Annotated in this window: 57 protein-coding genes (2 of these 57 cut by a window edge); 28 read left to right on the top strand and 29 right to left on the bottom strand. The window is 60.8% G+C overall.

The genetic code is table 11. The features are described from left to right. The 3 genes from ABID12_RS06790 to proX (ABID12_RS06780) form a co-directional block, all read left to right on the top strand. Positions 1-902 carry the 3' portion of an ABC transporter permease gene (locus ABID12_RS06790; protein ID WP_354433589.1) on the top strand. Its footprint begins 10 nt before the window's first position, so only the last 902 of its 912 coding nucleotides appear in the window; its start codon lies beyond the left edge, outside the window; it ends in the stop codon at positions 900-902. 113 nt (positions 903-1,015) lie between these two features. Continuing rightward, a complete protein-coding gene (gene proX / locus ABID12_RS06785; RefSeq protein WP_354433588.1) occupies positions 1,016-2,023 on the top strand; it encodes a glycine betaine/L-proline ABC transporter substrate-binding protein ProX in 1,008 nt (335 codons plus the stop codon). 138 nt (positions 2,024-2,161) lie between these two features. Beyond that, on the top strand, positions 2,162-3,166 hold the full coding sequence (gene proX, locus ABID12_RS06780; protein ID WP_354433587.1) for a glycine betaine/L-proline ABC transporter substrate-binding protein ProX: 1,005 nt from the start codon (positions 2,162-2,164) through the stop codon (positions 3,164-3,166). Between the two features lie 89 nt (positions 3,167-3,255). Here the strand turns inward: proX (ABID12_RS06780) and ABID12_RS06775 are convergent, their stop codons facing one another. Beyond that, positions 3,256-4,725 carry an MFS transporter gene (locus ABID12_RS06775; protein WP_354433586.1) on the bottom strand — a complete coding sequence of 490 codons (1,470 nt, stop codon included), beginning with the start codon at positions 4,723-4,725 and terminating at the stop codon, positions 3,256-3,258. Positions 4,726-4,944: 219 nt separating this feature from the next. On the opposite strand from ABID12_RS06775, the gene ABID12_RS06770 reads away from it, so the two are divergent. Then, positions 4,945-5,436, top strand: coding sequence for a hemerythrin domain-containing protein (locus tag ABID12_RS06770; protein WP_354433585.1), 492 nt, complete (start codon positions 4,945-4,947; stop codon positions 5,434-5,436). 26 nt (positions 5,437-5,462) lie between these two features. Here ABID12_RS06770 and ABID12_RS06765 read toward each other — a convergent pair whose 3' ends face one another. From ABID12_RS06765 to hemN, 7 genes are all read right to left on the bottom strand, one after another. Continuing rightward, the gene (locus ABID12_RS06765) at positions 5,463-6,389 is read right to left on the bottom strand and encodes a lipid A biosynthesis lauroyl acyltransferase (protein ID WP_354433584.1); all 927 of its coding nucleotides are present in this window, start codon (positions 6,387-6,389) and stop codon (positions 5,463-5,465) included. Positions 6,390-6,490: 101 nt separating this feature from the next. Further along, positions 6,491-7,522 carry a zinc-binding dehydrogenase gene (locus ABID12_RS06760; RefSeq protein WP_354433583.1) on the bottom strand — a complete coding sequence of 344 codons (1,032 nt, stop codon included), beginning with the start codon at positions 7,520-7,522 and terminating at the stop codon, positions 6,491-6,493. A gap of 66 nt (positions 7,523-7,588) precedes the next feature. Then, entirely contained in the window at positions 7,589-8,872 is a 1,284-nt protein-coding gene (locus ABID12_RS06755; protein WP_106304566.1) for a beta-ketoacyl-ACP synthase, read from the bottom strand. Positions 8,873-8,886: 14 nt separating this feature from the next. Further along, positions 8,887-10,089 carry a beta-ketoacyl-ACP synthase gene (locus ABID12_RS06750; RefSeq protein WP_354433582.1) on the bottom strand — a complete coding sequence of 401 codons (1,203 nt, stop codon included), beginning with the start codon at positions 10,087-10,089 and terminating at the stop codon, positions 8,887-8,889. A gap of 1 nt (position 10,090) precedes the next feature. Continuing rightward, the gene (locus ABID12_RS06745) at positions 10,091-10,579 is read right to left on the bottom strand and encodes a 3-hydroxyacyl-ACP dehydratase FabZ family protein (protein WP_106304572.1); all 489 of its coding nucleotides are present in this window, start codon (positions 10,577-10,579) and stop codon (positions 10,091-10,093) included. Between the two features lie 98 nt (positions 10,580-10,677). Continuing rightward, positions 10,678-10,959, bottom strand: a complete 282-nt coding sequence (locus ABID12_RS06740; RefSeq protein ID WP_106304575.1) for an acyl carrier protein — start codon at positions 10,957-10,959, stop codon at positions 10,678-10,680. 103 nt (positions 10,960-11,062) lie between these two features. Continuing rightward, a complete protein-coding gene (hemN, locus tag ABID12_RS06735) occupies positions 11,063-12,415 on the bottom strand; it encodes an oxygen-independent coproporphyrinogen III oxidase (RefSeq protein WP_354433581.1) in 1,353 nt (450 codons plus the stop codon). A gap of 197 nt (positions 12,416-12,612) precedes the next feature. Here hemN and ABID12_RS06730 point away from each other — a divergent pair, with 197 nt between their 5' ends. Beyond that, positions 12,613-13,341, top strand: a complete 729-nt coding sequence (locus tag ABID12_RS06730) for a Crp/Fnr family transcriptional regulator (RefSeq protein WP_106305188.1) — start codon at positions 12,613-12,615, stop codon at positions 13,339-13,341. A 44-nt stretch (positions 13,342-13,385) separates the two neighbouring features. Here ABID12_RS06730 and ABID12_RS06725 read toward each other — a convergent pair whose 3' ends face one another. After that, the gene (locus ABID12_RS06725) at positions 13,386-14,009 is read right to left on the bottom strand and encodes an LOG family protein (RefSeq protein WP_354433580.1); all 624 of its coding nucleotides are present in this window, start codon (positions 14,007-14,009) and stop codon (positions 13,386-13,388) included. A 182-nt stretch (positions 14,010-14,191) separates the two neighbouring features. On the opposite strand from ABID12_RS06725, the gene ABID12_RS06720 reads away from it, so the two are divergent. The 4 genes from ABID12_RS06720 to pssA all read left to right on the top strand — a co-directional run bounded on the left by ABID12_RS06720 (position 14,192) and on the right by pssA (position 19,343). Further along, positions 14,192-15,598, top strand: a complete 1,407-nt coding sequence (locus ABID12_RS06720; protein WP_354433579.1) for a LysM peptidoglycan-binding domain-containing protein — start codon at positions 14,192-14,194, stop codon at positions 15,596-15,598. 152 nt (positions 15,599-15,750) lie between these two features. Then, positions 15,751-17,637 carry an ABCB family ABC transporter ATP-binding protein/permease gene (locus ABID12_RS06715; RefSeq protein WP_319520342.1) on the top strand — a complete coding sequence of 629 codons (1,887 nt, stop codon included), beginning with the start codon at positions 15,751-15,753 and terminating at the stop codon, positions 17,635-17,637. 75 nt (positions 17,638-17,712) lie between these two features. Then, the gene (locus ABID12_RS06710) at positions 17,713-18,453 is read left to right on the top strand and encodes a phosphatidylserine decarboxylase (protein ID WP_319520343.1); all 741 of its coding nucleotides are present in this window, start codon (positions 17,713-17,715) and stop codon (positions 18,451-18,453) included. Further along, on the top strand, positions 18,453-19,343 hold the full coding sequence (gene pssA, locus ABID12_RS06705; RefSeq protein ID WP_106304590.1) for a CDP-diacylglycerol--serine O-phosphatidyltransferase: 891 nt from the start codon (positions 18,453-18,455) through the stop codon (positions 19,341-19,343). Before ABID12_RS06710 ends, pssA begins: the two co-directional genes overlap by 1 nt. An 11-nt stretch (positions 19,344-19,354) precedes the next feature. Here the strand turns inward: pssA and ABID12_RS06700 are convergent, their stop codons facing one another. Beyond that, positions 19,355-20,101, bottom strand: a complete 747-nt coding sequence (locus ABID12_RS06700) for an SOS response-associated peptidase (protein ID WP_354433578.1) — start codon at positions 20,099-20,101, stop codon at positions 19,355-19,357. Between the two features lie 82 nt (positions 20,102-20,183). Between ABID12_RS06700 and ABID12_RS06695 the strand changes: the two genes are divergently transcribed. The 7 genes from ABID12_RS06695 to ABID12_RS06665 all read left to right on the top strand — a co-directional run bounded on the left by ABID12_RS06695 (position 20,184) and on the right by ABID12_RS06665 (position 25,076). Continuing rightward, the gene (locus ABID12_RS06695; RefSeq protein ID WP_354433577.1) at positions 20,184-20,600 is read left to right on the top strand and encodes an NUDIX hydrolase; all 417 of its coding nucleotides are present in this window, start codon (positions 20,184-20,186) and stop codon (positions 20,598-20,600) included. A gap of 162 nt (positions 20,601-20,762) precedes the next feature. Continuing rightward, positions 20,763-21,020, top strand: a complete 258-nt coding sequence (locus tag ABID12_RS06690) for a hypothetical protein (RefSeq protein WP_024707077.1) — start codon at positions 20,763-20,765, stop codon at positions 21,018-21,020. A gap of 129 nt (positions 21,021-21,149) precedes the next feature. Next, on the top strand, positions 21,150-21,989 hold the full coding sequence (gene ygfZ, locus ABID12_RS06685; RefSeq protein ID WP_354433576.1) for a CAF17-like 4Fe-4S cluster assembly/insertion protein YgfZ: 840 nt from the start codon (positions 21,150-21,152) through the stop codon (positions 21,987-21,989). Further along, on the top strand, positions 21,986-22,621 hold the full coding sequence (locus ABID12_RS06680; protein ID WP_354433610.1) for a YfbR-like 5'-deoxynucleotidase: 636 nt from the start codon (positions 21,986-21,988) through the stop codon (positions 22,619-22,621). The genes ygfZ and ABID12_RS06680 overlap by 4 nt, the downstream gene beginning before the upstream one ends. Beyond that, positions 22,618-23,178, top strand: coding sequence for a tyrosine phosphatase family protein (locus ABID12_RS06675; RefSeq protein ID WP_354433575.1), 561 nt, complete (start codon positions 22,618-22,620; stop codon positions 23,176-23,178). Before ABID12_RS06680 ends, ABID12_RS06675 begins: the two co-directional genes overlap by 4 nt. 82 nt (positions 23,179-23,260) lie before the next feature. Beyond that, on the top strand, positions 23,261-24,160 hold the full coding sequence (locus ABID12_RS06670) for a mechanosensitive ion channel family protein (protein ID WP_435528185.1): 900 nt from the start codon (positions 23,261-23,263) through the stop codon (positions 24,158-24,160). A gap of 64 nt (positions 24,161-24,224) precedes the next feature. Further along, complete coding sequence (locus ABID12_RS06665; protein ID WP_354433574.1) at positions 24,225-25,076, top strand: MOSC domain-containing protein; 852 nt, start codon at positions 24,225-24,227, stop codon at positions 25,074-25,076. A 4-nt stretch (positions 25,077-25,080) separates the two neighbouring features. Here the strand turns inward: ABID12_RS06665 and recO are convergent, their stop codons facing one another. From recO to rpoZ, 9 genes are all read right to left on the bottom strand, one after another. Next, positions 25,081-25,824, bottom strand: a complete 744-nt coding sequence (gene recO / locus ABID12_RS06660; protein WP_354433573.1) for a DNA repair protein RecO — start codon at positions 25,822-25,824, stop codon at positions 25,081-25,083. 18 nt (positions 25,825-25,842) lie between these two features. Then, complete coding sequence (era, locus tag ABID12_RS06655) at positions 25,843-26,772, bottom strand: GTPase Era (RefSeq protein ID WP_354433572.1); 930 nt, start codon at positions 26,770-26,772, stop codon at positions 25,843-25,845. Positions 26,773-26,871: 99 nt separating this feature from the next. Continuing rightward, positions 26,872-27,579: a ribonuclease III gene (rnc, locus tag ABID12_RS06650; RefSeq protein ID WP_354433571.1), complete on the bottom strand. Its 708-nt coding sequence runs from the start codon at positions 27,577-27,579 to the stop codon at positions 26,872-26,874. Further along, on the bottom strand, positions 27,580-28,326 hold the full coding sequence (gene lepB / locus ABID12_RS06645) for a signal peptidase I (protein ID WP_106304613.1): 747 nt from the start codon (positions 28,324-28,326) through the stop codon (positions 27,580-27,582). A 91-nt stretch (positions 28,327-28,417) separates the two neighbouring features. After that, on the bottom strand, positions 28,418-28,813 hold the full coding sequence (acpS, locus tag ABID12_RS06640) for a holo-ACP synthase (RefSeq protein WP_354433570.1): 396 nt from the start codon (positions 28,811-28,813) through the stop codon (positions 28,418-28,420). Positions 28,814-28,841: 28 nt separating this feature from the next. Further along, positions 28,842-29,432 (bottom strand): DUF2062 domain-containing protein, encoded by a 591-nt coding sequence (locus ABID12_RS06635; RefSeq protein ID WP_106304619.1) that lies wholly within the window; start codon positions 29,430-29,432, stop codon positions 28,842-28,844. Between the two features lie 142 nt (positions 29,433-29,574). Further along, positions 29,575-29,736: a hypothetical protein gene (locus ABID12_RS06630; RefSeq protein WP_181190706.1), complete on the bottom strand. Its 162-nt coding sequence runs from the start codon at positions 29,734-29,736 to the stop codon at positions 29,575-29,577. A gap of 104 nt (positions 29,737-29,840) precedes the next feature. Continuing rightward, a complete protein-coding gene (locus tag ABID12_RS06625; protein WP_354433569.1) occupies positions 29,841-32,045 on the bottom strand; it encodes a RelA/SpoT family protein in 2,205 nt (734 codons plus the stop codon). Positions 32,046-32,154: 109 nt separating this feature from the next. Next, complete coding sequence (rpoZ, locus tag ABID12_RS06620; RefSeq protein ID WP_354433568.1) at positions 32,155-32,559, bottom strand: DNA-directed RNA polymerase subunit omega; 405 nt, start codon at positions 32,557-32,559, stop codon at positions 32,155-32,157. Between the two features lie 284 nt (positions 32,560-32,843). Here rpoZ and ABID12_RS06615 point away from each other — a divergent pair, with 284 nt between their 5' ends. Next, complete coding sequence (locus tag ABID12_RS06615) at positions 32,844-33,428, top strand: LabA-like NYN domain-containing protein (protein ID WP_106304628.1); 585 nt, start codon at positions 32,844-32,846, stop codon at positions 33,426-33,428. 93 nt (positions 33,429-33,521) lie between these two features. Here ABID12_RS06615 and smpB read toward each other — a convergent pair whose 3' ends face one another. Further along, positions 33,522-34,001, bottom strand: coding sequence for an SsrA-binding protein SmpB (gene smpB / locus ABID12_RS06610; protein ID WP_354433567.1), 480 nt, complete (start codon positions 33,999-34,001; stop codon positions 33,522-33,524). Between the two features lie 36 nt (positions 34,002-34,037). Next, a complete protein-coding gene (dapA, locus tag ABID12_RS06605; protein WP_106304634.1) occupies positions 34,038-34,919 on the bottom strand; it encodes a 4-hydroxy-tetrahydrodipicolinate synthase in 882 nt (293 codons plus the stop codon). A 210-nt stretch (positions 34,920-35,129) separates the two neighbouring features. On the opposite strand from dapA, the gene ABID12_RS06600 reads away from it, so the two are divergent. Beyond that, the gene (locus tag ABID12_RS06600; RefSeq protein ID WP_354433566.1) at positions 35,130-37,205 is read left to right on the top strand and encodes a lytic transglycosylase domain-containing protein; all 2,076 of its coding nucleotides are present in this window, start codon (positions 35,130-35,132) and stop codon (positions 37,203-37,205) included. Between the two features lie 376 nt (positions 37,206-37,581). Here ABID12_RS06600 and ettA read toward each other — a convergent pair whose 3' ends face one another. Next, positions 37,582-39,231 carry an energy-dependent translational throttle protein EttA gene (gene ettA, locus ABID12_RS06595; RefSeq protein ID WP_319520354.1) on the bottom strand — a complete coding sequence of 550 codons (1,650 nt, stop codon included), beginning with the start codon at positions 39,229-39,231 and terminating at the stop codon, positions 37,582-37,584. Between the two features lie 209 nt (positions 39,232-39,440). On the opposite strand from ettA, the gene ABID12_RS06590 reads away from it, so the two are divergent. Next, positions 39,441-39,779: a BON domain-containing protein gene (locus ABID12_RS06590; RefSeq protein ID WP_106304647.1), complete on the top strand. Its 339-nt coding sequence runs from the start codon at positions 39,441-39,443 to the stop codon at positions 39,777-39,779. A 6-nt stretch (positions 39,780-39,785) separates the two neighbouring features. On the opposite strand, the gene ABID12_RS06585 is transcribed toward ABID12_RS06590, so the two are convergent. The 4 genes from ABID12_RS06585 to ABID12_RS06570 all read right to left on the bottom strand — a co-directional run bounded on the left by ABID12_RS06585 (position 39,786) and on the right by ABID12_RS06570 (position 42,233). Beyond that, positions 39,786-40,514, bottom strand: a complete 729-nt coding sequence (locus ABID12_RS06585) for a ribonuclease T2 family protein (protein ID WP_354433608.1) — start codon at positions 40,512-40,514, stop codon at positions 39,786-39,788. A gap of 95 nt (positions 40,515-40,609) precedes the next feature. Beyond that, positions 40,610-40,954, bottom strand: a complete 345-nt coding sequence (locus ABID12_RS06580; RefSeq protein ID WP_106304653.1) for a RidA family protein — start codon at positions 40,952-40,954, stop codon at positions 40,610-40,612. Positions 40,955-40,990: 36 nt separating this feature from the next. Beyond that, complete coding sequence (locus ABID12_RS06575; protein ID WP_354433565.1) at positions 40,991-41,329, bottom strand: protein tyrosine phosphatase family protein; 339 nt, start codon at positions 41,327-41,329, stop codon at positions 40,991-40,993. 67 nt (positions 41,330-41,396) lie between these two features. Beyond that, positions 41,397-42,233 (bottom strand): DUF4432 family protein, encoded by an 837-nt coding sequence (locus ABID12_RS06570; protein WP_354433564.1) that lies wholly within the window; start codon positions 42,231-42,233, stop codon positions 41,397-41,399. 130 nt (positions 42,234-42,363) lie between these two features. Between ABID12_RS06570 and ABID12_RS06565 the strand changes: the two genes are divergently transcribed. The 7 genes from ABID12_RS06565 (at position 42,364) to ABID12_RS06535 (ending at position 49,367) form a co-directional block, all read left to right on the top strand. After that, positions 42,364-43,704 (top strand): L,D-transpeptidase, encoded by a 1,341-nt coding sequence (locus ABID12_RS06565; RefSeq protein WP_354433563.1) that lies wholly within the window; start codon positions 42,364-42,366, stop codon positions 43,702-43,704. A gap of 205 nt (positions 43,705-43,909) precedes the next feature. Beyond that, positions 43,910-44,530, top strand: a complete 621-nt coding sequence (locus ABID12_RS06560; protein WP_106304665.1) for a DAK2 domain-containing protein — start codon at positions 43,910-43,912, stop codon at positions 44,528-44,530. 89 nt (positions 44,531-44,619) lie between these two features. Continuing rightward, complete coding sequence (locus ABID12_RS06555; RefSeq protein ID WP_354433562.1) at positions 44,620-46,050, top strand: cryptochrome/photolyase family protein; 1,431 nt, start codon at positions 44,620-44,622, stop codon at positions 46,048-46,050. Between the two features lie 99 nt (positions 46,051-46,149). Then, positions 46,150-47,181, top strand: coding sequence for a cysteine synthase A (locus tag ABID12_RS06550; RefSeq protein ID WP_354433561.1), 1,032 nt, complete (start codon positions 46,150-46,152; stop codon positions 47,179-47,181). A 10-nt stretch (positions 47,182-47,191) separates the two neighbouring features. Continuing rightward, a complete protein-coding gene (locus ABID12_RS06545; protein WP_354433560.1) occupies positions 47,192-47,914 on the top strand; it encodes an alanyl-tRNA editing protein in 723 nt (240 codons plus the stop codon). 32 nt (positions 47,915-47,946) lie between these two features. Continuing rightward, positions 47,947-48,798: a 3-mercaptopyruvate sulfurtransferase gene (sseA, locus tag ABID12_RS06540; RefSeq protein ID WP_354433559.1), complete on the top strand. Its 852-nt coding sequence runs from the start codon at positions 47,947-47,949 to the stop codon at positions 48,796-48,798. A 5-nt stretch (positions 48,799-48,803) separates the two neighbouring features. Further along, entirely contained in the window at positions 48,804-49,367 is a 564-nt protein-coding gene (locus tag ABID12_RS06535) for a GNAT family N-acetyltransferase (RefSeq protein ID WP_354433607.1), read from the top strand. A gap of 68 nt (positions 49,368-49,435) precedes the next feature. On the opposite strand, the gene ABID12_RS06530 is transcribed toward ABID12_RS06535, so the two are convergent. Then, positions 49,436-50,107, bottom strand: coding sequence for a PadR family transcriptional regulator (locus ABID12_RS06530; protein ID WP_354433558.1), 672 nt, complete (start codon positions 50,105-50,107; stop codon positions 49,436-49,438). A gap of 244 nt (positions 50,108-50,351) precedes the next feature. On the opposite strand from ABID12_RS06530, the gene ABID12_RS06525 reads away from it, so the two are divergent. Further along, on the top strand, positions 50,352-50,837 hold the full coding sequence (locus tag ABID12_RS06525; protein ID WP_106304687.1) for an Lrp/AsnC family transcriptional regulator: 486 nt from the start codon (positions 50,352-50,354) through the stop codon (positions 50,835-50,837). Here the strand turns inward: ABID12_RS06525 and ABID12_RS06520 are convergent. Next, positions 50,821-51,405, bottom strand: coding sequence for a GNAT family N-acetyltransferase (locus ABID12_RS06520; protein ID WP_354433557.1), 585 nt, complete (start codon positions 51,403-51,405; stop codon positions 50,821-50,823). The two genes, ABID12_RS06525 and ABID12_RS06520, sit on opposite strands and share 17 nt — an antisense overlap. Positions 51,406-51,580: 175 nt before the next feature. Between ABID12_RS06520 and ABID12_RS06515 the strand changes: the two genes are divergently transcribed. Next, complete coding sequence (locus tag ABID12_RS06515) at positions 51,581-53,569, top strand: bifunctional 2',3'-cyclic-nucleotide 2'-phosphodiesterase/3'-nucleotidase (protein WP_354433556.1); 1,989 nt, start codon at positions 51,581-51,583, stop codon at positions 53,567-53,569. A gap of 465 nt (positions 53,570-54,034) precedes the next feature. Here the strand turns inward: ABID12_RS06515 and cckA are convergent, their stop codons facing one another. Further along, a protein-coding gene (gene cckA, locus ABID12_RS06510; protein ID WP_435528184.1) for a cell cycle histidine kinase CckA crosses the window boundary here: on the bottom strand, positions 54,035-56,217 show its 3' portion. 427 nt of this gene lie beyond the right edge of the window; only the last 2,183 of its 2,610 coding nucleotides appear in the window; the start codon falls outside the window, past its right edge; the stop codon is at positions 54,035-54,037.

The raw sequence follows: 56,217 nt of genomic DNA, 5'->3' as shown, positions 1-56,217 counted from the left end.
CATCGCAGTATTTCACGATCCCGTTCGACACGTGGGTCAACGACTTCGTCCGCGGCTTCCTCGTTCCCAATTTCCGGCCGTTCTTCCGCGCGCTTCAGGTGCCGGTCAATCAGGTGCTGATGGCACTCGACACCTTCCTGGCATGGATACCGATGCTGGCAATGGCCGTCATTTTCGCGCTTCTTGCATGGCGTATCGTCGGAAAGACCATGGCGATCGTTACCATTCTGGGTTTTCTTTTCGTTGATCTGATCGGGCTTTGGCCGGAGACGATGACAACGCTGGCCATGATCCTGACATCGGTGTTCTTCTGCACCATCATCGGCGTGCCCGTGGGCATTCTGGTGGCCCGCAGCGATACGCTCTGGCGCCTCGTCCGCCCGATCCTCGATGTGATGCAGACTGTTCCAAGTTTCGTCTATCTTGTTCCGATCGTTATGCTTTTCGGTGTTGGCATGGCGCCGGGCATCATCGCGACGATCATTTTCGCGCTGCCACCGATCATCCGCATGACCAATCTCGGCATCCGCAATGTGCGCACCGATTTGATCGAGGCCTCCGAGGCTTTCGGCGCGACCTATTCGCAAACGCTGATCGAGGTTCAGCTGCCGCTGGCCATGCGCACCATCATGGCGGGGTTGAATCAGACGCTGATGCTTGCCATGTCGATGGTTGTCATCGCAGCGCTGATCGGCGCAGGCGGCCTCGGACAGGTCGTCAATACCGGCCTCGGCCGGCTGGATGTTGGCGGCGCGACCGCCGGCGGCGTCGGCATCGTGGTTCTGGCCATCGTGCTCGACCGCATCACCCAGGGCCTCGTAGAGCCTTCCGATCCCAACCGGATGACGTTCCGTCAGGCGTTGGGAACTCTCTTCAGCGGCCAGAAGACGGCCGCCGATTAAGCACGGGGGCGGCCCGACGGCCGCTTTCCAGGGATCTCCGATCCCGTAGCCAAGGCGCCCTGCCCGCCACCGGCAGGCGGCGCGCCGCAACACGTAGAAACGGAGAAACACTCATGACCAACAACCTCAGCAAGCTTACCGCTGCCCTGATGATCGGCGCGGCCAGCCTTGTACCGGCTACCGCGGCATTTGCGCAGGAACCCGGTGACGGCAAGACCATCAAGATGGCCCAGGCCGACTGGGACACCGGCTGGTTCCAGGCTGAAATCTACAAGCAGATGTTTGAAGACCTCGGCTATTCCGTGACCGGCCCGATGACGCTCGGCGCTTCGGCCTTCTATCAGGCTGTCTCGCAGGGCGACGTCGACCTCTGGGTCAACGGCTGGTTCCCGCTGCACAGGACCTATGAATCGACCTTCGAAGGCAAGGCCAAGGTTGACGGCGCAGTTGCCAAGGGCGGCGCGCTCCAGGGTTACCTCGTCGACAAGGCGGCCATCGAAGAATTCGACATCAAGACGCTCGACGACTTCAAGCGCGACGAAGTCAAGGAAGCCTTCGACCGCAATGGCGACGGCAAGGCCGATCTGGTCGCCTGCCCGCCGGGCTGGGGCTGCGAACTGACGATCTCGCAGCACATGGAAGACTTCGATCTGGGTGACGATATCAACCCGATCAAGGCCGGCTACTCCGCTTCCATGGCCGATGCGATCGCCGCCTACCAGAACGGCGAACACATCCTGTTCTACACCTGGACGCCGAACTGGACCGTTGACCAGCTCGCCCCCGGCAAGGACGTGATGTGGATCGAAGTGCCGCAGAAGGAAGGCGTTGACCTGCCGGCCCCGGCCGAAGGTCTCGACACCTGCGTTGCCGATCCGTGCTACATGGGCTTTGTCGCCAACGACATCGTTCCGGTCGTCAATGACGAGTTCCTCGCCGACAACCCGGCTGTCGATGCCCTCCTGAAGGAAGTATCGATCCCGCTGCCGGATATCTTCGCGCAGAACTCGGCCATGAACGAAGGCGATGACGACGTTCAGGCCCAGGCCGCCAAGTGGATCGAGGACAATCAGGACCAGGTCAACACCTGGCTTGAAAACGCTCGCGCTGCTGCCAACTGATAGCAGCTGAAACGAGGCCGGAAGGACGGTTTGGCCGCCTTCCGGCCTTTTTTGTTGTCCGGTGGCAGCACGTTGCGGCGCCCGCCCCTGCCACCGGTCATATCCGACAAGAATACAGTTCCATCAAACGAGATTTTCATGAAGACAATGCTTCACACGCTGGCCCTGACAGCCATGGTCGGCGCCGCCGGCCTTGTTCCGGCAACGGCCGGCGCACAGGAACCCGGCAACGGCACCACCATCAAGATGGCACGCGCCAGCTGGGACAGCGGCTGGTTTCAGGCCGAAATCTATACCAAACTGTTCGAAGAACTCGGTTACAATGTAGAGGGGCCGACGACGCTCGACGTACCGCCATTCTATCAGGCGGTGATGCAGGGCGACGTCGACCTCTGGGTCAATGGCTGGTTCCCCGCGCAGGACACCTACAAGCCGGTCATGGAAGGCCAGGCCGAGGTTATCGGCACGGTCGTCGACCGCGGCGCGCTTCAGGGCTACATGGTCGACAAGGCCGCCGTTGAGGAATTCGGCATCGAATCGCTCGCCGATTTTGCGCGTCCCGAGGTTCGCGAGGCCTTCGACCGCAATGGCGACGGCAAGGCCGACCTCGTCTCCTGCCCGCCCGGCTGGCTGTGCGAACGCGTGATCGTCGAACAGCTCGAGGATTTTGGCCTGGATGACGATATTGCCACGACCACGGCCGGCTACAACGCCGCCATGGCCGACACGATCGCCAGCTACAATGCCGGCGAACATGTGCTCTACTACGCCTGGACGCCGAACTGGACCGGCTACGAGCTGAAAGCCGGCGAGGACGTGATGTGGATCCCGGTCCCGCAGGTCGAAGGCGTCGAGACGGTTCCGCCGGCCGAAGGGCTGGAAACCTGCGTCGCCGATCCCTGCTACATGGGCTTTCCGCCGAACGATATTCAGCCGGTCGCGCGCAAGGACCTGCTTGAGGCCAACCCGGCAATCGAATCGATCCTGACGACCGTCTCGATCCCCCTCGATGACATTTTCGCGCAGAACGCCGCGATGATCGAAGGCGACGACGACATCGAAGCCCAGGCCGACGCCTGGATCGCGGAAAACCGCGACGCAGTCGACGGCTGGCTGGAAACCGCCAGAGCCGCCGCCAACTAAGCGGTAGCGCCTCCTGTCAAACCGGAAAGCTCGGCCTTTGTTTTCCAAAGGCCGGGCTTTTTTTTTGCGGCTACAGCGCCCTTGCGCCGTCAATGTCCGTCGAGACTGATTCCGCGTGTTTCGATCCGGCAGACGAAGGTCACAACCGCACCGACCAGCGAGGTCGCGACCAGCCCGTAAAGCAGTGCGGTCGTTCCGATATCGGCAAGAAGAACCGGAAACAGGAACGCGGTCAGGCAGGCGCCGATCTTGGCAAAGGAGGCGGCAAAGCCCACGCCTGTGCCGCGAATATGGGTCGGAAACACCTCGCCGGCGATCAGATAGGTCTGCGCATTGGGCCCGAGATTGGTCATGAAATTGAACAGCATGAAACCGCAGAAAATCAGTGTAGTCTGGGTGGCGCCGGAATAGCTGCCGGCCTGAGCGGCGATAAACAGGCCTGCCGCGCAGCCAATGAAGCCGAAGACCTGAAGCCGGATACGGCCAATGCGATCGGCGAGCAGCACCGCGCCGATGATGCCTACAAGAAGCAGGATGTCGAGCAGAGCTGTTCCCTTGGCTGCAATCAGATCGTTGTGCACCAGATCGGCAACATTTTGAGCATGCGCGCGCTGATGGCCGACGGTGGCGGCAAGAATGGTCGGTGTGAAGATACCGATGCCATAGGTCCCGAGATCCTGTAGAAACCAGGGGACCGACGACAGGATCAACGCGCGCATATTGCGCCTTTGAAACAGTGCGCGATAGCCGCTTTTGGCCTCCCGCGCGGGTTTCGCCGGTTCGGAAACGCTCACCCGCGTCGGATAGGCCGGTTCGCGTTTCAGCAGTTTCTGCAGTTCCGTTTCGGCTTCCTGGCCGCGTCCGCGAACGGCAAGCCAGTGCGGGCTTTCGGGAATGAAGAACCGCCCGATGAAGACGGCCAGCGCCGGAACGATCGCAACGCCGTACATCCAGCGCCAGGCGCCGACCGACGGATCGAGCGTGAGGATCACATAGCCGAGCAACGTCCCGAAGATCGCGCCGACGGCCTGAAAACCGAAGGCCGACAGCACCAGCCCGCCGCGGGTCTTCGAGGGCGTACTTTCCGAAATCACCAGATGCGCGGTCGGATAATCGCACCCGAGCGCCAGCCCCATGCCGAAAAGACAGACGATCAGCCAGGCGAAATTCTGGGTAAAGATGATGGCCGTAAGGAATGCGATGAACAGGCCGAGTTCCATGATGAAAACCCGCTTGCGGCCAAACCGGTCGGCAAGCCCGCCAAGGGCACTTGCTCCGATCAGAATGCCGAACAGCGAGGCCGAGCCGACCATGCCGTGCTGGGTCGCACCCAACCCGAATTCCGAGGCCATCAACGGCATTGCGACGCCGGTCATGAACACCACAAGGCCCTCGAAGAACTTGCCCGCCACAGACAGCCACCAGATCAGCCACTGAGTGCCCGTCATCTTCGGCGCGGGCGCCTCGGTTCCGTCAACCCAGAACGGACGCTCATCAATATAGAATTGAACACTGCGCGCCGTTTTCACGCCGGCCGGATCGGTCGACATTTCATTCATGGAGGTTTCCTCTCGAATGTTGATGTAGCCTATACGGGAAACACCTAACCTCCGCACTTGTGAGTTTCATGACATCTGCGCGACGTCTGCTTGTCAGTCCGGCAGCTGCGCGCCCGGCAGACCGCCGAGTTCGGCCATTCTTGACCTAAGTCAATGAAAGCGACGCGCGTTTGTCGGCAAATGATTAAATAAACCGGTCGATTCAGCAGGGAGGAACGCATGACGGTCGAAACCCTCGCGACTGAATGCTTGGACAATCCATTGAAGCAGAAAATACCTCAGAACCCGCGGACAGCCAGCGGCACCCTCCGGTCGACACACAAGTCGATCCTGCGGTTGTGCGACGCTCTTGAAGCCGTGGCAGACTCCCTGCCTGCCAATGTCAACCGCAATGCCTGTCGGCGATTGGCCGATGACCTGGTCCCGACACTAAAGGACGCCCAGGAGACCGAAGAGATGCAGGTGTTTCCGCAGTTGCGCCACACGGCCGCCGGTCCGCAAGCGGCCGGCGAAGTGCTGGACCGCCTGACATACGAGCATTTCGAAGATTTGTGTTTTGCCGAAGAGGTAACGGAAACACTCAAACGGCTTTCATCTGGCGATGTGGTCAACACCGAAGCCGTCGGCTACATGCTGCGCGGCCTGTTCGGCGCCCTGCGGCGCCATATTGCGCTTGAGCAGGAGCTGGTGGCCAACCGCCTGCAACCGTGAAGATGGTTAGATGAAGACGCCGGCCGCTATCGCTTCCGGCGGCTCCAGCGATCATGATACCAGAGCCATTGCTCGGGATATTCCCGCACCCAGGCTTCAACCTTGTCGTTGAGCGCCTGTGCGGTTGCCGGCACATCCACGCTTCCCGCCGGTGTCATCGGAACCGGCATTTCCTCTTCAAGCACCAGCCGGAAACGGTTGTTCGGCAGCCGGATGCAGCGCGCGGGAAACACGGGGCAAGCAAACTGACGCGCCAGCTTGGCCAGCAGCGGATTGGTGCGCACATCCTGGCCGAAATACTGCGAGGTCATGCCGCGCTTGAATTTCTGGTCGACGAGCACGCCGACACCCCTGCCCGCCTCCAGCGCATTGGCAAGCGCGAAAGCCGAGCCCGCATGCGAGGGAACCAGCTCGCCCATGCGCTTGCGGCGGAAGCGGAACACCTTCTTGGCGATATAGGGATTGTTCGGCGGTCGAAACAGCACGGTCACATTCAGGCCGAACGAGGCAGCCGCCACCGGCAGAAGCTCGAAATTGGCCGTGTGGGCCGTGAACACGATGAACGGCTTGTCGCGCGCCAGCAGTTCCATGAAGCGCTCGACGCCCTCAACCTCGACCCGTCCGGAATCGGGATTTTCCGGATCGAAATCAAAGATTTCGTCGAGAAACACATATTCGGCGGCAAGGCGTCCGATATGCCCCCAGCTGGCCAGCGCGATCCGCTGGATTTCCGCTTCGTCCATGTCGGGAAAGGCCCGGTGCAGGTTTTCCAGCACCAGCTTGTGACGGCCGGTCAGCGGGCCGATCTTGCGCATTGCCCAATCGGCAAAGCGGATCGAGCCATCAGCCGGAAACAGCTTGAGAACCGAAAGCAGGCCAAAAACCAGATGTGCCACCAGCCATTGCTGAAACTGGCGGGTTTTGAGAACGATGCGGGTGATGAGGGATTTCACGAAATCAGATCCAGATTGACTGCGGGCAGCACGTTCACCGCCGCGCTGCCAGCCTTTTAACGGCGATTTCCGTTTGCGCCAAGCGCTGAGACGATGAAAGCTCAGTCGCCGATTTCGAGCACAATCTTTCCGAAAACCTGACGGCTTTCCATCCGTTCCAGCGCCTTGTCGATACCGTCGAAATCAACCAGCGTATCGATGACCGGATGAACGATCCCCTGCGCCATCTTCTGCATGGCATCGGCCATGTTTTCCATGCGGCAGCCAAACGAACCGAAGAATTTCAGCTGCTGCTGGAAAAGCATCATCAGATTGACGTTAGTGGAAACGCCCGACGTCGATCCGCAGGTCACAAGCCGGCCGCCGCGTTTCATCGACAGCATCGAGCCCGCCCAGGTATCCGCGCCGACATGTTCGAAGACGACATCGACGCCCTTCTTCTTGGTGATCTTGCGCACCACGCCTTCAAAGCGGTCCTCGCGGTAATTGATCACATGGTCGGCGCCGAGCGCACGGGCCTTTTCCATCTTGTCGGCCGAGCCGACCGTGGTGATCACGGTGCAGCCCATCTTCTTGGCCAGCTGGATAGCCGCCGAACCGATGCCCGAACCACCGGCATGGACGAGAATGCTCTCACCCGGCTGGAGCATGGCATTGTCGAACAGCATGTGCTCGACCGTGCCGAACGTAACCGGCGCAAGCGCAGCGGCAATCGCATCCACACCGGGTGGCGCAACGACAAGCTGGCGAGCGGGAATATTGATCCGGTCCTGGGCAAAACCGTCGAGATGAAAGCCGTGCACGCCGCCGACATGTTCGCACAGATTGTCCCGGCCCTCGCGACAGGCCTTGCAATGGCCGCACACCCGTGCCCCGAAGATCGAAACCAGTTGCCCGGGCAGGACATTGGCAACGCCGGGGCCGATGGCCTCGACAATGCCGGAGGCTTCCGCGCCGATCGTCAGCGGCAGCTTGCGCTTGGCAAAGGCCATGCCGCGCCAGCCCCAGACATCGATGTGGTTGAGCGCGACCGCCTTCGGCCTCAGCGTTACTTCTCCCGGTCCGGGCGCTTCCGGTTCGGCGACGTCCCGAATCTCGATCTTGCGGTCATCCGTCAGCTGCAATGCGCGCATTGGTCATTCCTTCGCAGTCTCGTCAAAGGCAGCATAACCTGCCCCAAAAAACCGACGCGTCCGCCCTCAGGACGGCTCGCGCGTCATCACCAGGCAGGCATTCTGCCCGCCGAAACCGAACGAGTTGGACAGCACGGAGGACACCGAGGCCTCCCGGCTGGTGTTCGGCACCACGTCGAGCTCGATCAGCGGATCGGGATTGACGTAGTTGATGGTCGGCGGCAACACGCCTGTCAGCATGGTCTGCAGCGAGAACACCGCTTCGACCGCTCCCGCCGCCGTCAGCGTGTGGCCAATCATCGACTTGTTCGACGACAGCGGGATGGAGGGCATCTTCTCCTCGCCGAAAACGGCCTTGAGCGCGGAATACTCCATCTTGTCGTTTTCCGGCGTCGAGGTGCCATGGGCGTTGATGTAATCAAGCTCGTCGATACCGAGCCCCGCATCCTCAAGGGCCGCCCGAATGGTCGCAATCGCCGGGCCGCCGTCAGGCGAAGACCGGGTGCGGTGGAAATGATCCGCCTTTTCGCCGCAGCCGCGAACGATCCCGTAAACCGTGGCGCCGCGGGCATGGGCGGCTTCCAGCGATTCCAGAATGAGCGTTGCCGCCCCTTCCGCAATCACGAAACCGTCGCGATCCTTGCTGAACGGCTTGGAGGCCTTTTCCGGCGGATCGTTCTGGGTTGAAAGCGCCGACAGCAGCGAGAAGCGCACCAGCGCCTCGGCCGTCACGGAGCCGTCTGTGGCCACGGTCATCGCCTTGTCGGTGCGGCCCTGGCGAATGGCTTCGACACCGAGCTGGATTGCCGTGGCGCCGGAGGCGCAGGCCGTCGACAGCGTGACCGGAAGGCCGCGTGTGCCGAACCGGTCGGCGATCCGCTCCGAAATCGAGCCGAACATGACGGCTTCGTGGAAGGCCGGATCGGCCTTTTCGCGCATGGCCGCCAGGAAACGGACATAGACGTCGTTGTCTTCCTGCGGCGGCGGTGCGCGGTCGCCCAGATCAAAACGCATCGACCATTCCGGCTCAACCGGCGGAGCGGCCAGAAACAGCGGCGCATCGAAATCACCGGAAAGCCCGGCCATTTCGAGGGCTTCCTCGATCGTCGCCTCGGCAAACGCATAGGAGCGCGCCACCGGGTTGGCTTCGGAGGCAATGAAATCCACCGTGCCGGCAATCCGCGTCGGCAGGTGGTCGGTGGGAAAGCGCGAAATCGCGTGGATGCCGGAAACGCCGCCGGTCAGCCGCGACCAGTTGTCCTGAAGGCCGCGACCGAGCGAGGTCACGACGCCCATTCCCGTTACCGCGACAAGCGGACGGCCAAGATGATCGGTAAATCTGTTACGCATCTGCCCGTCCTTTCTCAGTTTTCGCCGGCAAGCACGGCAACGCCTTCGCCGCGCTGCAGGCCAACATTGGTCACGGCGATCTTTTGTGCCGGCGCCGTCATCTGTTCTTCGCCTTCATTGAAGACGGGAACCGGGGTCTTGCTGTCGAGCGCCAGTGCGCCAAGCGCAATACCGAGGGGGAAGTTGGCTTCCATGGCATGGCCGGTAATACCGGTATAACCGCGCAACGGCGCATCCGGGAATGCACCCTTGAGGAAATCCGCCTCGCGCTTCGTCAGTTCGCTCAGGCCGGTGGCGCCGGAAAACACCGCCTCGCCCTTTCCGCCCTCAAAGCCCGCATCGGCGAAAAGCCGGCCAAGCCGCTTCTCGAGCCTGCCGTCATCGCGCTTGCCGCGGTCGCCTTCGACACCGCTAAGCGTTGCGTAGATATGCGCGCCGCGCGCTTCGGCATAGGCTCGCGATTCGAGCACCAGGAATGCACCGGCCGAGCCCATGACCATGCCGCCGTCATCTTCGGCCGCGCGATCCCAGAGCGGTTCCCATTTTCCGCGCGAGAGCGCGTGGACGGCTTCCATCATCAAAAGAATGTCCCGCCGCTCGGCAACATAGGACGCGCCGACGAGCGTATGCGTCGACTGGCCTGCCAGAATGCGGGCATAGGCGGTGGCCACAGCGGAAATGCCGGCAGCCTCTTCACCCATGAAGGTGCGCGACGAACCGGTGACCTTGTGAACGATGGAGATATTGCCAGCAACCAGATTGGCCAGCTGGGCCAGAAACAGCGTCGGACGCAGTTCCGTGGTCAGCTTCTCGTTGAGCAGAATTTCGCGGTCGGAGCGCTCCAGACCTTCATTGACGATCATGGTGTCGACGGCAATATCGCGCTCGCCGCCGCCGGCTGCCACGATCATGTCCATTGTCGAACAGACCTCTTCATTGCCCTTCACGCCGGCATCATCGAGCGCAAGACCGGCCGCATAGACACCGAGCCGCTGCCAGTTTTCCATCTGCCGCTGGTCGCCGCGCTTGGGGATCTGCTCTTTCCAGTCGATCTCGGGCAGCGGATGCACCGGATACGGCGCGCAGATTTCGCTGTCGATATTGATCTCGGGCGCAGCGCTGCCGGTCAGCATGGCGACATGCGGCGCCTGACCGACACCGAAACTGGTCACAAGCCCGATACCGGTGACAACGACATCATTGTCCGATTTCGTCATTTCAGGACCTTTCCACGGTCTGGCCGTTTTCGATCGCAGCGAACAGGCCGACTTCTTCAGCCCGTCGCCTGACGATCGGCGCCAGATCATTATCTTCAAAAGAGAGCGTTCTGAATTTCAGCTGCGCGCTGGCAACAGGCTTGCCGTCAGACGCGATCTTCGCCTTGGTCACGGCAAAGCCCGAGCCCTCGTGCTCCAGCGCCGCCTCGATCTCGAGAACGGCATGCGGCGCGACAAAGCTGCGCAGCTTGGCGCTGTCGACCATCATCAGAAACGGCATCGCAGAACAGTTGTTGACACCCAGAAGCATCAGGCCCGAGGCCTGCGCCATGGTTTCGATCAGCAGCACGCCGGGCACAAGCGGCATGCCGGGAAAATGCCCCTCAAAGACAGGGCTTTTTTCCGGCACCGTCGAGCGTGCACGAACCGTGCCGGCGGACAGGTCCACCGACACGACTTCATCGATCATCTGAAAATATTCGAGCAGCATGAATGCCTTCAGCCTCTCCCGCCTGCATCAACATCGGCCAGGAAGCGGACACCAAGGCAGGCACCGAAGCTTGTCCGCATGGAGGGCTGTCCGCGCAATCAGGACTCTTTGGCCGCCCTGAGTTCATCGATCTTGGCGCAGAGATTCTTCAGGATGAAGTACTCATCCGCATCGACCTTGCCCTCGTTGACTTCCTGAGTCCATTTTTCGAGCGGAATCTTGATACCGAATTCCTTGTCGATGGCAAAGACGATATCCAGGAAATCGAGGCTGTCGATACCCAGATCGTCGATCGTGTTGCTTTCCGGCGTAATCTTGTCGCGGTCGATTTCACTCGTTTCCGCAATGATATCGGCAACTTTATCGAATGTAGCGCTCACGCCCTGTACCTCTTCAATCTATCAATTCAGCCCTTCTCATAGGCAAAGATTGGCGAAAAGCCAATGGCCGCAAGGCGTCAGATGATGTTTTTTCGACATTTGATCAGACCGCAGCCGAATGCCGGCCCCGGCCGCCCTCAAGATAGGTATCAAAATGCGCGGCAACAGAGCGGGCAAACGGAAAAGCGTCTTTTTGCAGTCGAAATCCGAAAGCATCGAAGCTGCAGACATCCGGATTCTGCCGCGCATAAGCCCGCGCTTCCTCGATCACAGGCCCGGCCGCCGCGCCGAAGCGCGCACGCAACTCTGAGGTTGAAAAGCCATAGGCGCACATCACTTTTTCAATCACGAAACCACGCATCCGGTCTTCATCGTCCAGCGCTATGCCACGCACCACCGGCAGATCGCCGGCTTCCGCCAGCCGCCGGTATTCGCCGATCGCCGGCATGTTCTGCCAGTAACCCTGCGGCACATCGCTGATGGAGGATGCCCCAAGCCCGATCAGCGCATCGGCGCTTTCATCCGTATAGCCCTGAAAATTGCGGCGCAGCCTGCCGGACCTTGCCGCCCGTGCAAGGCTGTCGCCAGGAAGCGCAAAGTGATCGATGCCGATCGGGTCATATCCCGCATTCGCCAGCAATTCGCCGGCAAGGGTCATCTGCTCGAAACGGGCGTCGGCGTCGGGCAGCGCCTCTTCGGGAATCAGCGTCTGGTGTTTTTTCATCCACGGCACATGGGCATAGCCGAAAAGCGCGATCCGGTCCGGGCGCAACGATATGATCTGTTCGACCGTGTGCGTGAGCGTTTCGAGGCTTTGGTAGGGCAGACCATAAAGCAGATCGCAGTTGACCGAGCGCACGCCCCGCGCCCGCATGGCCGAAATCACCGCAGCCGTCTGCTCGAAGCTTTGCAGACGATTGATGGTCTTCTGCACCTTTTCATCGAAATCCTGCACCCCGAGGCTGGCGCGGGTCACGCCGATATCGGCAAGTGCATCATAGCGCGCGTCATCGAGATCGTTCGGGTCCATCTCGACGCTGATTTCGGCATCCTCGGCAAAATGGAAGGCCGTGCGCAGCCAGCCCATCAGCGCCCGCATGTCGGCGGGCTTCAGCATGGTCGGCGAACCGCCGCCCCAGTGCAGCGCCGTCACCCTGACATCGGGCGATACAAGCGCCCCGACCGTTTCGATCTCCCGCTTCAGGCTCTCCAGATAGCTGGCAATGGGCGCGTAACGGAGCGTGTGCTTGGTGTGACAGGCACAGAACCAGCACAGCCGGTCGCAATAGGGGATGTGGACATAAAGCGAAAGGCTCTGCCCCGCCTCCAGCCCGCGCATCCAGCCGGCGACATCGCCGGCGGAAATGCCGCCGTGGAAATGCGGCGCCGTCGGATAGCTGGTATAGCGCGGAACGGGTCGCGAAAACCGGGTCAGCAATTGCCTGCCTGATGTCATGACGGAAAACCCTCCTTCATTCGGGATAAGATTTTCGTTAACGCCTTGCACTCACCCCGGCTTTGACTTTAATCAAGAGATACATATGTAGACCGCTGACTTCAGCCGCTAAACGGTTGCGCGCCGTCAAAAGGGCGTCTAGAGCGGAACCGGAAAACAAAGACAGTCATATGACGTGGCTGCAGTTTGGTGAAACCATGGACGAAAAGCCGCATATCACAACTGACGAGGATGTCATACCGCAGGTCTGTCGGGCCTGCGAGGCGCGTCACGGAGGCATCTGCTCGGTTCTGAACGGCTCACAGCTTGCTGCTCTCAACAAGCATTCCGCAAAGCGGACGATCGATCCCGGCACCGAGGTTGTCGGCCAGGGCGAGAACGTCAACACCTATTCGAACATTCTGCGCGGTGTCGTGAAGCTGTCCAAGATGATGGCTGACGGCCGCCAGCAGATCGTCGGGCTTCAGTTCGCACCGGATTTTCTGGGCCGTCCTTTTTCGCGCGAAAGCTCGCTGACGGCCGAGGCCGCCACGACAACCGAGATCTGCGCCTTTCCGCGCGCCGCCGTCGAGCGGATGATCGCCGACACGCCCGGGCTGGAACACAAGCTCTACGACCAGTCGCTGAAGGAACTTGACGAGGCGCGCGACTGGATGCTGACGCTCGGCCGCAAGACCGCGCGCGAGAAGGTCGCCTCCTTCCTGCATCTGATCGCCACCCATATCGATCCGGAAGCCGATGACGGCTGCACCTTCGATCTGCCGCTGTCGCGCGCCGATATTGCCGATTTCCTCGGCCTGACCATCGAAACGGTCAGCCGTCAGATGACCAAGCTGCGCAAGGAAAAGGTGATTCTGGTGGAAAACAACCGCCACGTCACCGTGCCCGATATCGAGCGTCTGAACGAGGCGGCCGGCAACGACTGAGCCAGGCGGTTACCGGAAGGCCCGGCAACCGGCAATTACGCGAATCAGAGCCGGCTGATGATGTGCTTTTCGCCTTCGTCGTCGCTGTCGCGCTCGGACCACAGGGCCTCGATCGTCGGCACGATTTCATTGACATCGTCGATGAGGCGCGGACGCACCTGATGGCTGGTGTGCAGAAAACCCTGCCCGCTCATATGGTCGAGCAACTGGATCATCGGGTTCCAGAAACCATCGACATTGCCGAAGATCATCGGCTTGGAATGGCGACCGAGCTGGGCCCAGGTCATGATCTCGACGATTTCCTCGAGCGTACCGATACCGCCCGGCAGGGCAACAAATGCATCGGCGCGTTCGAACATGGTATGCTTGCGCACATGCATGTCCGGCGTGATCATCAACTCGTCGAGCGCTTCCAGCTGATGGCGGGTTGCCTCCATATCGACAAGGAATTCGGGGATGATGCCGACCACGTGGCCGTCATTTTCGAGCATGCCCTCGGCAACGGCCCCCATAATGCCCTTGGTTCCGCCGCCATAGACGAGGCGGTAACCGGCTTTCGCGATTGCAGTGCCCAGCGTCTTGCCGGCGGCCATATAGCTCGCCTCGCCGCCCGGTCTGGACCCGCAATATACACAGATGGATCGAATCGTATCATGTTCGCTGTTCATGGGTTTACTGAACCCCATTTGGCCATTGCCGGTCAAGTTGATTGCAAATCGATCACAATCGGGCGTTTACCCTGTTCACGGTTTCCCGCAAGTGCGAATGAAGACTTGTGTATAAACCTCACTATGACTAGCGTTTTCAGGGAACCGGCACCATGCGCATGGCGCCGTGTCTGGAGTGACGAATGAACAAGAACAACACACGTGTCATCATTGCGGTAATTATCCTCGTGCTCGTTGCGGCTGGCGCCTACTTCATGCTGCGCGACAACGATGGCGACGTCGCCGAGCGGCAGGATAGCGCACCGGCAACGCAGACGACCGAAAGTGCTGCTCCCGAACCCGACCATCAGCAGGATGCCGCCGAAAGCGCAGGCACGACCGCAGACGGCGCAGACGACGAAACCCGGCAAGCCACGCAGCTGCGTATCCCGACATTCGATGTCTTGCGCGTGGAACCCGACGGCACCGCCGTGATTGCGGGTGCTGCCGAACCGCTCGGCGTTCTCGACGTCAAGGAAGACGACACCGTTCTCGCCTCCTCCGAAGTCACCGACACCGGTGATTTCGTTGCCATTGTGGAAACGCCGCTGACACCGGGCGACCACCTGCTCTATCTCAACGTCACCATGCCCGACGGGCGCAGCGCGCGATCGCAGCAGACGGCAACGGTCTCGATCCCGGAAGACGACAGCGGCGAGCTTCTGGCGCTGATCACCGAGCCTGGCAAGGCCTCGGAAATCATCTCCGCGCCGGAACTGCAATCTTCGCTTCCCGACGATACGCTCGTGGCCACGACACCGACGGCCGGCGAAGACGAAGAAGCCGCTGAGACCAACGCCGGAAGTCAGGACAACGTCTCCGGCGATGATCGACAGGACACCGACCTTCCGGCCGTCAACGTTGAAACAGTTGGCGAAGGCAACGGCGCGCAGACAACGGCGGAACAGCAGCCCGCAGCCGACCGCGAGCCCGTTGATGCGACCGTCAGCATCAAGGCCGTGGAGATTGAGGACAACATGCTGTTCATTGCCGGCGAAGGCGCGCCGGACGCGATCATTCGCGGCTATATCGATGACGCATTTCTCAGCGATGGCTCCGTCAACACTGATGGAAATTATGTGCTTGAGGCGGAGACTGACGTTTCGGTCGGCGTTCACACCATCCGGGTCGACATGCTGGACGAAAACAATCGGGTGATCGCCCGTGCAATCGTGCCGTTCGACCGGCCGCCGGGCGACCAGATTGCCGCGGTTTCCGCCGACAGCGCCGGCACCAGCGCAGCACAGACCGACGGAACGCAGACATTCACGCAACCGCAGCTTCAGGGCAGCGACAATGCCGTCATCATCCGTCGCGGCGACAATCTCTGGCGGATTTCGCGCCGGGTCTACGGACGCGGCGTGCGCTACACCACGATCTACCTCGCCAACGAGACCCAGATCCTCAATCCGGACCTCATCTTGCCGGGTCAGGTCTTCTCGCTGCCCGGCCAGCCGCTGCCCGACAGCGAGGCGGAAACCATCCACCGCCGCCTGCTGGAAGGCATGCCGGTGGGACCGGAATATCAGCTTCCGCCGGAGGACCGGTAAGGTGTGAGGGGCCGCCACACGGCCCCTCGCCATTGCAATCGGCTGCAATCAGCCTTATCTGGCGATCCAAAGCCGCGCGTCTTGCGTTGTTTTCCCGACCCTGAACACATTTACAATGGCTCGGCCGATCGGCCTTGAGCCGAAGGATGATCATGGCAGAAGGCCAGAGAACCGTATCAGCGGATTCCGCCAATCCGTTTCACACAATCATCAATCTGTGGCCGTATATCTGGCCATCGGCCCGCCCGGACCTCAAGCGGCGTGTTGTCTACGCGACAATCGCGCTGGTTATCGCCAAGCTCATACTTCTGCTCGTGCCCTACTCCTTCAAATGGGTGACCAATGCGCTGACGGGCGAACTCGAGATCAACACAATTCTGCCGGCCTTCCTGTTTGGCGCCGTCACGCTGGTGCTGTTCTACAATCTGGCGCGCATCGGCCAGCTCGGCTTCAACCAGCTGCGCGACGCGCTGTTTGCCAGCGTCGGCCAATATGCCGTGCGCCAGTTGGCCTACCGGGTCTTCGTGCATATGCACCAGCTGGCGCTGCGCTTTCACCTTTCGCGCAAGACCGGCGGCCTTTCGCGCATCATCGAGCGCGGCACCAAGGGCATCGAAACGATTGTGCGCTTCACGATCCTGGCCACCCTGCCGACGGTGCTGGAATTCCTGCTGGTCGCCATCATCTTCTGGTGGGGTTACGGCTTCGACTATCTGGCGATTACCGCCGTCACCGTCGTGCTTTATGTCTGGTTCACGATCAAGGCCAGCGACTGGCGCATCGCCATTCGCCGCGAGATGAACGACAGCGACACCGACGCCAACACCAAGGCAATCGACTCGCTGCTGAACTACGAAACCGTCAAATATTTCGGCAATGAAGACATGGAAGCCTGTCGCTACGACAGTTCGATGGCCAAGTACGAGGTCGCGGCAACCCGCATCTGGACCTCGCTTGGCTGGCTGAACTTCGGTCAGGGCCTGATCTTCGGCGCCGGCATGACGCTGATGATGGTGCTGTCGGCGCTTGCCGTCAAAAACGGCACGCAGACGATCGGCGATTTCGTGTTCGTCAATGCCATGCTGATCCAGCTGGCCATTCCGCTGAATTTCATCGGTTCGGTCTATCGCGAAATCCGTCAGGGGCTGACCGATATCGAGGAAATGTTCAACATTCTCGAAGTCGATCCGGAAATCACCGACAAGCCCGATGCCGAGGACCTGCAGATCCGCCAGGGCGCGATAGCCTTCAAGGATGTGCACTTTGCCTATGATCCGGCGCGGCCGATCCTGAAGGGGATTTCCTTCGAGGTGCCCGCCGGCAAGACGGTTGCCATCGTCGGGCCGACAGGTGCGGGCAAATCGACGATTTCCCGCCTGCTGTTCCGCTTCTACGATGTCAATGAGGGCGCGATCACCATTGACGGGCAGGATCTGCGCGAGGTGCGCCAGCACAGCCTCAGGGAGGCGATCGGCATGGTGCCGCAGGATACCGTGCTGTTCAACGACACGATCGCCTACAACATCCGCTACGGCCGGACATCCGCGACCGACGAAGAGGTCAACGCGGCAGCGGAACTGGCACAGGTCGGCGATTTCATCCGTCAGCTTCCCGAAGGTTTCGACACCCAGGTCGGCGAGCGCGGGCTGAAACTGTCGGGCGGCGAAAAACAGCGCGTCGCCATTGCCCGCACCATCCTGAAAGCGCCGCCGATCCTCCTTCTCGACGAGGCGACATCGGCGCTCGATACCCAGACCGAGCGAGAAATCCAGGCCGCCCTCGACGTGGTTTCGAAAAACCGCACGACGGTCGTCATCGCCCACCGGCTTTCCACCGTCATCGGCGCCGACGAGATTATCGTGCTCAAGCGCGGCGAGATTGCCGAACGCGGCACCCATGGCGATCTGCTGGCCCAAAACGGGCTTTATGCGCAGATGTGGGAACGCCAGCGCGAAGCCACCCTTGCCGAGGAACATCTGCGCGAGGTCCGCGAAAGCGACGATATGGGCGTGATCATGCGGCTCGATCCGGCCAATTGAGGCAATTGCCGCTGCGGCCGGAGAATCATTTTCAACTCACATTGGAACCTGTAAGGTTTTCAAACGTCAAACATATTGGCGGCGGAACACAAGCAGCCCCGGGAGCCCGATAACCATATGACCGTTTTCGATTCGATCAGGAAGGCCATGGTGCCCATCCACAAGGAGGGTTATCCCTTCATCGCGATCTTCCTTGTCGCAACGCTCATTCTCGGCTGGATCGCCGATCCGCTGTTCTGGATCGGCCTTTTCGCCACACTCTGGTGCGCCTATTTCTTCCGCGATCCCGAACGAGTCGTTCCCCAGGATGACGACATCGTCATCAGCCCCGCCGATGGCCGCGTTTCCTCCATCAGCGAGGAAATTCCGCCGCAGGAAATGGGCCTGGGCAGCGAGCCCATGCTCAGGATCTGCGTATTCATGAACGTGTTCAACTGCCATGTGAACCGCGCGCCGATGGCGGGCACGGTTCGCGGCATCCATTACCGGCCGGGCAAGTTCTTCAATGCCGAACTCGACAAGGCGAGCGAAGACAACGAACGCAATGGCGTGGTGCTCGACACCGCCCACGGCGCCATCGGCGTTGTCCAGATCGCCGGTCTCGTCGCCCGCCGGATTGTCTGCTTTGCGGAAAACGGCGATGTCGTTGACGCGGGCGAGCGCTTCGGCCTGATCCGTTTCGGCTCCAGGCTCGACGTCTATCTGCCCGCCGGCACCACGCCGCGGGTTGCCGTTGGCCAGACGGCAACGGCCGGTGAGACCGTGCTGGCCGTTTTCGGTGATTTCGAACTGCCCGTTGCCGGACGGCGGATCTGATGGCCGACAGTGATAACGAAACGCCGCTTTCAACGCGACCGAAACCCGCCCCGGACCAATCCGGGCGCGGACCGCGCTTAAGGGAAATCCCGCTTCGCCTGATCATCCCCAATCTGGTCACGGTGCTTGCCATCTGCGCCGGGCTTTCCGGCATCCGGCAGGCAATCGAGGGAAAGTTTCCCGAAGCCGTGATGATGCTGCTGATCGCCGCATTTCTGGACGGGGTCGACGGCAGGCTGGCGCGCCTTTTGAAGGCATCGTCGAAATTCGGCGAGCAGATGGATTCGCTGGCCGACATCGTCAATTTCGGCATTGCCCCGGCGCTTGTCTCCTACATCTACCTGCTGGACGATGCCGGTACGCCCGGCTGGATTGCCGCCCTGCTCTATGCCATTGCCGCAGCCCTTCGGCTGGCGCGCTTCAACGTGATGGCCGACCGCAAGCGCAAGGCAAGCTGGCAGGGTGAATATTTCGTCGGCGTGCCCGCGCCTGCCGGCGCCATCATCGTGCTGTTGCCGGTCTATCTCGGCTTTCTCGGCATGCAGTCGAACCGCGGCATCGCCCTTGCCTGCTCGCTTTATACCGTCCTCATCGGCTTTCTGCTGATCAGCCGCCTGCCGGTCTGGTCGGGAAAGAGCCTCGGCCTCAATGTCCGCCGCGAATTCGCGCTGCCGATGATGCTGCTTGCGGTGCTCTCCGTCGCCCTGCTCGTTGCCTATACATGGCATGTGATGATTGCAGGCTCTGCCCTTTACCTGGCCGCCCTTCCGCTGGGCGCGCGCGCCTGGCACTCCAAATACGGCACGCTGGTGATGGAAGAGGATGATGATGTGGATGACGAGGACGATCCCGAACATCCGCGCAAGAACCGCCTCGACCTCGATATCTGAACTGGTGGACTTCAGAAGAGGTCCATCTGCGCGTCCGATCCTGCCTCAGGCGCGTCCGGCAAAAGCGCCGGACCGATCGGCGCAATCAGATCCGCACCGAGATTACGGGCATTGCTGACGGCCTTTGAAACCGGAAAGGCCTCGAAGAAATCGTCAGGCGGCGGCCGCAGCAGATCGGCGACATGACGCGGCTCAAGGGTGCGGCAATCGAGCCAGCGCTCGAAATCATCCGGCATGATGACCACGGGCGACCGTTCGTGCAGTTTCGCGACCACGCCGCTTGCAGCCGTCGTGAGGATGGTTCCGGTATCAAGCTCGGTCCCGTCGGCGCCCTGCCAGGGCGACATCAGCCCGGCAAGGGCAATCAGCCCGCCATGCCGCGGACGGATCCAGTAAGGCTGCGCCGTGTCCCTGCCGCCGGTTCTGCGCCATTCGAAAAAGCCGCTTGCCGGCACCAGAGCCCTGAAATGACGCATGGCGCCGCGAAAGGCCGGTTTTTCGGCAGCACTTTCCGAGCGGGCATTGAACAGCAGCGGAAAATCGCGACCATCCTTCACCCAGGCCGGAATCAGGCCCCAGCGCGCCAGCATGGCTGTCCGCCCCTCACCGCCGCCGGTTAGTTCCGAGGCGTTGATCACCATCAGGATCGGCTGCGAGGGCGCGATATTGTAGCGCGGCGGAAATGAATCGATCGCCGTCAGATCGAAGACTTCCGCCGTTGCATCAGGGGTTGTTATCAGGCCGAAACGTCCGCACATTACCCATAGATTTCATCTTGCGCGATGAATGACAAGGCCCGCCGTTCTCCGCGGGCCTGATGAGCATGCCGGAAGGAACCCAATGTCCGCTTCACCCAAGCCCGCCTCCTCCGTGATCGTGCGTCGCGGCGGAAAATTCCTGCTCGTGCGCCGGGCCAATCCGCCCGCACAGGCGATGTATGCCTTCCCCGGCGGCAAGGCCGAAGCCGGCGAAACCGCCGAACAGGCCGCCATCCGCGAACTTGCCGAGGAAACCGGGCTTGCCGCAAACCGGGCCGATCTCTTTGCCGTATATGATCTGATAGACCGGGATGACAGCGGACAGATCACTAGCTTTTACCGGCTGAGTGTGTTTCTCGCCGACGTGGACGACGACGTCGTGGCCGTGGCCGCAGATGACGCGGACGACCTCGGCTGGTATGCGCTTGGCGATATTCGGACCATGAATGTGCCCACAAGCGTTCTCGAATGCGCCGAAAAGCTCGGTCAGCCGGCTTGAAAGCGTGACCGAAGCGACACATTCGCGCTGTCACGCAAAGCACTTGGCCCGTCTGTTAACCGGCTGTTGACTTTTTATGTCAGCGACGCTGACAGACCGCATAAAAACTTGTTACGATAGCGCCCGGAACAACCAAGAACGAGAAGCCAGCAAGGAACTCAGATGAAGCCGAATGCCAATGAAATCGACGATATGATCGTGCGGGAAAAGATGCAGGCGGCTCTCGAGTACCAGAACGAAGCATGGGCCGATGGTGTTGCCGATGGCATCGAACCCGAGATCATTGCCGATGCGGCGCTGGCGCTGGCCATGCGCGAGACCGTGCGGATGATTGGCGAGGAAGGCGCTGAAGCGATGCTGGAATCGCTGCGCGAGCGCATGTTGGCCGGTGAGTTTTCACCCGATCGCATCCTGCAGTAATTTTGCCCCTGCGGCCGTTATGACGCCCGCCCCGGGATTTTCCTTCCCGCATTGACGAATGCCGCCGACCGCGTGACAAATCGGATCGCGATTCGATCAGCGCGCGCGGCGTGCATGAAAGGGACGAACATGGCATCGATCCATCTTCCGGACAGGGCCTTCATCACGCTTGCGGGTGAGGACGCCGAAACGTTTCTGCAAAACCTGGTAACCACGAATATCGAGGGGTTACCTGCAGGCGAAGCATGGCCCGGCGCGCTTTTGACGCCGCAGGGCAAGATCATGTTCGATTTCCTGATCTCCCGCACGCCGGACGGCTTTCTGATCGAAACCCATGCGGACGACCAGTCAGCGCTGGCAAAGCGGCTGATGCTGTACAAGCTGCGCGCCAAGGTCACCATTGCAACGCCTGAACATGATGGCGCCACCCTCTTTTATGGCGACACCACAGCCCCCGAAGGGGCCGTGCCGGACAGACGTTTCGCGCTTGCCGACATGCCCCTGATGCGCCTGCCCGGGAGGTATAACAACGCCGCGCAAGACCCTGAAACATATACAAAACTGCGCATTGAAGCGGGCGTGGCGGAACTGCATGCCGATTATGCCGCGCAGGACGTTTTCCCGCACGATATCCTCTATGACGGCAATGGCGGGCTGAACTTCCGCAAGGGCTGCTATGTCGGCCAGGAAGTGGTTTCGCGCATGCATCACCGCGGCATGGCCCGCCGCAGGCTCGTACAGCTGGCGGCAGCCGAGCCGTTTACAACAGACGATGGCGCCGTGCAGGCAGGCGGCAAGACCGCCGGCACGATCTGTTCTGTCAGTGACGGCAAGGCCATGGCAATCGTCCGCGTGGACCGTATCGCGGCCGCCAGCGGCGATGTCAGCGTCAACGGCATGCCGGTCAGCGTGACACCTTACGCATGGAGCGGCGTGACGCTGGAAGCCTCAGGCACGGAGACCGACTGACCATGGCCAAGACCGATGTCCGCGCCTGGCAGCGCATGCTCTCCGGCCGCCGCCTCGACCTGCTCGACCCCTCCCCGCTCGATGTCGAGATTTCCGATATTGCCCACGGCCTTGCCCGTGTGGCCCGCTGGAACGGTCAGACGGTCGGCGCCCATGCCTATTCCGTCGCCCAGCACAGTCTCGTGGTCGAAACCATTTTCATGCACTGCTACAAGGCAAGCCCGGAAGACTGCCAAATGGCGCTTCTGCACGACGCGCCGGAATATGTGATCGGCGACATGATCTCGCCGTTCAAGGCGGTGGTCGGCGGCGGTTACAAAAGCGTGGAAAAGCGGCTTGAGGCCGCTGTCCATCTGCGCTTCGGCCTGCCACCGCACCCCTCCCGCACCCTGAAATCCAGGATCAAGGCCGCCGACCGTATCGCTGCCTATTTCGAGGCGATCACGCTGGCCGGTTTCTCGCATGCCGAAGCAAAACGCTTCTTCGGCGAGCCGAACGGTGTGTCGATCGAGATGCTGACCGTCGAGCCGATGGCGACCACGGATGCACAGACCCGCTTTCTCGCCCGCTTTTCGGAAATCGAGAGCGAACGCGCCAGCACGCCCGCGCCTGCGAAGCGGAACAGCGGATGACCGCCAGAATTGTCGTCAGCCCGCTTGCGCGCATCGGCGAAATGGCTGCCCGCCACGGCTGCCGCCACATGTTGTCGCTGATGGCCAATGGTCACGATTTCGCCCGGCCCGGCATGATCGAACCGCGCCGTCACCTGACCTTGCGCATGAACGACATTGCCTTTGCCGGAACCGGAAACCTGGTCGCTCCGGAGGCTTCGCATATCGAGCAGATCATCCGTTTTGTTCGTCGCTGTGACGGGCCGTTGCTGATCCATTGCTGGATGGGCGTTTCGCGTTCACCAGCCGGCGCTCTGATCGCGGCACTGGCGCTCAAGCCGGAACTGGACGATTTCGCGCTGACACAAACACTCAGAACAGTGTCGCCCTTCGCGACACCGAATGCCCGCCTCGTTCTTCTTGGTGATGAGGTGCTCGGCCGGAAAGGTCGCCTAATCGAGGCAGTCAAGGCAATCGGCCGCGGCCGCGAATGCCAATTGAACCTTCCTTTCGTGCTGGACCCCGAGCGAATGTGCGACGACACGTGCAAAGTTGCGCCAACGATGAAGTTTTCGTAGCATGGACTTACGCTGAAAACGCCCTAGCTAGGCAAAAAACACACTTCCGATTTCCGAAGACAAGGCATTTTCAATGGATAATATAGAGCAACAGGTCGGCGACATGTTCAAGGCGTCCGGCGATTTCGCCAACGCAATATGGGCGATGGTGATCACCTACACATTTTCGGTCCTCGGCGCGATCATTCTTCTGATCGTCGGCTGGATCGTGGCTGCCATCGTGCAGCGGTCGATCAAGAATGCGTTTTTGAAATTCGATAATGTCGACCGCACGCTTGCCGGTTTCTTCGGCAATATCGCACGCTATGGCGTTCTGACCATCGTCATCATCATGGTGCTTGGCCAGTTTGGCGTGCAGACGGCCTCCATTCTTGCCGCTCTTGGTGCTGCCGGTCTGGCAATTGGTCTCGCCCTGCAGGGCACGCTGCAGAATATCGCGGCCGGGATCATGCTTCTGGTGCTGCGTCCCTTCCGCGTCGGCGAATATATCAGCACCGGTTCGATTGACGGCACGGTGCAGGAAGTCGGCCTGTTTGCGACCGAACTGAAGACGATCGACGGCCTGTTCCGCCTGGCGCCGAACTCCACGCTCTGGAATGTCTCGATCACCAATTATTCGCGCGTCAGCGAGCGCATGCACGAACTGGCCATCGGCATCGGCTATGACGACGACCTCAGGCAGGCCATCGACATCCTGCTGGATCTGGCCAAAAACAACGAAAACGTGCTTGCCGATCCGGAACCCTATGCCTTCGTCAAGGAACTCGGCGACAGCGCCGTTGTCGTCGCCATGCGCTACTGGGCGCCCGGCGCCGTCTGGTGGAAAACCACCCATGTCATGACCCGCGACGCCAAGCTCGCTTTCGACGAAGCCGGCATTTCCATCCCCTTCCCGCAGGTCACGCTTTCCTCGCTGGACGCGGATGACAAACCGCTCGAAAAGACCGACGAAACCGCTGACAAGCCAGCGGAAAAGAGCTAAGGATTTATCGAAGATGCCGGCCTCACGCCGGTATCTTTTTATCGATATCCTCCCGGAGCTCATCATGAAAATCGCCGCCCTCAATGTCTATCCGCTCAAAAGTGCGCGCGGGATCGCCCTTTCTAAGCGGCAATGCGGTTTTTCAGGCCTTCAGGGCGACCGGATCGCCGTGATCACCGATCCCGACGGCCGTTTCATCACCCAGCGCGAATTACCGGCCCTTGCCAAGCTTTCGGTGCGGCCCCGCGACCAGGGGCTGGAAATCGAAATGGATGGCGCGGAGACGCTTTTTGCGGCCCCGCACAGCACGGAGCGCTTCGACGTCACCGTCTGGAAGGATACCGTCAATGCCGCCAGCACGGCGGCGAGCGTGAATGAAACGCTTTCCAGCTGGCTTGAACGAGCGGTGCGTCTGGCCTTTTTTGACCGGCAGGCGAACCGGATCGCCAGCCGCGACTGGATTGAAACCGATACGCCGGTTTCCTTTGCCGATGGTTTTCAGCTTCTGGTGACCACCACGGGATCGCTTGCAGCACTGAATGCCGATCTGGCGGCGCAGGGTGCTGCAACGGTCGGCATGGAGCGTTTCCGCCCGAATATCGTTCTCGACTGTGAAGACCCCTGGGCCGAGGACGGCTGGACGGGCATCACGGTCGCCGGTATCCGGATCGATTTCGTAAAACCCTGTTCGCGCTGCATCATGACAACCCAGGACCAGATGACCGGAGCGCGCGGCGGCGCGAACCCGCTGCCTGCGCTGGGCCGGCAGCACATGTCGGGCGACCGTCGCGTACCGGGACCGCTGTTCGGCTGGAACGCCGTGCCGCGCGGCGAAGGCATGCTGCAGGTCGGCGATACGGTGGAAATCACGGGCGAGCGCGACGAACCCTGGCCGTTGAAAAAACGGCGGGGCTGACAATTCAGGCCGTCTGCTGTTTTTCCAGCGCCTTCAGGGTGGCGGTGATGAAGCTTTCGCGGGCGCTGTCCGGCTTGATCCCGCGCGGCTCGTAGACATGCCGGTCGAGAAAGAAACCGGTCAGGCGAAAGCCGGCTGCAAGGCCCGGGCGATCGGCCGCCTCGTTGAGGTCGGCACGCAGAAAATCCGGCAGCGCCAGCATGCGGTCGGCATAGGGGGCACCGGCCTCTTTCGACACCGCCCTGCCCGATTTCGGTGAAACGTAAACGAGATCGACCGCCGAACCGTTTGCCGCACAGCGCGCCAGATCGAGCCCGAATCCGAGCTCGTTGAGAAGCGCCAGCTCGAAGCGTACGAAAAGCTCGCCCGCCGTCGCCGGATCTTCCAGATGTGCAATGATGACCTCGACGGCGTCGCAAAGGTGCCGGTGCGGATCGCGTTCCGGCAAAAGGCGCAGCAGCGCCGCCATGGCCCGCATGCCGTGAAGCGCCGTGGCTGATTGCATCAGAAGCCCGGCCCGCTGACTGAGCGGTTCCACCCGGAATTCGCCGAGATGTTCGGAAAGCCGCGCGCGCCATGTCAGCGCAACCCGGTTTCCGGGCTGCAACACCGGCCTGAGAGCACGGGAACGGCCGCCGCGCACCAGCCCCAGGTGACGGCCGTGCGCAAGGGTCATGACTTCGGCAATCGCGCTGGTCTCGCCATGGCGGCGCATTCCCAGAACTATGCCTTCGTCATGCCACTCCATCGGTCCCGTCCCGTTCGGTTATTTCGAGTAGTCGAGCCCCATTTCGCGATAGCGCTCCGGGTCGTCGCCCCAGTTCTCGCGCACCTTCACGAACAGGAACAGATGAACCTTCTGGTCGAGGATTTCGGCAAGTTCCTTGCGCGCGGCCATGGAGATCGACTTGATTGCCTCGCCGCCCTTGCCGAGCGCGATTTTCTTCTGGCTGTCGCGCTCCAGATAGATCACCTGCTCGATCCGGACCGATCCGTCCTTGCGTTCCTCCCATTTCTCGGTCTCGACATGAGCGGAATACGGCAGTTCCTGATGCAGCCGCAAAAACAGTTTTTCGCGGGTGATTTCCGCCGCCAGCTGGCGCATGGGAAGGTCGGAAATCTGGTCTTCGGGATAATACCACGGCCCTTCCGGCAGGGTCTTTGCAAGATCGTCCATCAGATCGTCACAGCCCGAACCATTGGTGGCGGAAATCATGTAGGTCCGGTCGAAGGCGATCGCCTCGTTGGCCGCTGCCGCAAGCGCCAGCAGGTCCTCGTGGCGCACGCGGTCAATCTTGTTCAACACCAGAATTTTCGGCTGGCGAACCTCCTTCAGCCCTTCCAGAATGGCTTCGGCATCGCCCTTCAGCCCGCGCTCGGCATCGACAAGCAGCATGATCAGATCGGCATCGCGTGCACCGCTCCAGGCAGCCGTCACCATGGCGCGGTCCAGCCTGCGGCGCGGCTTGAAGATACCGGGCGTATCCATGAACACGATCTGGGTGTGGTCATGGATCGCAATGCCGCGCAGCATGGCGCGGGTGGTCTGGACCTTGTGGCTGACAATCGAGACCTTGGCACCGACGAGACGGTTGACCAGGGTGGACTTGCCGGCGTTTGTCGGACCGATCAGGGCGACAAAGCCCGAGCGGGTCGCAACGGCTTCTCCACCACCTGCAGATTCAGTCTCGGTCATCTGTTTCTCCTGCGGCCGGCCAGCGCCGAAACCGTTAAACATTGTTTGATTTCAATATACTGCTACGCTGAACGACACCGGTGCATGAACGAAAGCGCATCAGTCTGCGGGCGCCCAGACACCTTCGCGTTCAAGAAGCCTGGCCGCCGCCACCTGTTCGGCAGCCCGCTTCGACCGGTCGACGCCGATCTCCGGCGCCACGCCCTTGACCGTCACCTTCACCGTAAAGCGCGGTTCGTGATCAGGCCCCGAGCGGTCTTCGACATGATAGACCGGTGTTTCGCCGTGATTGGCATGCGCCCATTCCTGCAATTCGGTCTTGGCATCGCGCCTCAGCGTCACGCCATCGGCAAAAAGCGGTTTCCAGTGGGTCTCGATGAAACGCCGGGCCGGCGCCAGACCGCCCTCCAGATAGATCGCGGCAATCACGCTTTCGACCACGTCGGCACGAATGCTGAGAACCCGCTTTCCCGTCAGCTTCTTCACGTCCTGCCCGGTCTTGATGAAGCGATGAAGACCGAGATTGTCGGCAACGCGCGCGCAGGCTTCCGCGCTCACAAGCTGGTTGAGACGAACGGAAAGCTCGCCCTCGCTTGCCGTTGGAAACAGGGTAAACAGGTTCTCCGCAATCACAAGTCCCAGCACCCGGTCGCCGAGAAATTCGAGACGTTCGTAATTGCCGTCCTTGCCGTTGCGTGCGCTGGAATGGGTCAGGGCCCTGCCGAGACGCTCGGTGTCGGAAAACTCGAACCCGATCAGCGCGGCCAGTCGTCCCGCTTCTTCCTGCTGTGCACCACGCGCTGCCATTCAGCCACCGATAACCTTGAACACGCGATCCCAGCGCATGTTGAACGGCCACTTCCAGATTTCGGCAAACGACGTGTCGTTGCCGAGCGAGAAGAAGATCAGGCTGGCACGGCCAACGAGATTTTCCGCCGGAACGAAGCCGACATCGAAGCGGCTGTCGAGCGAATTGTCGCGATTGTCGCCCATCATGAAATAATGGCCTTCGGGGACGATGAATTCGCGGGTATTGTCGCCCGGCGAATTGCGAAGCTCATCGAGCGTGTCGTAGCTGACGCCGTCAGGCAGGGTTTCGCGAAACACCGGAATATTGCGGCCGGGGTCCCTGCGATAGTCGGAGGTGAAGGTGCCATCGGACGTGCGCGGAACCGGTTCTCCGTTCAGGTAAAGGATATCGTCCCTGACCTGAACGCGGTCGCCCGGCAGGCCGATCACGCGCTTGATGTAGTCGACCTCCGGATTCGGCGGATAGCGGAAAACCACGACATCGCCACGCTCGGGATCGGAACCGAAGATGCGGCCTTCGAACAGGTTGGGCGAAAACGGCAGCGAATATTTCGAATAGCCGTAGGAAAACTTGTTCACGAACAGGTAGTCACCGACAAGAAGCGTCGGCATCATCGAGCCTGAGGGAATCGTAAAGGGCTGGAACAGAAACGTCTTGATCACCAGTGCCAGCAGCAACGCCTGGACAATAACCTTGACGTTGCTCCACAGCGAACTTTCCTGCTTTTCTTCTTTTTCGGCCACGCAGTGCTTTCCTTCTTTCACCCAGGCTGTCCGTTGCCCGAGCTTTAGCCCCTTCACCGGGATCAGGCAATGTTTTTAAGCCAATATGCCGTTACTGCACAGCTTCGATAATCACGAAAGCCTGCGCCAATGGATAGTCGTCCGTGATCGTGACATGGATACGGGGCTCACAGCCCTCCGGCATCATCTGCGCCAGAAGATCGGCCGCAACACCGGTCAGTTCCATTGTCGGCTTGCCGCCCGGCAGATTGACCACCCCCATATCCCGCCAGAACACGCCGCGGGCAATGCCGGTGCCCAGCGCCTTTGCGCAGGCCTCCTTGGCCGCAAACCGTTTGGCGTAGGATGCCGCGCGATTGCGGCGATGATCGGACTTTTCCTGCTCGATGTCGGTGAAACAGCGCGCGGTGAACCGCTCGCCGAAACGCGTGATCATGCGTTCGATCCGCCTGATATCGATGAGATCGCTGCCCAGCCCGACAATCATCTGTTTTCTCCGTACACGGCCTGTCCGCTCAGCTCTTGGTGCCTTCGGCGACCGATGTCTGCTTGCCGTCCGGCTTGTTGGCGCGCGCGGCCAGCATGGCCTGGCGCCGCTGTTGAAACGACTGCACGGCAAAATAGGTGAGCGCGTAGAACATCAGTCCGCTCAGTAAGGCGGGCAGTATCGAACCGACCGCCATCGGCTCCAGCAGCGGCCGCCAGAGGTCCGACAATTCAAAGCGATGCACGAGGTCGACGAGATTGATATGGTCGCGTTCTGCTGCACTGCGGCCGAGAAGCGCACTGCCGAACCGCCAGGTGGAAATCCAGATGAAGGGAAATGTCAGCGGATTGCCGAATGCCGTACCGAGGGCCGCGGCGGCATAATTGCCGCCGAACAGAAAGGCGAGCGCAAAGGCCGAGACGAAATGCCCCCCGATAAAGGGCGTCCATGAAACCGCAACACCGGCGGCAATCCCCATGGCGATTGCATGCGGGGTGGCCCTGAGGCGGACCGTGCGGTGATAAAGGTAGACCGGCACGCGCCAAAAGCCCTTTTTGGGCCAGAATGCGGCGCGAAACCGCTGCCAATAATTTGCCTGGGAACGTCTCTTAAAAAGCATCGCCTAGTTTTGACATCCGACGGGGTGATTGCAAGGGCCGATGCATTCGAGTGCGCGTTTGACCGGCAGATGAACGACGGGTTCGTCCATACCCTGTCTTCCTGCGTACGCCTGCGGATGTCAACTCCACCAGGCGGTTTTGTCAGCCCTGGTTTTGCTCACCCGAATGCCGTTCGGGCGTTGGACGGTTGGGATCGAAGCTGTGGTCGATATTGTCGATCACATGCTTGACACCCCCGACTTCCTTCTCGGAAACCTTTGGACTGGTAAAGCGCTTGAAGAAGCGCATCAGACGGTCCAGCATCTTGCACCTACCTTTCCGCGTCAGATCTGTCTGCGACAGATAGAAACGCTATGGGAAAGACGCGGCAAAAACGTGGAAAGTTCCAATTTTTTTGAAATTTCGGCCTATTCGAACAGGCGGCTGACCGTGGCGACGCAGTCAAGCGCCTGAAGCTGGTTCAGGGTCTGCGTCAGCTGACGCAGGTCCCAGACCTCCATATCCATGGTGACCTCGGCAAAATCCTCGGCAACGACCTTCATCTGGATCGTGCGGATATTCACGCCCAGCGTCGCGATCGTCTCGGTAATCCGGGCAAGCGTTCCCGGCTCGTTCAGCACACTGACGCCGACCCGGGCACGAAAGCGCTTGTCGTTGGTGGAATCGATATCCCAGCGGATATCGATCCAGCGGTCCGGTTCGTCATCGAAATGCTGCAGGTCCGGAGACTGGATCGGGTAGACGGTGATGCTGCCGTCATCGCCGGCAATGCCGACGATGCGGTCGCCGGGCACAGCGCCTGTCGGGGCAAACCGCACGGTTGCGCCGGCATTGAGGCCACGCAGGGGAAAGCTGCCCGGCGCCGGCTCGCCTTCGGCCGTTTCGGGAAGCTTGAAGGCCATGCCCTCGCCTTTGGGAAGGCTGACCCAGCCCTCCTCGCTGCTGGGCTTGACGGTGACGCGCTCATCCTTGTGGTCGGGGAAGACGGCGCGCAGCACATCGCCCGACGACAGCTCGTTGCGCCCGACGGCGGCAATCACGTCCTCGACGTCGGTCTGGCCGAGCCGGTGCAGCACGGTTGAAAGCACCTCGCGCGAAAACGTCTTGCCGGAGCGGGCAAACGTGCGCTCCAGAATGCGGTAACCAAGGCCGCTATACTGTTTGCGGATCGCCGCGCGGGTTGCACGCCGGATGGCCGCGCGCGCCTTGCCGGTGACAACGATCCCTTCCCAGGCCGGCGGCGGAACCTGCACGCCCGAGCGGATGATCTCCACCTCATCGCCATTGTTGAGCCGCGTGACCAGCGGCATCATCCGGCCGTTCACCTTGGCGCCCACACAGGTATCGCCGACATTGGTGTGCACGGCATAGGCAAAGTCGATCGGCGTGGCGTCCTTCGGCAGCGCGATCAACTTGCCCTTGGGCGTGAAGCAGAACACCTGATCCTGGAACAGCTCGAGCTTGGTGTGCTCGAGGAATTCTTCGGGGCTGTCGCCTTCCGCCAGCGCCTCGATGGTCTTGCGGAACCATGAGAAGACGCTGGTTTCCTCGTCATCGACCTGCCCCTTGACGGTGCGGCCGTCCTTGTAGAGCGCATGCGCCGCGATACCGTATTCCGCGACCTCGTGCATGTGCTTGGTACGGATCTGCAGTTCGATACGCTGCCGCATCGGCCCGATGATGGTGGTGTGCAGCGACTGATAGCCGTTCTGCTTCGGATTGGAGATGTAGTCCTTGAACCGCTCCGGCACCATCCGCCAGGTGGTGTGCACCAGCCCGAGCGCGCGGTAACACGTCTCCACCTCGTCAACGATGATGCGGAAACCGTAAAGATCGGACATCTGCTCGAAGGAGAGCGATTTCGACTGCATCTTGTTGAAGATCGAAAATGCCTTCTTCTGCCGCCCCTTAACCTTGACGTCTTCAAGGCCCTGCGCCTGAAGCAGCGCCTTCAGTTCATCTTCAATGCTCTTGATCAGCGCTTCGTTCTGGCCGGAAAGGTCCTGCAGCTTGCCGTTGATGGTCTGGTAGGCATCGGGATTGATATACTGGAAAGACAGGTCTTCCAGCTCCTCGCGCATGTCCTGCATGCCCATGCGCCCGGCAAGCGGCGCATAGATTTCCATCGTTTCCTCTGAAATACGGCGACGCTTGTCGGGGCGCATGTAATAGAGCGTGCGCATATTGTGCAGACGGTCGGCGAGCTTGACCAGAAGCACGCGGACATCGTCGGCCACCGAAAGCAGAAGCTTGCGCAGATTTTCGGCCTGCTGGGCCTTGCGCGACACAAGGTCGAGCCGCTTGATCTTGGTAAGCCCCTCGACCAGCGCACCGATCTCGTCGCCGAAAAAGGCGTCGATTTCAGCACGCGTCGCCGATGTATCCTCAATGGTGTCATGCAGCAGCGCGACGGCGATCGTTGACTCGTCCATATGCAGGTCGGTCAGGATCGCGGCCACTTCAAGCGGATGCGAAATATAGGGGTCGCCGCTGGCACGCCTTTGCCGGCCATGTTTCTGCATGGCATAGACGTAAGCCTTGTTGAGCAACGCAATATCGGCGTCAGGCTTGTATTTCTGTACCCGCTCAACAAGTTCGTATTGCCGCATCATGACTGAAAGACCGGGCCCGGTCGGGCTTTATACGGGTCAGGCGCGGCCCGTTCTGACAAGAAAAACAGGAAAACGGATAGCGGGGCGCTAGGCCCCGCTTGAAATGCGATCAGTAATCGTCGCCTTTTTCCGGCGGAACCAGTCCCTCGATACCGGCACGAAGCTCTTCTTCCGACATCTGGTCGAAAGGGATGGCCTCGGGCTGATCGGGACGGTCTGCGGTTTCCTCGCCGACATCATCTTCCGAGGAAGCGCCCTGGGTCGTTTCCGCTTCAGGCTCGTCCACTTCGACGTGACGCTGCAGGGAATGGATCAGGTCTTCCTTGAGGTCGTCGGGCGAAAGTGTCTCGTCAGCGATCTCACGCAATGCGACAACGGGATTCTTGTCATTGTCGCGGTCGACAGTTATCGGAGCGCCCTGGGAAATAAGACGCGCACGATGACCGGCGAGCAATACAAGATCGAACCGGTTGTCAACTTTGTCGATACAGTCTTCAACTGTGACACGTGCCATTGACTGTCCTTTTAGGTGATTTCTGTGGAATTGCCTCTCATAGAGATTCATAAATCGGAATTCAAGAGCGTATTTTCAAGCTCGCCCAAAGGTTTTGAACCAATGAGGATATTTCCCGACAACCATAATAACTGTGGGTTGAATATTGCCGAATCATGTCTAAATCAATAATGGGTGGCCAGCCGGCACACCAATCATTAGACTGTATATATTGTCGAGATTTTTTACCGCGGCCTTGGGTTCGGGCCATGCAATTCAGCAGGTTTTAGTGAAGGATATTTTCCATGTTTGACCCGCGCGAAAAAATTGCGCTCTTTATAGACGGAGCGAACCTGTATGCCGCCTCGAAAAGCCTGGGGTTTGACATAGACTACCGCAAGCTGCTGAAAACCTTCAGCGAGAAGGCTTATCTGCTGCGCGCTTATTATTATACCGCTTTGATCGAGGATCAGGAATATTCCTCGATCCGTCCGCTGATCGACTGGCTGGATTACAACGGCTACAAGGTTGTTACCAAGCCCGCCAAGGAATTCACCGACTCCATGGGACGCCGGAAGATAAAGGGCAACATGGATATCGAGCTGGCCATTGACGCGATGGAGCAGTGTTCGACCGTCGACCATCTGGTCATCTTTTCCGGCGACGGAGACTTCACCACGCTCGTTGAAGCGGTGCAGCGCAAGGGGCGCAAGGTTTCCGTGGTCTCGACCATGGCAACCCAGCCGCCGATGATTGCCGATGACCTGCGCCGCCAGGCCGATCATTTCATCGATCTTGCCTCGCTGAGATCGCAGGTCGGCCGCGAACTGTCCGAACGCCCGCAGCGCGAGCGGGCCGCAGAGGTCGTTCCCTCCGACTTCGACGACTGACAGATTTCAGAACACGCAATCCGGAAGGTCGCATCACCGTGACCGGACCGCGGGCGTGGGACACCAAACGCAACATCAAGGTGACCGCCCGCATCAACCGAGTTGCTTCAAAAGCCTGCTCTTTTCCCGGTTCCAGTCACGCTTCTTTACGGTTTCGCGCTTGTCATGGGCCTTCTTGCCCTTGCCCAAAGCCATCTGCAGTTTCGCCAGCCCGCGCTCGTTGAAATAGAGTTTTAGCGGGATCAGCGTCATGCCCTCGCGGTTGACCGCCGAGCGCAACCGGCTGATTTCCCGGCGGCCCAGCAGAAGCTTGCGGCGACGGCGCGGCTCGTGATTGAAGCGGTTGCCCTGCAGGTATTCAGGGACATACGAATTGATCAGCCACATCTCGCCATCCTCGTCGGAGGCATAGGATTCGGCGATATTCGACTTGCCCTCGCGCAATGACTTCACCTCGGTCCCGGTCAGAACCAGGCCCGCCTCGAACGTATCGAGAATCTCGTAGTTGAACCGCGCCTTGCGGTTTTCGGCGACGGTCTTGAATGCGCCGCCCTTGCTGCCTTTCGGAGCCATGGTCTTTTTCCGTTCCTTGAGCGGCGCTTCGCGCGATCAGTCGATCAGGCCGGCATGCCGCAAAGCGGCGTCGATGGCATTGGCCGTTCTTTCCTCCACGCCGAGCAGCGGCAGACGCACCGTATCGCCCATCCGCCCGATTTTCTTCAGCGCATACTTAGTGCCGCTGACGCCGGGTTCAAGAAACAATGCCTTGTGCAGCGGCATCAGCCTGTCCTGACAGGTAAGCGCAGTCTTGAAATCGCCCGCCAGAAGCGCGGTCTGAAGCTCGGAACAGAGCTTCGGCGCCACATTGGCCGTAACCGAGATGCAGCCGACGCCGCCTTCGGCGACAAAACCGTGGGCGGTGGCATCCTCACCGGAAATCTGCACGAAATCCGGCCCGCAGGAGATGCGCTGCTCGCAGACACGCTCCAGCTTGCCGGTGGCATCCTTGACGCCAACGATATTGGAATAGGTCTTTGCAAGCTGCCCCATGGTCTCCGGCAGCATGTCGATGACCGAGCGCGGCGGAATGTTGTAGATGATGATCGGCAGCGTGATCGCCTCGGCAACCGCCGCAAAATGGGCGAAAAGCCCCTTCTGGGTCGGCTTGTTATAATAGGGCGTCACCACCAGCACCGCATCGGCGCCGGCCTTTTCCGCATGCTGGGCCAGATCGATCGCTTCGCGCGTATTGTTGGAGCCGGCGCCGGCGATGACGGGTACGCGGCCGGCAGCAGCCTCCACACAGAGATCGACAACACGCCGGTGCTCGTCGTGGCTGAGCGTCGGCGATTCACCGGTGGTTCCGGCCGGCACCAGCCCATGGCTGCCTGCCTCGATCAACCAGTTGATGTGATCGACAAAACCCGCCTCGTCCAGCGCGCCGCTTTCGGTAAACGGGGAGACGAGAGCGGGAATGGACCCCTTGAACATGCAGTATCTCCTGGCGGCGTTCATTTTAAAGCCGCATTCCTGTTTTAAAAATCGAGCGCACCATAATGCCGGACATGGGGCACTGCAAGCATTGCGTTCGGTGATGGAGGGGTCTTCCGCCACCCTTGAAAATCATCAGGGTTAAGGCGATCTTAACCGAGAAGACCGATAGTTTCAGGCGCTGTTGAATTCGATCCCCGGGACGCTCGAATGAAGAAAACCCTGTTGTTGCTTTCGCTCGCCACGTCCGTGGCCGTGACAGATGTTGCGCTTGCCACCGCGCAGGAATTTCCCTCCGTCGCCCCCATTCCCTTTGCTCGGCCCGACAGGCCGGCGGCCGCGCCTTCGATCGCCCCTTCGATGGAGATTACCGGCGCCATCTCGCAGCCTGTGGCAAACCCGGCATCAAGCTCCATCCTGAAACACGGTCTGGATGCGCTCAAGGAAAGCGACGTCTCGACAGCACTGCGCGACCGCAACCGCCTTCCGGAAGGCTCGCTTGACCACCAGATCATGAGCTGGGCTATTGCGCTTTCCGGCGACAAGGGCGTCCCCTCCTCCGAGATTGCCGAAGCGCAGCAGGAACTGCGCGGCTGGCCCGGCCTTTCGGCACTGAGGGCCCATTCCGAACGGGCCTATGCTGACGAAAACCCGTCAGCCAGCGCCGTGGTTGCCGCTTTCGGCAATACGCTTCCGGTCACCTCCGAGGGCACGTTGCTGCTCGGCAAATCGCTGCTTGCGACCGGCCAGCGCCAAAAAGCCCACGATATCGTTGTGCGCGCATGGACCGGCTGGGCGCTCGACACGGCGACCGAAAACGAATTTCTGAACGCCTTCGGCTCGATCCTCACGCGGGAAGACCACAAACAGCGCATGGTCTACCTGCTTTATCGCGACCGCGCGACACAGGCCAAGCGCTTCTCCGAATACGGCAATGCGCAATCCTTCTACAACGCATGGGCCGCCGTCATCCGCCGGCAGTCCAATTCCGACAGCCTGATCAATGCCGTACATTCCTCCTGGCACAACGATCCCGGCTTTCTCTATATCCAGATCCGCAATGCCCGGCAGAACAACCGTTACGATACGGCTGCCGCACTGTTGAAGAAGGCGCCGCGTAATCAGGCCGCGCTCGTCAATCCCGACCAGTGGTGGGACGAAAGCCGCATTGTCGGCCGTCATTTCTATGAGGAAGGCAATCCGCGCCAGGCCTATCAGATCGTCGCCGCGGCCATGCCCGAGGGCCGGCTCGACAGGCTGGACGCGGCTTTTCATGCCGGCTGGATGGCACTGCGCGGGCTGAATGACGGGCGCACGGCCTCCGCACATTTCGCCGATATCGTCGCGATTTCGCCAACCCCGATCTCGTCGTCACGCTCCTATTACTGGCAGGGCCGCGCCGCAGAAGCCGGCGGCCCCGGTAATGCGCGCGATTTTTACCGCCAGGCCGGCCGGTTCCCGACCACGTTCTACGGCCAGCTTGCGCTGCAGAAGCTCGGCCAGACCCAGTTTGACGTCGACTATCCGAGCCCGACGCCCGCCGACCGCTCCAATTTCCAGAAGAACCCCGCCGTTCAGGCCATCAACCGGCTGCAATCGGTCGGCCACGGCTGGCGCGCCGACAGGCTTTACCGCGCCCTTGCCGAGCAGCTGACCAGCCCCGGCGAGCTGGCCATCCTCGCCTATCAGGCCGAACAGGACCGCAGCCACACGCTTTCGCTTCAGATCGGCAAGATTGCCTATGGACGCGGGCTGGATGTCGCAGCCCTTGCCTTCCCCATCGGCGTGATCCCGACGGACGCCAATATTTCCGGCTCCGGCATGGCGCTGGCCTATGCCATCGCGCGGCAGGAAAGCGCCTTCAATCCGGGCGCCGTTTCGCCCGCCGATGCGCGCGGCCTGCTGCAGCTTCTGCCGACAACCGCCCGCCGTGTGGCCAGCCGCCACGGCCTGTCCTATTCGGCAAGCCGGCTGACCAACGACCCGGCCTATAACGCAACGCTTGGCGCGCATTATCTCGGCGAACAGATCGACCGTTTCGACGGCTCCTACATCCTGACCTTCGTCGCGTATAATGCCGGCCCTGCCCGCGTGCCGCAGTGGATCGATCGTTTCGGCGATCCGCGCGGCAAAAACCTCGATTTCGTCATCGACTGGATCGAATCGATCCCCTATCCGGAAACGCGCAACTACGTCCAGCGCATCATGGAAAACTACGAAATCTACAAGGCCCGCCTCAACCAGCCGACCGACATCGCCCGCGACCTGATCTACGGGCGCACGTGAGGCAATGAAAAAGCCGGAGACGATGTCTCCGGCTTCTGCCTGTCGGCAACCCTGCTTGCGGGCGGCGCATCTCCCCCTTTTCTCGGGGGCTGTCGCAGATGGCCTTGGATCTTGCTCCCAATACTCTCTCCCGCCTGCGGGAGAGATGCCCCGAAAGGGGCAGTGAGGGTGAAGCAGCATTTCAATCCGTGAGGGCGTCCGCGTGGATAAGTTCCCCCCTCACTGTCGCTGTCGCGACATCTCTCCCCTCCGGGGCGAGAAGACTTGGGGGCTGTGCGGCAAAGCCATATGCGATAGCCCTTGATGCCGGCTCAAGGCCGGTTTCGAGAACCCGAACAGGCGGCGAAGAAAAAGGTTCGCCGCCCAAACGCAGGGTCTACCGCGTCAGCGGCTTGTAGGTCACCCGCTTCGGGTTGACGCTTTCCGGGCCGAGGCGGCGGATCTTGTCGGCTTCGTAGTCGGCGAAGTTGCCTTCGAACCATTCCACATGACTGTCGCCCTCGAAGGCGAGGATGTGGGTGGCCAGGCGGTCGAGGAACATGCGGTCATGGGAGATGACCACGGCGCAGCCGGCGAAGTTTTCAAGCGCATCCTCAAGGGCTGCCAGCGTCTCGGTATCGAGGTCGTTGGTGGGCTCGTCGAGGAGCAGCACGTTGGAGCCGGATTTCAGCATCTTGGCGAGATGAACGCGGTTGCGCTGGCCGCCGGAAAGCGTGCCGACCTTCTGCTGCTGGTCGCCGCCCTTGAAGTTGAACGAACCGCAATAGGCGCGGCTGTTGACTTCGTGGCTGCCGAGCTTGATCACGTCGACGCCGCCGGAAATCTCTTCCCAGACCGTCTTGTCCGGATCGAGCGAATCGCGGCTCTGGTCGACATAGCCGAGATCGACCGTCTCGCCGATGCGGATTTCGCCGCTGTCCGGCTTTTCCTGCTCCGTGATCATCCGGAACAGCGTCGATTTACCGGCGCCGTTCGGGCCGATGATGCCGACAATGCCGCCGGGCGGCAGCTTGAAGGTGAGATCGTCGATCAGCAGGCGGTCGCCATAGCCCTTGGTCAGCCCTTCGGTCTCGATCACGACCTGGCCCAGACGTTCGCCCGTCGGGATCACGATCTGGGCATCGCCCGGACGACGGTCGGCCGCCGATTTGACGAGATCGTCATAGGCACGGATACGGGCCTTCGACTTGGTCTGGCGGGCCTTGGGATTGGATGAAATCCACTCCTGCTCGCGTGTAAGCGCCCGCTGGCGGGCAGCCTCCTCGCGGCCTTCCTGGGCCATGCGCTTGGCCTTTGCCTGCAGATAGGCGGTGTAGTTGCCCTCGTAGGGAATGCCGCGACCACGGTCAAGTTCGAGGATCCAGCCCGTGACATTGTCGAGGAAGTAGCGGTCATGGGTAATCATCAGCACGGCGCCGGGATATTCGCGCAGGTGCTTTTCAAGCCAGGCAATGGTTTCGGCGTCGAGATGGTTGGTCGGCTCGTCGAGCAGCAGCAGGTCGGGCTGCGACAGCAGCAGGCGGCAAAGCGCGACACGGCGCTTCTCACCGCCGGAAAGGTTGACAACATTGGCGTCACCCGGCGGGCAGCGCAGCGCTTCCATGGCCATCTCGACCTGGCTTTCGAGGTCCCAGAGGTTCTGGCTATCGATGATATCCTGAAGCTGGGCGGCCTCGTCGGCCGTCTCGTCGGAATAATTCATCATCAGTTCGTTGTAGCGCTCAAGGGTGGCCTGCTTGTCGGCAACGCCTTCCATGGCGTTTTCCATCACCGTCTTTTCCGGGTTGAGCTCCGGTTCCTGCGGCAGATAGCCGACAGTGGCGCCCTCTGCCACCCAGGCCTCGCCGGTATACTCGTTGTCGAGCCCGGCCATGATCCTCAAAACAGTCGATTTACCTGCACCGTTCGGCCCCAGAATGCCGATCTTGGCGTCCGGGTAGAAGGACAGGTGAATGTTCTCGAGTACCTTCTTGTTGCCATAGGCCTTGTTGAGGCCTGCCATGTGATAAATGAACTGACGTGCCATATGCCGCGTAATCCTGATTTTGAAATGCTTATCGTGTCCTGGGGCGCTATTTAGGCGAAACACGACGTTTTAACAATGCGCCTGCCGATATTTGACGGTTTTGCCTGCCCCGCCAAAACCACGTTCGCGCCACAGATTGAACAATCGCCGCCGCCATACGTTTTGTCCTCACGTGAGCAGAAAAACGACAAAGAGGAAAGGACGCGACAATGGTTCAGAAAAAAGCAGCTTTCTTCGGCACCACGGTGGAAAACACCGAAGACTGGCAGGAAAGCGCCCGCAAGGAAGACGCAATCGCCACAGAACTGGCAGCCTCCGGCCTGGTGGATGCAACCGAAGTGCAGGTTGCGGTCTCCGGCGACGAGGCGCGGCTGACGGGGACTGTCTATCTGCGCGAGGAAATCGCCACCGCCGGCAATATCGCGCTCGGCGTGGAAGGCATCAACCGCGTGCGCAACGGCCTCAAGCCGCGCGAACGCTCGATACAGACCAGAAACCAGAGCCACGACAAGGAAGCTGACGCCCGCGCCCAGACCCGCACGCTCTGATCGTCGCTAGTCGAAACCTGCGGGATCGACGATACCGCCGGCGCAGCCGAACGACGTGCCGCCGGCGGACTGGATGAGGTCAGCGAGCGATCTGTCCTGCCCGTAACCTGCGCCAAGCCCGATCGTCAGTTCGGTAATCAGCGTTCTGTCGCCATCTCTCCGGCATTTCATTTTGACGCGCCGGGCAGCATCGGGCCCGAAAGCCGTGTCGAAGGCGGCCGTGATGGCATCGGCGGACAGATAGGTGCCGAGATTTTCAGCAACCAGATCGGCCACCGCCGAGGCGTTCAGATCCTCCAGCAGAGCGAGCGAACGGGCGTAATAGGCCTCTGCCGTCATCCCGCTGCAGGTGCCGTGCTTGATCCATTCATGGCGCTGAAGCCCGGACTGCGTACCGGGCATCACCGTCTCAAGCGCTGCCCGTGTGCCTGTTTCAAGGTCGAGTGCGGGTAAATCCAGCCAGTCTCCGGCCGCATCCATATCGCGCAGGCTTTTATCGACTGCGCAATAATTGTCCCCCATGGGCCAGAGACCATGGAGTGAAAAGCGGCGGGCATCGAACCGGTCTTCGCTCTGGCTGCGGCATTCCGGCCTGTCCGGCTGCCCCTCGCAAAAGGCTGGCTGCCAGCTGACGGCCAGAAGCGCCTCGGTTCGCCCCGCCAGCGCCGGCGTCGCCGACAGGCCAGCCGCCAGGCACAGAAGAGCCGCAGACACCCGCATCCTCATATTCCGCAGCCTCTTCGCCCCTGCCATCAATTCCCCTCTCAAAAGCAAACGGCCTCCGCGACTGTTTCGCCGGAGGCCGTTGATCCTACCCAAAAGACCAAAAATCAGTCCAGCGCGGCAGTGACCGTGAACTCGACCAGAAAGTCCGGCGTGGCAAGTGCCGCCTGGCTGGTGGCGCGTGCAGGCGGGTTGGCCGGATCGATCCAGTCCTTCCACACCGCATTCATCTCGGCGAAATCGCCCATATCCTTCAGGTATATCAGCGTCTGCAGCAGTTTCGACTTGTCGCTGCCGGCAGCGGCCAGAAGCGCATCAACCTTGGCGAGGCAATCCTTTGCCTGCTCGGCAACGGTGGCACCGGCACCGGTCTGGCCGGAAAGGTAAACGGTGTTGCCATGCACAACGGCACCGGTCATCAGCGGGCCAACTTCAATACGTTTTACAGTCATGTTTCGGTTCTTTCCAATTTCATTCAACAAGAAACCTCAGCCGCGCAGACGCTTGGCCTCTTCGTAAATCCGGGTCGAACGGGCGCCCGAGCGGCAATAGCCGAGCACAGGTTTTTCCAGATCGTCGAGCGCATCCACCATGCCGGTGACCGCATCGGGCGTCAGCCCCATGCCGCCGACCGGCACATGAGCGACATAAAGCCCTTCCTTTTCGGCCGCCGCCGCGACATCGGCAAAGGCCGGCTGACCGGCTTCCTCGCCATCGGGCCGGTGGCAGACAATGGATTTGAAGCCCTGCGCCTTGATATCGGCGATGTCTTCGGGCGTGATCTGCTCGCTGACGGCATAAAAATCATCGATCGGACGGATGTTCATTCCGGTTCTCCTTCGCATTTTGGCAGCAAGGTAAGCGAGCCGTTTGACATTGCAAGGTCGCCAATGCTCATGAAAAGCGGATACGCAAACGAAATTTGCGCGTTTCACCGGGGGCAAGCAGCGTCAGTTCTCCATCCTCGGCCAGTTGCTTCCGGCTTGCCGCGCGATGGGAGGCCGGCTCGATGCCGACGATATGGGCCGGCGCTTCCTGATTGCGCCAGATCTGCAGAAACGGCAGTGTATCGGTATCGACCTCGAGATTGAACGACAACCCGCCAAGGGCCGCAATCGGCCCGAACCGCGTTTTCGACCAGCCATCGTCATCGGCCACGGCCGGCACGCAGAAAAGGCCGTGATCGCCCTCCCCGAAATGCCAGGGCAGAGATTTTTCGGGCAGCGATTCGCTTGTGAGCCGAACGCCGTCATCAAGGTGCATGGCGCCGAAATTGATATGATACATCATCATCACCGGCAGCGGCGTGTCCGATGTGTTGACCACGGTATCGGTCAGTTCAAGCGCACCGGTGGCACCGTCAAGCGTCCAGACGCGCTCGATCAGCATGTCGCCGCCATTGGCGGTCCTGACGGGGATATGGCAGACGCATTCCGCTCCCAGAGCGCTGATTTCCAGCGATTTCACCGCAGCGGCATTGCCGGAAACGGAGCCGTGCAGCGGGAAAAACCGGTTTTCATCGCCCTCGACCGGTTCGGGGTGGCGAATGTGATCCGGTCCGCAGGTAAAAAGAAACCCTTCGAGCGAGTGATCGATCCGTGGATCGCCATCATCGGGGATCGCCCGTTTGGGAGCGATATCGACACCGGCGACAACACAGCCGGCAATATCCATGACCGAGGTCGGATCAAGAAAAACGCAAGGGCCGCTTCTGGCAGCGAATTCGATCATTTTGTTAACCAAGTCTGCTGTTATTTGAAACTGATGTGTTCAGCGAACGTTCATTCCGTAGAAGCGAAAATCAAACGAACCGAGGCCAGGCGCAAGCGCTCGCCGATGACAGCAGCAATGCGTTGAAACCATGAAAAAAGCAAGATTTTACACGATCCCATTTGTTTTCGCCCTGGCGCTCCTGCCGGTGACGGAACCGGCTGCGGCCCACGAGCCGCTTTACAAGAACGGTCGGCAGATTTTTCTGGTCGCCCCGGACGGACGCCAGCTCGACTACATCCCCGAATATGGCAGCGTGGTCATGGGCACCGACGCCGAGGGCAGGCCGATCCTGCTCGACCGGTCCGGCAACCTTGTGGCCACCGAAATGTCGGCCCGGGAATATCGCAGCCTCCGGGAAAACCGTGGTGGTCCGGCAAGCCTGGCCGAGCGTGGCTGGCACCGCAATGACCGGGGCTGGAACGGTGATCGCTTTGCAAACCGGCCTGACCGGTACAACAACCCGCCGCGCGGCTGGAACGAAACCCCGTCCGAGAGCTATGGCTTTCCGCCGCCCCCGGACATCCCCGCGCCAGCCGCCCCCGAACCCGACAGGGCTCCGGCAAGGGCGCAGGCCAATGCAAAACCGGACATGAATGTCGTGGCGCTTCAGGTGTTTCTGGACCGCAACGGCCTTTCACCGGGCGTGATTGACGGGCTGATGGGCAATAATGTCCGCAAGGCGCTGGACGCCTACGCCGAAAAGAGCGGCCGCCAGCTTGATGCTGACGCCGACAGCGAAACCATCCTGCAATCGCTGTCGCTGGAAGGCGGACTGCCGGTGAAAAACTACACCATTACCGCTGAGGACGCTGCCGGCCCGTATGTCGCCAGCATTCCCTCCGATTATGGCCGCAAGGCCGAGCTTCCGGCGCTTTCCTACACCTCGGTTTCGGAGATGCTTGCGGAAAAATTCCATATGGATGAAGGCTTTCTGAAGGCGCTTAATCCCGACGCCGATTTCTCCCGCCCCGGAACGGTGATCAAGGTGGTCAACCCGGGCGGAAAGCAGAAAGGCGCCGTTACCCGCATCATCGCCGATAAAAGCCTCAAGCAGCTTTTCGCCTATGACGAGGCAGGCGCTCTGGTTGCCGCCTATCCGGCCACCATCGGGTCGACGGACACCCCGTCTCCGTCGGGCACCGTCACGGTCGAGCGGGTGGCGCTGGATCCCAACTATACCTACAACCCGTCGAAAAACTTCAAGCAGGGCGACAATGACCGGGTCCTGACCATCAATCCGGGGCCGAACGGACCTGTGGGCAATGTCTGGATCGCGCTTTCAAAACCCAGCTATGGCATTCACGGTACGCCCGATCCCGCCAAGATCGGCAAGACCTCCAGCCATGGCTGCGTGCGCCTGACAAACTGGGATGCACAGGAACTGGCCGCAATGGTCAGCCCGGGCGTCACGGTGGAGTTCGTCGAGTGAACCGGAGCGGTGCCAGGCCGTTCCTGACAAACGTCAGAAAACCGGGAAATCGAATATGACAGCGGGCAAAAACAGCCCCGCTGCACCTTCGCAAATGTAAAATTCTGGTCTATAAAAGAACGATAGTTTGGCGTTTTTCGAATTACCTTTTTTCAGCGTCTGAAACAGCAGGCGCATCATCAGTTTTCAGCGGTGTAAACCGAACATGGACGATATAACTTCATTTGAGATCATTGGTATGTTTTCGGAAATCGCGGCAGCGGTTTCCCGCAACAGTCTCTGGCTGAGCAGGCTGGACACGATTTCCGGCGACGGCGACCACGGGGAAGTCATTTCCTCGGCATTCATTGCCATGGAACATCAGCTGGCAGCGCTCGATCCGTCATCGGTCACGCCCGCCCGCGTCTTCGACATGGCCGCCGAAACCTTTCTGAAAATCGATTCCGCCTCTGCCCGGCTCTACGCCTCCGCCTTCCGGCGGGCCGGCAGCCGCCTTCCGGGAAGCCACGTCATCAGCGAGGATGATTTCGACCGGGCCTTTGCCGCCATGGCCAGCGGCATCATCGACCATGGTCAGGCAAACGCGCCGCACAAGAACATGGTGGACGCCTGGAAGCCCGCACTCAAAGCCTATGAGGCCGCACGGGACAATGGCCGCCATATGGCCGACTGTCTGACCGCGGCAGCCGATGCAGCCCTTGCAGGCTCCGAGCCGGCGACCGACAACGATCCCCTGCCCTTTGCCCATCCGGACAAGGTGATGGATGCCGGTTGTGCATCTGCCGTTCTGATCATGCGCTCGATGCGTTACGCGCTGCAGGATTAGCATCTTGGCATCCGTTTAGCCTCCACCGGCCTTTTCTCCTGCACGGGCCTGCCCTACATCATGGTCATTCATTGCCGTGACAGGATATCATGCCGAACAAGACACCCGCGATCTACTGGATCCGTCAGGACCTCCGCATCAACGACAATGCCGCGCTGATGGCCGCGGCCAAGGGCGACCGCCCGGTGATCCCGCTTTATATCCGCGAGGATGACCTGGCCGGCGCACTGGGCGGCGCCCAGGCCTGGTGGCTGGAACGCTCGCTTGCCCGCCTTGGCGAGGCCTATGATGAACTCGGCACCGGCCTTGTGCTCAAAAGCGGAAAACCCGGGACGATCATTGCCGACCTGATCGAGGAGACCGGCGCCGAAACCGTTTACTGGAACCGGCGCTACACGCCCGACGGCATGCGCACCGATAAAGCACTGAAGCAAAAGCTGCGCGATGACGGCATCGATGCGCAGAGCTTTGCCGGCCGGATCCTGCACGAGCCGTCGAAATTCGAAACCAAATCCGGTGGCCCCTACAAGGTCTATACCCCCTTCTGGAAGGCTTTTTCCGCCGACCCGCGAATTGCCGATCCGCAGGATGCGCCCGACAGGCTGACAGCGCCCGATACAAAACCGCAGAGCGAGCGGCTTGAAGACTGGAAGCTTTATAGCGGAAAACCGGACTGGGCCGCCGGCTTTGACGATATCTGGACGCCCGGCGAGGCCGCGGCGAACCGCCAGCTCGACCGGTTCATTGACGCCATCGCCGAACACTACGCATCATCGCGCGACCGGCCGGATATCGAGGCAACCTCGATGCTGTCCCCGCACCTCGCACTTGGCGAGATTTCACCGGCCACCATCTGGCACCGGGTGGGGCGCGCCAAAGACCTGTCGTCGGAAAACAGGAAAAAATTCCTGCAGGAGCTGGTCTGGCGGGATTTCTGCTATCACCTGCTGTTTCACGCCCCCGATCTGCGCACCGAAAACTGGAACAGCCGGTTCGACGGCTTTGCCTGGCAGGACAATGACGAAGCCTTCGACGCGTGGACGCGCGGCCGCACCGGCTATCCGATCGTCGATGCCGGCATGCGGCAGCTCTGGCAGGAAGGCACGATGCACAACCGGGTGCGCATGATTGTCGCCTCCTTCCTGATCAAGGATCTGATGATCGACTGGCGCAAGGGAGAGGCATGGTTCCGCGACACGCTTGTCGATGCCGACCCGGCGTCCAACCCGGCCAACTGGCAGTGGGTGGCAGGCTCGGGCGCCGACGCCTCACCGTTTTTCCGGATCTTCAATCCGGTGCTTCAGGGCAACAAGTTCGATCCGCAGGGCGATTATGTCCGCCGCTATGTACCGGAGCTTGAAGACATGCCGGCAAAACATATCCACGCTCCCTTCGATGCACCGCGCGATGTGCTCGATGCCGCCGGCGTGACGCTGGGCAAAGACTATCCAAAGCCTCTGGTCGACCACAAGAAAGCCCGCAACCGCGCGCTTGCCGCCTTCGAGAAGATCAAGGACTGAAATGGGTTTGCGCAAATGCTTTAAAACGGGCAATCGCATACCTTGCCTGAATCCCGCCAAAGGCGTTTCTGGGACGCAAAAATGCAAGGATTTTCGACCATGACGACATCAGACTCGGTCATCGACCTCATCGGCAACACACCGCTGGTCAAACTCAGGGCGGCTTCCGAGGCCACGGGCTGCACCATCTACGGCAAGGCGGAGTTTTTAAACCCCGGCCAGTCGGTGAAAGATCGCGCCGCACTCTACATCATCCGCGACGCCGAACGGCGCGGCCTGATTGCGCCCGGCGGCACCATTGTCGAGGGTACGGCCGGCAATACCGGCATCGGGCTGACCATGGTCGCCAATGCGCTCGGCTACAAGAGCGTGATCGTCATTCCCGAAACCCAGGCGGAGGAAAAGAAGGACGCGCTGCGGCTCCTCGGCGCCAAGCTGGTCGAAGTGCCGGCCAAGCCCTATCGCGATCCGAACAACTACGTAAAACTCTCCGGACGGCTGGCCGCGCAACTGGCAAAGAGCGAGCCGAACGGCGCAATCTGGGCCAATCAGTTCGACAATACCGCCAACCGCGATGCCCATATCGAGACCACGGCGGAAGAGATCTGGCGCGACACCGACGGCAAGGTCGACGGTTTCATCTGCGCCGTCGGCTCGGGCGGCACCCTTGCCGGCACCGCCATGGGGCTGAAGGCGAAGAACCGTGACATCAAGATCGGCATTGCCGATCCGGAAGGCGCCGCCCTCTACGAATTCTACAGCAATGGCGAACTCAAGAGCGAAGGCGGCTCGATTACCGAAGGTATCGGCCAGGGCCGCATCACCGCCAATCTCGACGGGTTCACACCCGATTTCGCCTATCGCATTGCCGACAGCGAGGCCCTGCCGCTGATATTCGATCTGGTGACCCAAGAGGGCTTGTGCCTGGGCGGTTCATCGGGCATCAATATAGCCGGCGCCATCCGGCTTGCGCGCGAACTCGGCCCCGGCCACACCATTGTCACGGTACTTTGTGATTATGGAAACCGGTATCAGTCGAAGCTCTACAACCCTTCCTTCCTGAAGGACAAAGGCCTGCCTGTGCCGGAATGGCTGACGGCGACAACGGAGATCGCCGTACCGTTCGAATAGAAAGTGACCCATGCCTGTTGATGCCCTGTTCCGTGACAACTTCTACCTTGCCAGATGCGATGCGGTTGTCACGGCGGTGCATGATGACGGCACATTCGAAACGGACAGAACCTGTTTCTATGCAACGTCCGGCGGCCAGCCGGGCGACACCGGTATTGCCCGGCGCGCCGATGGTTCGACGCTTGCGCTTGGCGTTACCCGCCACGGCGAAGGCAAGGATGTCATCCTGCATGTGCTGGCCGAAGGCGAAACCCCGCCGCATCCCGGCGAAACACTGTCTCTTGAAATCGACTGGCCGCGCCGGCTGAAGCTGATGCGCATGCACACCGCATGCCATCTGCTTTCCGTCGTCTGTCCCTACCCGATCACCGGCGCCTCCGTCGGCGAGGACGAATCGCGCGTCGATTTCGACATGAGCGAAACCGTCGACAAACAGGTGGTCAGCGACGCGATGATGAAGCTCGTGGCCGAAGACCATCCGATCTATGTCCAGTGGATCACCGACGCGGAACTCGCCGCCAATCCGGATATCGTCAAATCGAAGAATGTCCGCCCGCCCATCGGCATGGGCCGTGTCTCGCTTGTGTGCATCGGCGCGGGCTCGTCGGTCGACAGTCAGCCCTGCGGGGGAACACACGTGCGAAGCACCGCCGAGGTCGGCCCCGTCCACATCGGCAAGGTCGAGAAAAAGGGCCGTGAAAACCGCCGTTTTCGTATTCGCTTCACCGCGTAAGCCTATCAGTTTTTTCAAGGAGTTTGAGCAAGATGAGTGCTGAAAGCCGGTATATTGTTTCGCCGGAATGGGTGGCCGGGCGCCTGAACCGCGCCGGATTTTCCGTCATCGACGCCTCGTGGTATCTGCCCGCCCATAATCGCGACGGCAAGGCGGAATATGCCGAAGGCCATATTCCCGGCGCGGTGTTCTTCGATCAGGACGCGCTCGCCGATACCACCACCGGTCTGCCGCACTCTCTGCCCGCTCCCGAATTCTTCGCGGCCGAAATGGGCAAGCGCGGCATCAGCGAAACAGACACGATCGTGGTCTATGACGGGCCCGGCATCTTTGCAGCACCCCGCGTCTGGTGGATGCTGAAAATCATGGGAGCCGGCGATGTCTATGTGCTGAATGGCGGCTTCGACGGCTGGAAGGCTGAAGGCCACCCGGTTGAAACCATCGTTCCGGCACCGCAGCCCGCCACTTTCACCCCGGATTTTCAGGCCCACAGGGTGACCTCCTTCGAGGCGATGCGCGAAGTTGTCGCGTCGGGCAAAAGCCAGATCGCCGACGCCCGCGGCGCGGGACGTTTCGAGGCGATCGAGCCCGAGCCCCGCCCCGGCATGCGTTCCGGCCATATGCCGGGTGCGAAAAACCTGCCCGCAACGGCGTTTTCTGAAAACGGACGGTTCCGCTCCAACGATGAATTGAGGGCAATGTTTACCGAAGCCGGGATCGATCTGGACCAGCCGGTGGTGACCAGTTGCGGGTCCGGCGTAACAGCGGCCATCATCACCCTTGCGCTGGAAAGCCTTGGCCATACGGATAACAGCCTCTACGATGGCTCCTGGTCACAATGGGGCGGCCGCGATGATACAGAGATTGTGACCGGGAAGGCGTGAGCACGATGGAAAACCAGCAGCAGACACCGCTCAGCGTCCATGTCACGGAACTGGAGATGACGGCGCCGCCAAAGGCACACATCATTGCGCCGTCCAACCTGCATCTTGCGCTGATGCGCGTTCCGCAGATACCGCTGCCCTTCTACCGGTTCTTATACCGTCAGGTCGGAACCCGCTGGGAATGGGTCGACCGTATCCGCATGAGCGATGAGGAACTTTCCGCCAACGTCCACAATGAGCGCACCACCATCACCGTGTTTTATCTGGAGGGCGCGCCGGCCGGCTTTTACGAGTATCAGCAACAGGATGGCGGGATCACCGAACTCATTCATTTCGGCCTGTTCGAACGCGCGCTTGGCCTCGGTGTCGGCAAATGGTTCCTGCTTCAGGGGCTGAAGGCGATGTGGGCCGACAAGCCCGAAAAGATCATCACCGCCACCAACAGCCTCGACCATCCGCGCGCGCTGCAGCTTTACCAGCAATTCGGCTTTTCGCCGGTATCGACCTACGAAAGCGAAATCACTCCGCTTTCGGATGCCGAGTTGCTGGCCTTCACCCGCAAGCTTTAGCAACGTCCGGCAATCGGATGAAACCCGCCCGCTCCGGTCTTCGGCGGCGGACGGGTTGTTTTATGCGGTCAGTGCTCAGCCGGCGCCGTACCGTCATCCGGCGTTCCGGCATTTTCCATTTTTTCGGCAAGTCCCAGAAGTTCGGCAACAATCGTAGCGCTTGCGCCCGCATCCTGTTCCAGCCGCCGATCAATCACCTCACGCAGATTGAGAAATGCCGCCTCCACGCTGCGCGGCAGGTTATCGCCGCCGCGGGCGCGCTCGCGCTTCATCTGCCGGGCGCTCAGCCGCTCCGCCACGGCCTGCAGCGCCTTGAGCGCCATCGCCGCCTCCGGCGCCTGCTCATCGAGATAGGCCCGGCCGCTTTCGGTAATCGCGTAGGATTTCTTGTTGCCCTCGACCGTGGCGATCACATAGCCGCCATCCTCGAGATAGGAGAGCGTCGGATAGATGACGCCCGGGCTGGGTGAGTAGAAACCGCCGCTCAACTCCTCGATTGCCTTGATGATCTCGTAACCGTGGCGCGGTTCATCGGCAATCAACTGCAATACCAGAAAGCGCATACGGCCATGGCCGAGGAACCGGCCGATACGGCCGCCGCCATCATCGCCACCAAAGCCGTGACCACCACCCCGACCGGGTCCACGCCCCGGCCCGCGTCCGGGCCCCCGCCCCATTGCGAACAGCGCCCGCACGTCACAATCGCACCAATCGTGATGCCTGCCAGAATGTCCGTGCATGTCAGCGTCCTTTCGATCATGTTTTCGATATATCGAAATATAGATCGAAGAGAAGCCGGTTACAAGATTTTAGATATAACGAAATAGTATCTTATTGCGGTTTCGGGTCTCATGCCCCTGCCAGTCCGCTTCCGAAACCCTGTCCAGCCCGCAACAGAATTTCCTTGCGGGAAACGGTTTTCTTCACTGAAAAAACAGATTATTGTTCGAAGAAGAACAATAAAATTCGCAGGGAGTTCGAAAATTGGACCTGGACGATATCGATCGTGCAATCATGAAGGCGCTTCAGAACAATGGCCGCATCACCAATGCCGAATTAGCGGAAACCGTAGGTCTATCACCATCGGCATGCTCACGCAGGCTCGACCTTCTAGAAAAGAGCGGCGTGATCGAGGGCTACACCGCCAAGATTTCCCCCGAGGCGCTCGGATACAAGATGACGGCGCTTGTCCACATCTCGCTGTCCGGTCAGTTCGCCCGCACGCTTTCCGAATTCGAGGAGGCCGTCAGGCGCTGCCCGAACATTATCGTCTGCTACATGGTCTCCGGCGAATATGACTATGTAATGCGTGTGGCGGCCAAGGACCTGAAAGATTATGAGCGCATCCACCGCGACTGGCTTTCCGCCCTGCCGCATGTGGTGCAGATCAATTCATCCTTCGCGCTTCGGCCGATCATCGAGCGCCTCAATGTCGATGTCGACGAAGCCTTCGTCACGCCGCCGGCTTGATCATCAGTAACCAGTTGTCGCCATCGGCCTGCCAGTCGGGCGCTGTCACCAGCGCCTGCCGCGCCTTCTCGACAAAGCCGAGGCGTTCGTAAAAACGCCGGGCCGGCGCATTGGCTTCAGAGACGATCAGGCTGATATCGTTGGTTTCGGAAAGCCGGTCCGCCTTGTCGAGCAGGAAGGAACCGAGCCCGCGCCCGCGATATTCCGCATAGGCCGCCAGAACGTGAATGTGGAACGTTCCTTCGGCCTGCCGTTTCAGGTCGCGCAGCGGGCTCATGACCGGATGATCGATTTCGCAGCCATAGCCCGGCGCCGTGTCGGCAAGCGGATAGGCAATCATCAGCGCAGCGACATCGGAGCCGAGTGTCGCGACCGTGCCCTTGGTCCAGGAGATCGCGCTATCTTCGCGGGCGGCACTTTCGCGGCCGGCCTGCCAGGGATCTTCGGCCCCGCCCTCAAGCTGCCCCCAGCACCACAGCGGCAGGCGATGGCCGGCAATGTTGATCAGCCGCACCATATCCGGCACATCCTCGCGGGCCGCATTTCGGATCGTGAAACTGGTAACCAAACTTCCCTCCCGTATTGACGGCCGGCATGCCTGCGAATAGCCTGCCTATTGTTTCCGTAAATCGGCATAAGGTTGGTGCGCTTTCACGCCCGATGTCAACCGCCTGTCACATGACGGTGCGAAGCGATGAACGTGTTCCAGCATTTCCCTGCAAACGACGAACCCCGGAGCCTTCATGTCCACGCCCGTACTGTCGTCCCTGATCTCGCGCCGCGCTCTTCTGGCCGGCATGTCCGCAACATCGGCGCTGATCGTTCTCCACCCCTTTGCCGCCAACGCCACCGGTAATCAGGCGCATCTGCGGCTGATGGAAACCACGGACATCCACGTCAACGTGCTTCCGTATGACTATTATGCCGACCGCCCCAACGACACGATGGGCCTTGCCCGCACCGCCTCGATCATCGATGCCATTCGCGCCGAATCGACCAATTCGATGCTGATCGACAATGGCGACTTTCTGCAGGGCAATCCGATGGGCGATTACGTTGCCTATGAGCGCGGCATGAATGACGGCGATATCCACCCCGTCATCAAGGCCATGAATGTGCTCGGCTACGAGATCGGCACGCTCGGCAATCACGAATTCAATTACGGCCTCGACTTCATGTTCAAGGTCACGGGCGGCGCGAATTTCCCCTATGTCTGCGCCAATCTGACAAAGGGCGCCCTTGCGAACGATCCGACACAGGACGACCTGTTCTTCAAACCCTACATGATCAAGGAGAAGATGATTACCGACGGCGCCGGCAATACGAGCCCGGTCAAGGTCGGCTTCATCGGCTTCGTGCCGCCGCAGATCATGGTCTGGGACGAAAAGAACCTTTCCGGCAAGGCCAATACCCGCGATATCGTCGAAGCGGCCGAAGCTTGGGTTCCAGTGATGAAGGAAGACGGCGCGGATATCATTATCGCGCTCTCCCATTCCGGCATAGACGGCTCCGGCCCGGCGGAACTGATGGAAAATGCCTCGCTTTATCTTGCCGGTGTTGATGGCATCGATGCCGTCTTTACCGGTCACCAGCACCTTGTCTTCCCCGGCCCGACCGATTTTCAGGGCATTGCCGGCGTCGACCCGGTCAAGGGCACGCTGCAGGGCAAACCGGCCGCCATGGGCGGCTTCTGGGGCTCCCATATGGGCCTTATCGACCTGCTTCTGGAAAAGGACGGCAACAGCTGGAAGATTGTCGACTTCACCACCGAGGCCCGTCCGATCTATCACCGCACGGAAGACCGCAAGGTGGTGGCCGATGTCGAATCCGCCCCCGCCGTGGTTTCCGCCGTCAAGGCCGATCACGACGCCACGCTGGACTATGTCCGCACCCCGGTCGGCAAGACATCCGCGCCGTTGCAATCCTATTTCGCATTGGTGGCCGACGACCCCTCTGTGCAGATCGTGTCACGCGCGCAGACCTGGTACACCAAGGACATGCTGAAAGACGGCGAATACAAGGATTTCCCGGTCCTTTCAGCCGCCGCGCCCTTCAAGGCCGGCGGTCGCGGCGGCCCGGATTATTATACCGAAGTCCCCGCCGGCGACATCGCCATCAAGAACGTTGCCGACCTCTATCTTTACCCCAACACCGCCCGCGCGGTTCTCATCAACGGCGCGCAGGTCAGGGAGTGGCTGGAAATGTCGGCCGGCATGTTCAATCAGGTCGAACCCGGCGCCACGGATGCGCCGCTCCTCAATCCTGATTTTCCGTCCTACAATTTCGACGTCATTGACGGCGTGACCTACAAGATCGACCTGTCGAAACCGGCGCGCTATGCCAAGGACGGCTCGCTTGCCAGCCCGGATTCGCACCGCATCGTCGATCTTGCCTTCGACGGCAAACCCATCGATCCCGAACAGCAATTCGTGGTGGCGACCAACAACTACCGCGCCGGCGGTGGCGGCAATTTTCCGGATATCGACAGCGACGTCATCGTCTTCGTCGGTCCGGATACCAACCGCGACGTGATCGTCCGCTATATCGTCGACCAGGGCACCATCAACCCGTCGGCCGATTTCAACTGGACCTTCGCCCCGATGCCCGGCACCACAGCCGTGTTCGAAACCGGCCCGCGCGCGGCGGAATACATTGCCGATGTGAAGGGCGCGAAGATCGAAACCGCCGGCGACGGCGAGAACGGATTTGCGCTTTATCGGATTGTTCTGTGATCAGAAAAATCGCGCTTTACGGGAACCCCCGGGGGCGGAATATTTTCCCGCCCCTCAGACTACTGACAAAGCTCACCCCCTCGTTCGTTCGTCATACCGGCCTTGAGCCGGTATGACGGCGGGGAAGGAGGCGAAACCGTGGTTGCTTGCGGGGTTTGTCAATAATCCGAGCCGGCTAGAGCATTTCAGACTGAAATGGAATCGTTCTGCGGCAAGGAATTTGCGCCAAGACCAAGGGCTTTGGCGCTGGGCATAGCCCTAGCTATGTCCAAGTCGAAGACCGCCGGTAATGGCGCAAATTCATGCCGCCCTTCAGGGTTTGCCGAAACCGGCCATCCACTTTGTCGAAGCCCTTCGCCATAGCTATGGCTATGCCGCGCGGACTTCTTCGCGTGGAATGACCGGTTTGGGCAAACAGAACTGTTTCCATTTCAGTCTGAAACGCTCTAGGGCCGACTGACCACATCACCCCTCACGCAGCATGTCCCAGACGGCAGCAACCAGCTGCTTGAGATTGTACGGCTTCGGCAGGAAACCGAATTTGGCGTCGTCGGGCAGGTTCTTGGCGAACGCGTCGTCGGCATAGCCGGAAACGAAGATGAACTTCAAATCGGGATATTGCCCACGCGCCTCGCGCAGCAGCGTCGGTCCGTCCATTTCCGGCATGACAACGTCGGAGACGACGATATCGACTGCGCCTTCCAGTCTTTCGAGGATCTTCAGCGCGTGCACGCCGGTATCGGCCTCATGCACGGTGAATCCGCGCATTTCCAGCATGCGCTTGCCCGAGCGGCGTACCGCATCCTCGTCTTCCACCAGCAGCACCACGGCGGACTGGCCCGTCAGGTCCATATCCTCCTCGCGCGGCGCCTCGTTGTCGCTTTCATTGCCCTCGGAGAAGGCCGCGGCAATCGGCTGGCCCCTGTGATCCTTAGGCGCGGCAACGGCTTCGCTTGCCGCCCGGGCATGGCGCGGCAGAAGAATGAGGAAACGGGTTCCCGTACCAACCTCCGAGATTGCATGCAGAAAACCGCCGGACTGGGTGACGATGCCATAGACCATGGCGAGGCCGAGACCGGTGCCCTTGCCGACATCCTTGGTGGTGAAAAACGGTTCGAAAATCTTGTCGAGCACTTCGGGCGCGATTCCCGTTCCGGTATCGGCCACCTCGACCAGCACGAAATCGCGCTCCGGCACCTCACGCAGACCGAGCGCGGCGACCTCGCCGGCGGCAATATTGCGCGTGCTGATCGTCAGCGTGCCGCCGCCCGGCATCGCATCGCGGGCGTTGACACAGAGATTGGTGACCACCTGGCCGAACTGGCCCGGATCGGCTTTCACCGGCCACAGTTCGCGGGCAAAATCGGTCGTCAGCCTGATGTCCGATCCGCCCGTCAGCCGCTCGATCATCATCCGGTTGTCGCCGATGACATCGTTGAGGTCGACGACCTCGGCGCGCATCGTCTGCTGGCGCGAGAAGGCAAGCAATTGCCGCACAAGGCCGGATGCGCGGTTGGCATTGCGCTTGATCTCGACGAGATCGGCAAATTCTGGGTCCGAGGCCCGCGACTGCAACAGAAGATGGTCCGCCGACAACAGGATGGCCGTCAGCACATTGTTGAAATCATGGGCAATACCGCCAGCAAGCGTGGCAACGGCATTCAGCTTCTGGGTGCGCGCCATCTGGGCTTCAAGCGATTTCTGCTCGCTGATCTCAATGGCATAGACCAGCGCGACCGTGTCCGGCCCCGAGCCGCTGGCGGCATGCACGAAAAAGCGGAAGTGACGGCCGTCATCGGTCGCATGACGCACCTCGAAGGGGGCAATCTCGCCCTGCCCGTCTGCGGCAGCTACCAGCGCCTCGCTCACCCTGGTCTGATCGTTTTCGTCAATCAGACTGGCGATACGTGCGCCGCGCCCGATATCCTCGCGCTTCAAGAGGTCGGCGAACATCGCCAGAAAGCGGGTGTTGGTGGTCAGCAACCGACCATCGCGGTCAAGCGTTGCAATGGCCATCGGCGTGTCGTCGAAGAAATGGCCCTGCGTCGCCCCGGCGCCGCCACTGCCCTTGCTGTCTTCGCGCTTCACTATCACCGTGCGGCTTTCCGCCGGGCGGCCGTCGCGGTCGGCGGTCACATCATGCAGCAGCGTGACCGGCAGGTGACGGCCCGATGGCAGCCTGAGCGATACATCCAGCGTTTCGGTCACCCGCTGGCCGGCCTCGACGCCAAGGGTTTCAAGCAGGGTCATGCCCTCACCGTCGACGATATCCGCCAGCGCAACCGTGCCGGCGACAAAACCGGCCAGATCAATGCCGATCCAGCTGGCAAGTGTGGCGTTCAGATAACGGATCTTGCCGTCGGAATCACAGGTCAGGAAACCGACCGGCGCATGATCCAGATAATCAATCGCCTTCTGCAACTCCTTGAAATAACGCTCCTGTTCCTGCCGTTCCTCGGTGATGTCGCAGATCTGCCAGATGTTGTAATTGCGGGTATGCGCGCGGCTGTCGGTTACCGGGAAAAAGCGGCTGCTCAAACGATACCACCGCGCCGTGTCCCCGTCCCTGCCGGACAGTGCGCGGGTCAGCCGAAACTCTTCCTGACCGTCCTTGCCGGCGCGCACAGACTGGGTCAGTCGGTAGAGCA

The organism is Martelella mangrovi, assembly GCF_040545495.1.
In the GTDB taxonomy this organism is placed as follows: Bacteria; Pseudomonadota; Alphaproteobacteria; order Rhizobiales; family Rhizobiaceae; genus Martelella; species Martelella mangrovi.
Note: the sequence above shows the minus strand (reverse complement) of the source record. Positions and strands in the feature narration are given on the sequence as shown.

What these genes read in the sequence shown, in the direction of transcription:
- ABID12_RS06590 (WP_106304647.1), top strand. Translation starts at nt 39,441, where the DNA reads ATGGTTCAGAAAAAAGCAGCTTTCTTCGGCACCACGGTGGAAAACACC.
- proX (WP_354433587.1), top strand. Translation starts at nt 2,162, where the DNA reads ATGAAGACAATGCTTCACACGCTGGCCCTGACAGCCATGGTCGGCGCC.
- ABID12_RS06575 (WP_354433565.1), bottom strand. Translation starts at nt 41,329, where the DNA reads ATGAACATCCGTCCGATCGATGATTTTTATGCCGTCAGCGAGCAGATC.
- rnc (WP_354433571.1), bottom strand. Translation starts at nt 27,579, where the DNA reads ATGGCAGCGCGTGGTGCACAGCAGGAAGAAGCGGGACGACTGGCCGCG.
- rpoZ (WP_354433568.1), bottom strand. Translation starts at nt 32,559, where the DNA reads ATGGCACGTGTCACAGTTGAAGACTGTATCGACAAAGTTGACAACCGG.
- smpB (WP_354433567.1), bottom strand. Translation starts at nt 34,001, where the DNA reads ATGGCTCCGAAAGGCAGCAAGGGCGGCGCATTCAAGACCGTCGCCGAA.
- ABID12_RS06695 (WP_354433577.1), top strand. Translation starts at nt 20,184, where the DNA reads ATGTCCGCTTCACCCAAGCCCGCCTCCTCCGTGATCGTGCGTCGCGGC.
- ABID12_RS06755 (WP_106304566.1), bottom strand. Translation starts at nt 8,872, where the DNA reads ATGCGTAACAGATTTACCGATCATCTTGGCCGTCCGCTTGTCGCGGTA.
- ABID12_RS06770 (WP_354433585.1), top strand. Translation starts at nt 4,945, where the DNA reads ATGACGGTCGAAACCCTCGCGACTGAATGCTTGGACAATCCATTGAAG.
- ABID12_RS06700 (WP_354433578.1), bottom strand. Translation starts at nt 20,101, where the DNA reads ATGTGCGGACGTTTCGGCCTGATAACAACCCCTGATGCAACGGCGGAA.
- sseA (WP_354433559.1), top strand. Translation starts at nt 47,947, where the DNA reads ATGAGTGCTGAAAGCCGGTATATTGTTTCGCCGGAATGGGTGGCCGGG.
- ABID12_RS06560 (WP_106304665.1), top strand. Translation starts at nt 43,910, where the DNA reads ATGGACGATATAACTTCATTTGAGATCATTGGTATGTTTTCGGAAATC.
- ABID12_RS06530 (WP_354433558.1), bottom strand. Translation starts at nt 50,107, where the DNA reads ATGCACGGACATTCTGGCAGGCATCACGATTGGTGCGATTGTGACGTG.
- ABID12_RS06725 (WP_354433580.1), bottom strand. Translation starts at nt 14,009, where the DNA reads ATGAACAGCGAACATGATACGATTCGATCCATCTGTGTATATTGCGGG.
- ABID12_RS06635 (WP_106304619.1), bottom strand. Translation starts at nt 29,432, where the DNA reads ATGCTTTTTAAGAGACGTTCCCAGGCAAATTATTGGCAGCGGTTTCGC.
- ABID12_RS06690 (WP_024707077.1), top strand. Translation starts at nt 20,763, where the DNA reads ATGAAGCCGAATGCCAATGAAATCGACGATATGATCGTGCGGGAAAAG.
- ABID12_RS06775 (WP_354433586.1), bottom strand. Translation starts at nt 4,725, where the DNA reads ATGAATGAAATGTCGACCGATCCGGCCGGCGTGAAAACGGCGCGCAGT.
- ABID12_RS06545 (WP_354433560.1), top strand. Translation starts at nt 47,192, where the DNA reads ATGCCTGTTGATGCCCTGTTCCGTGACAACTTCTACCTTGCCAGATGC.
- recO (WP_354433573.1), bottom strand. Translation starts at nt 25,824, where the DNA reads ATGGAGTGGCATGACGAAGGCATAGTTCTGGGAATGCGCCGCCATGGC.
- ABID12_RS06555 (WP_354433562.1), top strand. Translation starts at nt 44,620, where the DNA reads ATGCCGAACAAGACACCCGCGATCTACTGGATCCGTCAGGACCTCCGC.
- ABID12_RS06750 (WP_354433582.1), bottom strand. Translation starts at nt 10,089, where the DNA reads ATGACGAAATCGGACAATGATGTCGTTGTCACCGGTATCGGGCTTGTG.
- ABID12_RS06665 (WP_354433574.1), top strand. Translation starts at nt 24,225, where the DNA reads ATGAAAATCGCCGCCCTCAATGTCTATCCGCTCAAAAGTGCGCGCGGG.
- dapA (WP_106304634.1), bottom strand. Translation starts at nt 34,919, where the DNA reads ATGTTCAAGGGGTCCATTCCCGCTCTCGTCTCCCCGTTTACCGAAAGC.
- ABID12_RS06745 (WP_106304572.1), bottom strand. Translation starts at nt 10,579, where the DNA reads ATGCTGCTCGAATATTTTCAGATGATCGATGAAGTCGTGTCGGTGGAC.
- hemN (WP_354433581.1), bottom strand. Translation starts at nt 12,415, where the DNA reads ATGACATCAGGCAGGCAATTGCTGACCCGGTTTTCGCGACCCGTTCCG.
- ABID12_RS06550 (WP_354433561.1), top strand. Translation starts at nt 46,150, where the DNA reads ATGACGACATCAGACTCGGTCATCGACCTCATCGGCAACACACCGCTG.
- pssA (WP_106304590.1), top strand. Translation starts at nt 18,453, where the DNA reads ATGGCCGACAGTGATAACGAAACGCCGCTTTCAACGCGACCGAAACCC.
- ABID12_RS06730 (WP_106305188.1), top strand. Translation starts at nt 12,613, where the DNA reads ATGGACGAAAAGCCGCATATCACAACTGACGAGGATGTCATACCGCAG.
- era (WP_354433572.1), bottom strand. Translation starts at nt 26,772, where the DNA reads ATGACCGAGACTGAATCTGCAGGTGGTGGAGAAGCCGTTGCGACCCGC.
- ygfZ (WP_354433576.1), top strand. Translation starts at nt 21,150, where the DNA reads ATGGCATCGATCCATCTTCCGGACAGGGCCTTCATCACGCTTGCGGGT.
- ABID12_RS06760 (WP_354433583.1), bottom strand. Translation starts at nt 7,522, where the DNA reads ATGCGCGCATTGCAGCTGACGGATGACCGCAAGATCGAGATTCGGGAC.
- acpS (WP_354433570.1), bottom strand. Translation starts at nt 28,813, where the DNA reads ATGATTGTCGGGCTGGGCAGCGATCTCATCGATATCAGGCGGATCGAA.
- ABID12_RS06535 (WP_354433607.1), top strand. Translation starts at nt 48,804, where the DNA reads ATGGAAAACCAGCAGCAGACACCGCTCAGCGTCCATGTCACGGAACTG.
- ABID12_RS06630 (WP_181190706.1), bottom strand. Translation starts at nt 29,736, where the DNA reads ATGCTGGACCGTCTGATGCGCTTCTTCAAGCGCTTTACCAGTCCAAAG.
- ABID12_RS06625 (WP_354433569.1), bottom strand. Translation starts at nt 32,045, where the DNA reads ATGATGCGGCAATACGAACTTGTTGAGCGGGTACAGAAATACAAGCCT.
- ABID12_RS06675 (WP_354433575.1), top strand. Translation starts at nt 22,618, where the DNA reads ATGACCGCCAGAATTGTCGTCAGCCCGCTTGCGCGCATCGGCGAAATG.
- ABID12_RS06515 (WP_354433556.1), top strand. Translation starts at nt 51,581, where the DNA reads ATGTCCACGCCCGTACTGTCGTCCCTGATCTCGCGCCGCGCTCTTCTG.
- ettA (WP_319520354.1), bottom strand. Translation starts at nt 39,231, where the DNA reads ATGGCACGTCAGTTCATTTATCACATGGCAGGCCTCAACAAGGCCTAT.
- ABID12_RS06570 (WP_354433564.1), bottom strand. Translation starts at nt 42,233, where the DNA reads ATGATCGAATTCGCTGCCAGAAGCGGCCCTTGCGTTTTTCTTGATCCG.
- ABID12_RS06615 (WP_106304628.1), top strand. Translation starts at nt 32,844, where the DNA reads ATGTTTGACCCGCGCGAAAAAATTGCGCTCTTTATAGACGGAGCGAAC.
- proX (WP_354433588.1), top strand. Translation starts at nt 1,016, where the DNA reads ATGACCAACAACCTCAGCAAGCTTACCGCTGCCCTGATGATCGGCGCG.
- ABID12_RS06600 (WP_354433566.1), top strand. Translation starts at nt 35,130, where the DNA reads ATGAAGAAAACCCTGTTGTTGCTTTCGCTCGCCACGTCCGTGGCCGTG.
- ABID12_RS06715 (WP_319520342.1), top strand. Translation starts at nt 15,751, where the DNA reads ATGGCAGAAGGCCAGAGAACCGTATCAGCGGATTCCGCCAATCCGTTT.
- ABID12_RS06580 (WP_106304653.1), bottom strand. Translation starts at nt 40,954, where the DNA reads ATGACTGTAAAACGTATTGAAGTTGGCCCGCTGATGACCGGTGCCGTT.
- ABID12_RS06565 (WP_354433563.1), top strand. Translation starts at nt 42,364, where the DNA reads ATGAAAAAAGCAAGATTTTACACGATCCCATTTGTTTTCGCCCTGGCG.
- ABID12_RS06720 (WP_354433579.1), top strand. Translation starts at nt 14,192, where the DNA reads ATGAACAAGAACAACACACGTGTCATCATTGCGGTAATTATCCTCGTG.